Origin of the sequence: Variovorax sp. RO1, from assembly GCF_002849325.1 — a bacterium.
In the GTDB taxonomy this organism is placed as follows: domain Bacteria; phylum Pseudomonadota; class Gammaproteobacteria; order Burkholderiales; family Burkholderiaceae_C; genus Variovorax.
Genome location: NZ_PKMT01000001.1, coordinates 1,010,068 through 1,059,024, shown reverse-complemented (window position 1 = coordinate 1,059,024; position 48,957 = coordinate 1,010,068). Strand labels below are relative to the sequence as shown.

Sequence of the window (48,957 nt, the reverse complement as noted above, 5' to 3'; positions counted from 1 at the left end):
CAAGGGCCGGGCGAGAACGCCCGAAGAGGAGACCTATTCGGCCCGGCTGGTGTCAGGCATTGGGGCGAAGAGCGAACAGCTTGACGGCGAATCGGCACCGACGCCGGATATTACCCACAGGCAGTAAACGCGAAATACAACCCAAGGGTGGGATCGCCAGGCCGCCGCGGGCCGCCAGCGACAATTCGAGCATGAGCCAGACAGACTTTTTCCCCGCCTCTTCCACGATCCTTCGCATGCCGACCTGGCTGGGCCCCGACGTCACCCTGGACCACCACCTTCCGCACGCGATCGGCGACTACAAGGTCACGCCGGGCGCGGCCGGCGAGCGCTGGACCGTGACCTCCCTGAAGACCAACGAGGTGGTCTATAGCGGCATCGGCCCGGTCGAAGTCCTGAGGGGCCAGCCGGCGGCATGAAGACCTCGGAGCTAGGCGGTGCCACCCTGCATGCCTGGATCGCCAAGGCGCTGGGCGAAGAGCCCGGCACGGCGTACAGCACCTCCTGGCCAGGCTTCGATCAGCTGATCGAGCGCGAGGCAATCCACGTCGCCCCCATGCCCGGCAAGGCCTACCAGTGGTGCTCTATCGTGGTGGGCCGCCCGGGGGGCCGGCTGCCGGAAGGCCGCGGCCCGTGGCAGGAAGGGCCGAATCCTCGCATCGCCGTCGGTCGGGCTATCGTGGCCGCACGGTATGGATCAGAAGTGGCCGACCTGCTATAGATCAACACTTCTTGAACGCGGAATCCGAACTCAAAAAAGCCCCAGCCGGTTGGCTGAGGCTTTTCATGTTGACGCGTTCTGATGTGCTAGGCAAAGTTTCTTTGGATCTCATCCAATTTCGAAGGGGGCAATGTAATTATTGCCTTTATCCCATTCTGAATTTTCGAAAACGCGGCCATGCAAACGGCAACAGGAACGATGTAAATCCCCCAGCCGATGGTATTCCAAAGCAGAATCTTGTCCCCATACCTGACGACTCGCCTTCGCATCTCAATTAGCTCCTCGTCACCGCAAGAGTCAAATTCTTGAACACGGGCGATCGCTTCTTTTCGAAACCGCTCATCAGTATCAAACTTGTGCTTGAATGCGGCGAACGTCCAGAGATTGAACCTCGGCATATCATTGATCAAGTTCTGATAGGAGGATCGGACTCGAAGCGCATGTTGCCGATTGGGCCCGCTCGAACGCTCAAGCAATTCCTCAGCCTCTTCTGTGGCATGCAGCAGCTTTAGGCGAACAAGCATTTGCTCCGATGGAGCGAGAATTCCGTCGGCAATGAAGTGCAAGAACGCAAAAAGCGTCAGTGCAAGTATCAGTATTCCCAAAAAAATCATGATTATTTTCCTGGTTTGGGGAGTTTTTGCCCTGCCTTGAAGGCTTGCAATTGCTCCGTAAATTCTCTGCGCATCCTTTGCGCATGAAAATACCAACCAAAGACAGTCAATACGAACAACAAGAAGCCGAGGTAGTAGATGGAACCGAGCGCTTCGAAAATCCAACGGATCAACGGAACAATTTCTTGCTCTGGTATTCTCCAAATCAGCAACAGAGCAACGGCGCCGACAATGGCGAAAGGGAATTGCCCCTTATTGATGGATGTAATAAATACATCCCTAATGGCTTGTGCGTATCCAACCTTATCGGGCGCCGGGGCTCCGGTGGGTTTCGTTACTGCCACGTTCTATCTTCCGGGAAAGTCATCGATTGTAAGTATTTGTGATGACCTTCGAGCTTACAGAGCTACCGCAGGTTTGCAAGCGATGCAAGCCCTGTAGACAACATACTGTGGTTGTAGTTCAACATTTGGTCAAGTCGGCCAAGCGGCCGATCTTCACTTGACGGCGAGTGACGGCGGCCCCAGCAGCGCCCGATCGTTCTTCACGGTGCCGAGCAGAAGCTGCACTTCGTTGTCTCGCCCTTCAACAATGAGTCGGCCTCGCTCAAGAAGCTCTCGACTTCGTGCAGCCATGGCCGCGAGGACTCCGGATCGATCTGCGACACGCTGGCAGGCAGCGGGGTCGCTGACGGCCTGCTCGCGATCAAGGGCGGCGAAGGTGCGGTATTGCTCGCGCACCCTGACAAGCTCAGCAGCAACAGTGCGGCCACGGCCGGCCAGCACCGCGAGGCGCGCTTCGTATGCATCGACGTTCTCCTGTTGGGTTTTGGCATGCGACGCCATCAGCGTGACGGTGCGCTGCAGGTCGGCCAGCGCTGCCAGCGCGCGGGCGGTGTTCTCGTCGGCTCGGCTGCGCTTCTCGGTGGCCAGGTCAGCGCGGGCGCCGGCCGCGCGTGTGCGCTCTATGCCGGCCGTGGCCAGCGCAGCCACGAGCCCCAGCCCGAGCACCCAGAGCAGCGGGGTCTTGAGGTCGGGGAGCATTACCGGAGCCCCAAGGCCTCGCGAGCCTGCTGGTGGTAGCCCGGCCACGTTCGCGGGTGAGGCTTGCCCGGGCGCCAGGTGCGCAGGTACAGATCCCACGAAGCGCCTGCGTCTTCCTCGGCTGGCAGCGGGTAGGGATCGGTGTACAGCAGCAGCCGCGCCACGCCGGCGGCCAGCACGTCGTCGCGCTCCAGGGCGGCCCAGATCGTCGGCACGTCGAACGGCACGCCGCGCGCGTCGCACAGGTTGCGCAGGTGCCCTGTGCTGGCCGAGTGCGTGAACACGCCCTTGACGCCGCCGCCGCGCTCGAACTGCCAGAAGCCGCGGGCCGGGCCGTTGCCCATCTGGCGGCGATGCTCGAAGTGCGACTCTTGCAGCCCGATCGACAGCAGCATCACGCGCGCGCGGGGCGAGTCCATGCGCATCGGCAAGATGGCCAGTGCCGGATTGATCGCGGTCTTGATGAGTTGAGCGAGTTCCATCATCGGTCTCCGAGGGGTGAGTGATCCGTGCGGGTTTCGGGCGGTGCGCCGTTGCGCCACTGGCGCCGCGTCACCTCGAGGTGCAGCACGATCCCGCCGATGCCAGCGATCTCGTACCAGTCGACGCGCCGGTCGACGATCAAGTCGAGCAGCACGCCGCCCGCATAGATCGCCATGAGCGCGTAGACCAGCCACCAGATGAAGCGATTGCGCTTGCTCTTCATGAGACCGATGCGGCAGATGCAGCCGGCCAGCACCAGCACGCAGCCGGCCAGGCCGGCCAGGCGAAGGATCGTTTCCATCATTGACCTCCCAGCTTCTCGATGCGCTTCACGCCAGCATTGAGCAGCGCAGTCACGACGATCTGCGCGCCGTAGCCGGCCACCAGACTGGCCAGGATCAGCAGCGGGCGCGAATCGCTGTTGACGAAGGCAAGCGCACCGGTGCCGCACGCGGCGCCGATCAGCGTGGACAGCAGGATGAAAATCACCGTGCGGACCTTGCCCATCGACTCGGACTGGTAGAGCGCGAGCAGCGCCCCCACAAGCGCCCAGAGCAGCGAGTAATAGTCCACACCCAGCAGCGCCAGCGTGGCCATTGAGATGGCGCCGACGATCATGCCGGCAGTGGTGGTTGGCTCAGGCATGGGTTCCTTTCAGGAATGAAAAAACCCGCCGAAGCGGGTTGTGGTTGGCTGGCAAGGGTCACTCCCATGCTGAAGAGCCTGCAGGCAATGCATACGAGAATTCCGCGAGCTTGGTCCTGAGGGTGACAACGCCCCCCATGTTGGTCTCAGCCCAGTACGCCGGTTTTGAATTGGCGCCCGGCGCCGTCGCAGTAATCGTGGTGATCAGGGTGTTGTTTCGATAGAAGCGGACGAATGCCCCTGTGTGGCTGACGACAACGCCAATTACATCGCCGGCCGACCAGGCAGACCCGCCCGCATTGAAATTTCCTCCGTCGTAGAACGATTGCCCGTTCTTGCGGTAGACGGCCATCGCGGTTGCCGCGGTCCAGGCGTCAGGGAGCGTTCCCCAACTTGCGCCCAGCAACATCCCATCAGTGCCGGACCCGAGTGCATCTACCTTGAACTCGAAGTAATGAACGCCCGAGGACCGCGACGCGACACCGCGTATCCCTGCATTTGTACCGGTGGAGGCGGTCGCCGTCTTCGATCCTGAAGACAGCGAGAACACCGACCCGCCAGACGGACTGACATCCGCCACGTTCCACCCGCTACCACCGCCTGCGACAACTTGGTTTCGCAGTCTCAGGGCCGCAAATGGCTTCATGCTTCCTGCCCCACGGCGACCACATCCCACTTCGTGTCTTCGGTGTTGTAGATCATCGCCAGGTACAGCGTCTTGCTGACCACCGTCGTCGTCGGCAGAGTCACGCCGATCGCTCGGTACTGCGTCCCGTAGGTGATCGCCCTCGCCGTGCCGTTGTCCTTGATTCGGATCACAATGCCTAGGGCATCGATTGCCGTCCCAGTGGGATTCGCAAGAGCGAGCGCGGCGGCTTGGGCCGTCACCTTCACGATGTCATCCGCGAAGGTGGGCGTGACCGTGGCGGCAGAAGTGACGGCCTGAATCGCAGGAGCACGAAGGCCAGCGACGGTGAAACCGCCATCCTTGATCACCTTTCCGGTGATGCCATCGAAGACTGCCAATCGATCGGCAGTCACGCCGGCAGGGCCCACGACATCCCCCGATCCAACTCCAGCGCTTCCAAAGATGCCCGTCGAGCTGAGGCGCTCATCGGTGTAGCTGGTGACACTGGATGCCCCCGTCACCACCGTGTAAAGGCGGTAGTAGGTCGCGGCATCGTTCCAGTTGGTGTTGCTCGTGGACGAGCTGACCACGCCATCCGACTTCTTCCGAACGACATAGTTGGTGGAACTCGCAGTGAGCGTGACCTCGGTGTTCGCGCCATCGACGCCGTTGGCGCGGCCTCCGACTACCGCGAACTTCAATGGCCCCGTGATGCCCGCCGCCCAGCGGCCACCGATCAGCGCCTGGCTCCCTGCGTCGAAGAGTTCGTTGATCGAGGCGACGGCACCCGTGCCCTCGACTACTTGCGGAACCGGGGATGTTGAATTTGCCATTAGACGATTGCCTCAAGTGCTGCCCCGCGGCCGACTGACTCGCTGAGCTGGTAGATCCGGATGTAGAGAGTCGCCCCGGGCGTCAGGCCCATTGCTGCCTGCTGGGCGCTCGTGATGGTCAAGGTACGCGAGCTGCTGGCCATCGTTCCCGCTCGCGTTGCGAAGGAACTGCTCGTGAAGAAGTCGATGCTGTAGGCCTCGACCGCCTCCCCGAGCGGCACGGTGCCGCGTAGCGAATTCGACGAGAGTCGTGTGCGGCGCTCCCATGTCAGCGTCTGATCGTTCGTCGCCGCATTGCTCTTGCGAGCGCCCCACGGGCTGAACGGGCTCAACCCCTCAGCAGTGTTCGCAAACCGTTGCGACGAGGCGCTGGAGAAGCTACGGCCCTTCGCCACCGCACGGTAGCTCTTCGTGGTTCCAATTGAGCCAACGTCCATGTTCGGGCGAAGGATGCCAATGCGCGTCAACAGAACGAAGGTATCGCCTGCAGCGTGCGTTGATCGGTTGCGCTCAGTCCCGCGCATGCCACGCAGCAGGCCCGACAGCATGTATCGACCAGAGCCAAGAGACGCAGCCCGCAGGAACTGGATGACCTCCCACCGACCGTTTACGCCAACCATCGCGGCATTGACGGTGGTGGTGTAGAGAAGCGACCGCGTCGTGCTGCTCAACTCGCCACTCCCGACGTTGACGATCATGACGTTGGTCTCGTCCATGATGTTGGGCAGCCAAGGCCCCAGCGTACCTTCCACCAATCCACCGACCGCCGGGGCACTCGTCGCACCACGAGATTCCAGGCTGGCATCGTCGTTTCCCACAAACAGTTCGCCTGCAGTGCGCATCAACGCTGTATAGATTCCTGCATTGCTGTCTTCGTCCTTCAAGATCGGTCCGTCGATCAGTTGCAAGCGCGTCGGCGATGCCAGAGGCGCCACCGTCTGGCCCACATATCCAGTCGCGCCTACGCCCGTTTGCGTGTAGAGCTGTGCGTCCCCCGGCTCCACGTTGAACTCGCACAGCGCTCCAGTGTCGGTCATGCTGGTGATGCGCCAGAGCCTGAACGTCCCTCTGGGGTACTCGACGGTGATGCCATCACCCGCACTCAAGAAAGCGTACTTGCGCGAGACCTTGAGGCTGCGCAGGTTCTGGCTGCGCCACTGCGAAAACATGATCGTCTTGGCGATCCGGTTCGCTTGGTCCGAGTTCGTTGCAATCGGCAGTTCGTAGGTCTGATCCTCAGTCGACTCGGTGACCTGCCGCACCTCCGTCTCGCTCGCGGTCTGGTAGTCGAACGCAGGCTCGAGATAGCTGACCGTCACGCTGCGCGGCAGGTCCACCTCTTGGGTGCGGCTCAGCGGCATGGCGTCGGCCGATTCGCCGCCGCTCTCGGTCTGGCCTAGTTCGTCGTAGGAGATCGTCGCAACGGACGTGATGTTCTCGTACTTCTTGAACTTGATCAGTCCGTCCTCGTCCACGATGTATATCTGGAAGGCCGTCAGCAGCGGGTCAATGTTGGCTCTTGCGCTAGCCGGATTTGCGTAGCGGCACCCCCACACGACATCCGTGTCTGGTATTCCACTGACGTCGTAGCGCTGCTCCCCAGCACGCTCGCACTGGTCGGCAATGATGTCGGATACCTTCGCTTCATTCGGATTGAAGGCGGCAAACCGCAGGAATTGATAAACCGCCTCTTCCTCGGTGGGGAAGTTGGGTCCCACGATTGCGTAGCTTCCGTCCGTGAAGAATGTGCGTGCAGCGAAGGTCCCAGTGACGCCAGCGTCTCCCCCGGGACCGACATACACATACTCCGAAGCCGTCACCTGGTAGATTGCTCTGGAAAATGGATCTGCGATCCAGATTCGAACAAAGACCTGCCCGTCCGCATTGACGAAAATCTCCTCCATCGCAGCGTCCCCAGGAGTCCCGCGGTTTGGCCCCGTCACCGTCGACAAGAGTGCGCCCGTCGCCTGGTCAAACGTGTGCAGGCGGCTATCTTCACCCTCTCCGCCGGCCAGCACGTAGACGCGATCGTTGTACGCAGCGATCTGACGAAGGGCTCCTGACGCAGAGGCCAGGTTGATAGCCGAATCGTTGCGCAAGACGAAGACGGGCTTCGCGGTCATCGATTCGCCGATGCGCCCCACGATGAATTTCTCGGTGGTCACATCGAATGCAGCCGCAAGGCCAACCCCGGGGAATCCCCCCGCATAGAGCACAGGGCCCTCGTATGGAATGGTCCTTGTGCCTTCCTCAAGATTGATCGCCGTCACCCTCGTGACCCCGCCAGCAACATCTGGCACCACGACCAATGGCGACCCGCTTGCCGAATTGACTGGGGCTGCCTTGATCGAACCGGTCGACCCGGGCATTCTCGCGACGGCCACATGGCTGTAGACATCCGATCCGTTGGCGTCGGCCAGCACCACATCGAGCAAGAGAGGCAAACCGTCGCCGCTGTACCCCTGGTCTTGATTGAAATGCCACACAGCGCCCGGGCGGATGACTGCAGACGTCGAGAACGTCGGCCCAGAGGCGACAGTCGCAAACTCCGTTTCCTCGAAGACTGCATCGGCGCCAAAGCACAACTCGACAGAAATCTGAGGCACGCGACCATTCGGCGTCTCGAGGGCAATGATGTAGAGGCCGCAAACCCCGCGGTAGGCCGGCACACTGCCGGGACCGCCCATCCATGCCTCCATCAAAGCGATGGGCATCTGGTCTTCGTACCCGGGCATCACCGCGATCGCGGCATGCGGGTTCTCTTCGCTTGCGAGCGCTGAGCCAACCGGAATCCCGGAGGATCGGTCCCATTGCAACTTTCCGTCGACCCACATCTTCCGAATGGCGACGCTGACTCCGGCCGGCGGGGATTCGCACAGGGCGAGGAATCCGTGGATGTAGTACCGATAGGTCGTGTTCTCAGGCTCGCCACCCTTGCCGCCCGTGGTCGTTTCCTGCTCGATCTTGTCGGTGCTCCAGAGCCAGTTCCCACCCCAAACGTTGTTGCCGTAGTTGATGCCCTTCCCCACGCCGTAGGTCGACACGCTGACCTTCCGGTCGTCCAGGCGTGGGCCTTCGGTCTTTTCGCCAGGAGTCAGCAGCCCGCCGACCAAGGAACCAACGACAAAGCCAAGTTGCGGGTAGCCGAAGAAGGCGCCAACGATCCCGCCAATGATTCCCAGGCCTTGCTGCATGCTCATGGAGATACCTCAGGCATGCGGAAGCAGCCAACCACTCGGGAAAGGAAGTGCTGATCTAGTCGGTTCTCGGTGACTCGCTTGTTCGGCAGGTGCGAGTGAACGATAGAGAGTCCACCGCCCGGGTAATCGGCCACGACGGCCATGTGCCGGTCGCTATCGAAGCGCATCACCAGCACGTCGCCGAGTTCGATGTCGTCGAGCGTCACCTCCCGCATGTGCTCACGGCAGTAGCTCAGCATGGCCTCGTTGGAGGCGCGCCTTGCGTAGTCCGTGACATCGAGGGTCGAAAGCCCGAGGGACGCACGAGCCAACACAACGAGGCCAATGCAGTCCACGCCATCGAGTGAGCGCCCCTGATGGCGCCAGCGAACCCCGCGGAGCTTGCGCGCCGCGGAAACAATGTCTGCGCCCGTCATGCGTTAGAGCCTTCAAGACCGCCGAGTCCGAGGATCTTGTTGTTGCCAGGCACATGAGGCGCACCGCGGAAGTTCACCCAGTTCGCGTACTTGGTCACGCAGTCTTCCTCAAAGCGCTTGCGGCAGCCAGGGACAACGGAATACTGGTCTCCTGCTGCGACCGTGTATGGCATCGGCAGGTGCAGAACGAAGGTGCCGCCAGGCGCATACGAATAGACCTCCAGCTCTACTCCTGCGTTCGCACCCGTCAGGAACTTGAGGAGGCCGGCACCGAAGTAGTCGTCAGCCTCGGGACGCGTCGAGTCGACGAAGGTCCGAAGGTCGATGGCGCTCGTCAGCGTCCCAGTCACCCGCAGACTTTCGACATCGAACTTGCAGCGGGCATCGCCGAAGTTGGCTGGGCAATTCTTGGTCCACTGCTCGCCCACGACCTTCTGCAGGCGCTGCGTGAGGCCGCGCACCTCGGCTGTGAACGCAGAGCGGCCTGCTTTCACGTCGCCGATGTTGCCGCCCTGCAGCTGCATCGTGCCCATGGACAGATCGCGGTAGTTGACCTCGAAGACAGTTACAAAAGCGCTATCCCACAGCCCTGCGAAAAGCTCAGCCTCGCTGACGCTCTCGGCAGCCATAGTGCCAGTCACCTCCGAGTTCGACACCGCGGCGCTCGCCTCTTGGGCGATGGCAGTGGGGTTGACGCCTTCCTTCGACCGATAGACCTCGCCGTTGATCAGCAGGTCGCGCGCGCACGTCGTCACCGTGACCACATGGCCGTCGCGGCGCTCGAAGCGCCAGCAGCGGGCAATCGTCGTCGTGCCCTTGGCGTACTCGGCCTTGAGCGGGATGGAGACGGTCTTGCTCATGCTTCTCGGGTCTCGTCGATGAAACAAGCGGGGATGACGACCTGGCGCCGATTCGTTGGCCCGGCGATCGCCAGATCCCAATCGAGGGTGTCATCTCGAAATTGCACCGGGACATAGAACTGACCCGCCCACGTCAACGTTTCGTCGGGCTGCGGGTACTTGTGGCCCTGACCCGCCGCGGTGATGGTTTTGCCTGCCGTGTTGGTGGCCAGCGTGTAGACCGCGCCAGCGATGCTGGCGATCTCGTGGCTCTTGTCATTCAGCAGTGCTGCGTCGGCGCCCGTAAGGCCTTGAAGCCAAAGGCGGCCACCAACCACGAAGCCAGCGATCGCCGATGAAAGGGTCACCTGCGTGGCGGCGCCTACGGCAACGGCGGACACGGTGCGCGTGGCGTCAGCTACGAACGTGACATAGGAAGGACCGGCGCTGATCGACGCATTGCCAGCAGCCGCGCCAATGGTCACGGGCGTGCCGCCTCGGAGTAGTGCGGGCGGCCCGCTGAAGCGCGTCAAAGCGCGGGCACGCTGGAGGGCGCTGTTGCGCGCCGTGTAGACCTTGCGAAAGCCGTAGTTCGGCGTCCCGTTGCCGAACCCAACGATGCCAGCCTCGATGCCGGACATGTAGCCCAGCAGTGCGCCATTGGCTGCGGTCGCGATGGAATCGATCGGGTCTTCGTACAGCATGGCATACGCGCCTGCATCAGTGACCTCGTAGATGCCGAACAGTTGTTCAGCGAGTGCGAGGTCCATCGGGCCGGTCCCGATCTGCCATGCGCGCATGGTCACGTCACGGATGATGTTCACTGTGCCGAAGCCGCCTTGATTTCGGGAGCGCTCGTTCTGACGCGAGTGCACCCCCGATAGGCCGGCCAGAACGATGCCCTTCGGCACGATCACAGAGGGTAGGACAACAATTCCGGTCATGCGTTTCTCTGCGATCGTTTGAGCTGCCGATAGAACTTCATGGCCGCCTGGTCGACGGTCTCGCTGTTCGTTCCGGCTGCAAAGTGGTTGTGCACCTCGAGCTTCGAGGTGTTGTTGGTGTCCCCGCCTGGCGCGCCGAGATTCCCGCCCATCACCGAACCGACGAAGCCGCCTTCGGCATAGCCGCGCCGATTCAGGCGCTCCAGGAACGACAGGCCCAAGCGCCGTGTGTTCTCAGCGTTCACGACGTACTCGCCGCGATGGACGATGCCGGCCGGCTCGTACTTGCCGCCAGCGCCAGTGAAGCCGCCCTCGTCCCAGCCGTTCATGGCGATCAGCGCACCAAGCGGGTCACTGCTCCCGCCTCCGCCGCCGGAAAACAGGCCGCCCAGCCCGCTCAGGCTGCCGCCAACGCTTGAGCCACCCATGGCCGTAGCCGCGGCGGATGCAGCAGCCGCCAGCGCTGTGATCGCGCTCGTGGCGCCCGTCGCGCTGACGGCGAGCGATGCCTGGGCGGCACTGGCCGAAGCAGCGCCGGTCGCAGCGGCCGCGCCGCCGCCCGCGGTGGGGCCCAGCAGGCTGCCCAGCCAGTTCTCGCCGGTCCCCTTGTTGCTGGTGAGCCCGCCGAAGATCTTCCCGAAGATCGACTCGGGGTCCTTGATGCTGCCCTGCAGCCATTCAGCGATGGGCTTGGTGATCTGCTGCTCGACGATGCCCTTGAGAAGTTGCTTGCTGATCGTCTTCCCGAGCTCTTCGAACGACACCTTGCCGTCGCCCATGATCGCGTCGGTGATCGAGTCGGTCAGGCCGCCGAGTCCGTCCGTGATCAGCTTCTCGGCGCGCCTTGAGGCGTTGTCGACGTCGTCGATGTAGTTCTGCAGCGCTTCGCTCGCACCAACACGCCAGTCCTTTTGCAGCTCGAGCTTCTTCGTCCAGTAACTCTCGTCTTCGGCCAGAGCTTTGGCGTGAGCGCCGATCTCGATGGCGAGCAGCCTATCGAAGTCCTCCTGAAGTAGCTGGCCGGAGTTGAGCTGATCCTGAAATGCGCGTCGACGCGCCAGAAGCTGGTCGTCGCGTTGGTTGATGCGGGCGTCAACCTCTCGATTTCGGCCGCCGCGTCCGAGGCCAGTGAGGTCTCGATCATTGGCCCGCGCGATGGTTTCGACATACTGGTCGGCCGCTTCTTGTGCCTGCTGGAACTTGAGCCGGATCTTGTCGAGGGCGTCCGTCTCCTTGACCCCGAGAATCTGGAGGTTGGTCGCCGCGTTCTCGCGCACCTTGGCCAACTTTGCCTGGGCGTCCAGAATCTTCCGGTCGTTGTCGATCTTCTCCTTGCCGGTCAGCTGCTCCTGATTCAGGCGCACGAGCTCCTTCTCAAGCGCAGCCTCTTGCGCCGATTCGTTCTGCTGCAGGAAGACGCGCTTCTGCTTCCAGTACTCGGCCTCGGTGATCAAGTTGGCCGAGCGGCGGGCCTCGAGCAGCTTCTCGCCGTTGGCGATGGTGTTCGACAGCGCGTCCTGCGCCTTGCGGATGTCGTCCAGATCGAAGGCGAGTTGCGCCTTAGCCTCCTGGGCTGCGCTGTTGTCTCGCTTTCCCTTCGCCGCGCGGTCGGTGTTCAGGCCCGTCGCGTCGATTCGCGTCCGGCCAGGCGTGAACCCGCGATCTTCAATCGGCCGCTGCGCATCGTTGCGCCGACGATCGGCAATTCGCTTGGCGACCTGGTCGGCCATGCTCACGGTCTCGGCCGAGTACTTCTTCCCCTGCTCACGCGCATCTTTGATGATGCTGCTGATCTCGGAAATCTGGTTGCGCGCAGTGTTGATCGCCCCGCTCGGGTCGAATGAGAATGCGGCCTTCGCGCCTTCGATGGAGTTCCGATTTGCCGCGGCTGCGATGGCTGCCGTCGCGCCGATTGACTCGCCAAGAAACTGGAAAACTGTGGCGGTCCGCCGCGCAATGTCGATGACGTTGGCCAGGAAGATGGCGGCGTTGTCCGCAAACTCGCGGATGCCGTTGTTCCGGCCCAGGCTGTCGACCTCGCGCCCCATCCCCAGGGTTTCGCTGATCGAATCCTTGAAGGCGCCAATGAGATCGTTGAGGGCCGGGATCGACTCCGCGACCACGACCTGAGCGAGCGCCGCGATGTCGCTCTTCAGCCGCGCCTGGGCCTTCGCGTATTCGTCGGCCGCCTTGATCTGGTCGTCGGTCAGCCGGATCTGGCGCTCGCCCGCATCCGCGAGGTCGTTGAAGAACGGGATGAGGTCCGCGCCGGCCTTGCCGAAGATAGCAACGGCGACAGCCGTCTTTTCAGCGCCGTCCGCGAACCCCGACATGGATTTCGCCACAGCATCCAACTGCTGGGCCGGCGAGAGCTTCTTGAAGTCGTCGAAGTTCAGGCCCAGCGCCTTGATGCCCTTGGCGACGAGCTTCGACTCGTCGTCGGTCTTCGAAAGGGCTGCAGTCAGGCGAACAGATGCCGACGCGACCGTGTCGAGAGAAACCCCTGACAGGTCTGAGGCCGCCTGCAGCGATGCGATGTTGGAAGCTGTCTCGCCGGTCTTGTCGGCGAGGTCCTGGTACTTCGCAATGCTGTCGGCGATCTTGTCGACCAACACCTTGCCGCCAGCAGCTGCAAGGACCGACGCTGCGGCAAGGCCGGCCACTGCACTCGCCGTGGCCACGATGCCGGACTTCAAGCGCTGGCCGATGGCAATGCCGCGCTCGTAGCTCTCGTTCATGCGAATCGCTGAGTCGGCGGCGCTCAGCTGGGCCTTCGACGCGCCCTGCAGGGAGAGTTCGTAGAGCTTGGTTTCGCGCGCAGACATGCCGGCCGTGGCCGCCACCATCTGCAGCTTCTTTACCTGCTCGTCGATCGCAGCCGACGTGCGCTTGACGTCCGATGCGTCCAGGGCCGTCTTGGCCGCTGCGAGCTGCGTCGGCGTGGCACCGCGAGCGGACAGATCGATCAGCTTTGCAGAGGTCGCAGCGGACAGCTGCGACTTGTTCATCTGCTCGAGCTTCTTGATGTACTCGTCGATGCCCGCGCTCGCAGACTTGGTGACGCTTGTCGTCGCACCGATGGCCGCATTTGTCGTGGCCGTCGCCGCGGCCACCGTCGAGTTCGCAGACGCCGTCTTCGCCAGCGCCTGCGCGTAGTTGTTCATCGCCGTCAGCGCGGCGGTTTGGGTGTTGTTGAGCTGCTTCAGCAGCGTGGCGATCTGCCCCGTGTCGCCCTGAATAGCCTGCGCGGCCTTCGTCCACGCATCCCCTGTACGCTTGGCCGCGCCCTCCGCACCCTTGCCGGCAGTGGCGAGCTTCTCCAGGTCATCGACAGCAGCCTTTGCTTGGCTGCTGTCGATCCGGATGCCCAAGCTCGCGAAATCGGTCATAGGGCTAGTCCTTCTTCGAATGCATGAACTTCAGAGCGGAGCCCTCCATCAGGAGAAGGGACTCGAATACTTCGTCGCGGTCGGCCTCTGAGACCTTTAGGCGCTGCCAGATCTCGGGCAAGACGTTGAAGTCGAGCCCGTAGAAACCGCCCATACCGGCGCGCCACTGGGAGCGCATGGCCGAAAAGACGCCCACGGCCTGCCAGTTGTCCGGCCAGACTTCGAAGCGCTCGTCTCCGAAGTCCTCCGGCTCAAACCCGAGTGCTGCGCGGCCTGCCCAATCCGGTGGATCGAACAGCCGCCACGCAGCCTCTAGGAGTTTTTTTCGCGATGCCTTGTCAGCTCGTCGATGTAGACCTGGTACGCGGCCAGTGCGACGCCGATGTGGTGCTGCAGCAGGATGGCGACGTTCTCCTTCGTGAAGGGTTCGTCGATCTCCCAGCCTTGCACCATGTCGAGGAAGGTGTCCTCGTCGCTGCGGGTCTTGCTGCCCTTGAGCCACTCGTTGAGCTCTGCCTTGGTGCGGTGCTTGAACGTGATGGGCACGTCCACGGATGCCCCGCCAGCGACGGGGAATGCGACCTTCGCGGAGAAGGTCGGGTCAGCCTTGAGCTTGAACATGCTGATCAGTACTTCGTCGAACGGGGGTTGACCAGCGCCAGCTGTGCAGTGACCTGCATGTTGGTGTTGATGTTGAAGTTCGGCTCGCCGTCGAAGCCAACCACCACCGACCAGTAGAAGACCTTGCCGTTGGGCAGTGCGGCACGCAGGATCTGCGTGTCGCCAGTCAGGTCATGGTTGAGCAGGGTGTCGTACCAGGCCAGAGCGTTGTCGTAGTCCAGCGTGACGGTCATCGACCGCGCGTTCTTGAACGTCGGCTTCTGGCGCTGCAGGCCGTCTTCCAGGTAGACCCATTGGAAGTACTGCTGCTCGCCGCCGGCCGTTTGCACGTCGGTGACCTGAGAGAAGGCCACGAACGAGGTCGCCTTCTTCGCCGTGCCCACGCCGGCGCCCGCCGGAAAACGGGTCACGTTGGTGGTGTCGAAACCTTCAAGGTCGAATGCGTTGGTGGCGATGTTCGCGGCGCGGACGGCTCGGTCGTTCAGGTCGGTCCAGCCGGACCCCATGAGCAGGATGTCGCCGTTCGCGTAGCCGTGTGCGGCGGATGTGGCCACGCCTGGATTCGCATTCGTCACCGCCGAGACGGTCTTCGCGGCGTCGAAGCCGGTGCTGATCGACAGGATCGTCTTGTTGGGAAAGTAGGAAGACATGGCGGATGCCCTTTCGGAAATGAAAAAGGCCGCTCAATGGCGGCCAGGTTGCAGAAGCCCACGAAAGGGCGGGAGAGGAATCAGTAGGTGTCCGCCCGGTAGGCGAAGTCCACGGGGACGGTGTAGCGGTCGTCGGGCAGCGCCGCGCGAGTGCGCAGCGGCGACACCTGCGTGACCGAGAAAGCGCCGCTGGTGAGAATCAGGTTCATGGGGAACAGAGCATCGAGCTCGGCCGCGATGCCTTCGGCCACGCCAGGGCCGCTGCCGGCGGGGCACACCAGATTCACTTGGAAGACACCGACGCGGTGCCGGTTGTCGCCGTACAGATCGCGGCTGGTGGTGTCGCCTCGCAGCAGGAAGGCCCGCAGGTAGATGCCCGTCGGCGGCGTGAAAGAGACGTTCTCCCAGGCCACCGGCAGCGCCGGCACGCGCGCGGCCGCCCATGCCTTGAGGCGCCCCTCGTACAGGCTGCGGATCAGCTTTTCGCTCATTTCTGAACCTCGCCCAGCGCTTTCGCGATCAGGCCTTGGTACTCGGCCACCGTGATCCGCACCATGCCGGCGGGTGCCTGCTTGGAGTAGCCCTCGTACTCCAGGCGCGGCCCGTACGGCAGGTTGTTCACGATGTAGATGTCGGGGCCGGCCTCGAACTTCGCGATGACCTTCGAGCCGGCCTCTACGGTGGATGCGCCACTCTTGTCAGTGGCCTGGCGGGTGGCGTAGCGCACGTCAGCGCCGCGCGCGTAGATGCTGATGCGGCGGCAGGTCGTGGTGAGCGCAGTGTTTGCACTGGCCCCGCTCGATGCTGCAACGGCGAGTTGGCGGGCGACTGCGGGTTGAGCCAAGGTGTTGACCGTTAGCAGGCCGATCAGAGACGTCCAGATCCCCTTCAAGATGGCGATGACACTGGCAGAGGCTGCCGGATTGGCGGCTGCCGCATCCGCCTTCGCGCCAGTTGCCACATCGGCGCCATCGGCAATGGTGGCCGCTCCGCCGCCGCCAGCGGCCCCTCCGATCAGCGTTGCTGTGCCAGCCGAATCGATGGAGTAAGGGCCGGAGCCGTCCGAGTCCTTGTAATAGCCGCCGTAGCCGAAGCGATAGCCGGTTGTGACGAGTGGCATAGGGGTCTTTCGAGGGTGGAGTCAGTCTTGGGAAGCGCCCAGAGGACGCTTCGCGAGGCAGGCTCAGGCGGCAGGCGCGTTGTCGAGCAGTGCGGCGAGATCGGCCTTCTTGGTCACGCCTTCCGGGATAGTGATGCCCTTGGCTTCGAGAGCGGCCTTGAGGTCTTCGACCTTCATGCCGTCGGACGGCTTGCCGGCGGACTCTTCGTGGAGCTCGTGGAGCTTCTCGTCGAAGTCGCTCTTATTGATCACGACGAACTCGCCCTGTTCGGGGTCGCTCGCCTTCACGCGGATGGTTTCGCAGGTCTGGGTCATGATGTTTCTCCGATGAGGTAGGGCAGCGCCCCAGGCCGAAGCCCAGAGCGCTGCAGCGGGTCAGCCGAGCAGGATGGCGCTGTGGTTGGACTTGATGCCCTTCACGCCCCATGCAGCCGAGATCTCGTACTGCATCTGGCGGTACTGGGCGTACATCGCCACTTCGAACGTGATGCCCGAGCGCGGATCGGTCACCAGCGTGCGGTCGATCGCCATGTCGCCGCCGTCCGGCAGCGCCGGGGCACGAGTTGCCAGGATGAGCGACGAGCGCGAGAAGCCCACGTTGCCGGTGTAGTTGGCGCCGATGGTCATCGCGGTGGCTGCGGCGGGGATAGCCTGACGCAGACCAGGCGCGGCCAGCACGATGGTGCCCGGCGCAGCGATGCCGGTCTCCACCACGTACTTGTTCGTGTCGCCCGCGAAGGTCACGATGTCGCCAGCGAGCACGGTGCCAGTGCCGGTGATGAGCGGGATCGACGTGGTGCCAACGGGGAATCCGGCCGTGGTCGAGGTGTACGCAGCGCCGGTGCCCTTCACGTTGACGCCCACGCCGGCCGACTCCTTGATCACGAAGCCGTGCAGGTCGAGCAGCGCGCCGTCGCGCAGCGTCATGGTGGTGCCGGCCTCGTTCGCCTTGGTCAGCTGGCCCATGGTGCGCAGCTTGGCGCCTGCCGTGGTGTCGATGATCAGCGCGCGCTCACCGGGTGCGCCGTTGTCGTCGAGGATCTTGCGCAGCTGCGCCGGGTCGGAGAGATCGGTGGCGAACGGCGTGGTGCCGGCCGTACCGTAGGCGCGCGAGGACGCGATGCGCGCCGCGTTCACCACGTCGACTTCCATTTCGTTCACCAGAGTGCGGATGGCTTGCTGCAGCTGGTCGGCCTGGATGGCTGCAGCACCGGCGCCGTTGTTGTTCACGCCGAGCGTTTCTTCCCCGTTCCAGCGGAAGGGCACGCGTCGCGCCTTGGTGATCGTCACAGCGGTGTTGCCGATCGTCTGGTCGCCATCGTTCGGAGGCGTCACGGCGGGCGCGATGTCCGTGGCAACGGCGTTCGGGGTCTTGAAGACCACGACGTTCTGGCCGACGGCGGCTCGGTCTGCCGTCGCATCGCGAGTCGCAGCCGGGATTGCACCAACCAGTTCACGCGACACGATGTCGAGCGCCGAGTACAGCGCAGGAATCAGGCCGGTCAGGGTGTTCGCACCGAGGACAAACGACTGGCGGGTCGAGGTGACCCAGCTGTTCGTGACCTCGAATACGCGCGCCGCGGCGGCTGCCACGGTCGCCATGGGCAGGATGGCAGCCAGGCTGGCCACCAGAGCGAGCACGCCGAAGCGGGCCTTCGAGAGGAAGTTTTTCATGGTTGGGCTTTCAGAAAAGACAAAGCCCGCTCATGGCGGGCTCGGGGTTGCAGAAGGGTTGGATCAGTCGACGAGGGTTGCGTCTTTCAACGCAGCGCCGCGCTCTGCCGAAGGAATGGCCTCCAGCTGCGCGCGGGTGAGGGTCTTCTTGCCGCCAGCACCAGGATTGCCACCGCTTGCCCCGCCGCCAGATGCACCCGAGCCCTTGAGGATCGAATCCTTGTAGGGGTACTGGTCAACCAGCGTTTCCAGGGCTTCATCGAAGTCAGCGAGCTCGCCGGGGCGAGACTTGCTGTAAATCTTGTTGCCCTGGCCGTCGTAGGCCACGGTCTTGCCTTCCTCGACCTTGAACGCCGAACCGAAGCGCGCCTGCACGAGGTCAGCCGGAATGGCGAACTTCTCGGCAATCGTCTTGGAACGCGCGAACGCGCCGCCGATCTTTTCACCGTACAGGTCGCCCTTGAGCTTGTCCCGTTCAGCGACCACAGGCTCGAATTCGGCTCGCACGGCCTTGATGGCCTCGTTCTTGATCGTCTCGACTTGACCGGCGTCCACCAGCTTCTTGTCGTCGAGGTTCTTGACCGTCTCCAGCGCCTTGCGAGCGGCTGCAGGGTCTTCGATGCCCTCGAATGGTTTGAGCTTGCCCTCGGCGGCTTCGGCCCGTTCCCGATGGGACTTGGCCTCGCCGTTCAGGCGGCTGATGGTGGCGATGGTGCTGTCGCCGTCGAAGGGCGTCTCTTTGCCGTCGGCATGCACGAACACGGGCAGCTTTTGGCCGTTGACGTCTTGAACGATGATGGCACCGGTGGCGGGGTCAATCTTGAATGGCATGGTTGCTGTTTCCTTGGGCATCCGCCCTCAGTACGGTTGCCGCATCCGCGGCGAAGCGCCCTCAGACATCCGTCGTCTGGGCATGAAAAAAGCCGCTGGGCTTGCGCACAACGGCTTGGGGAAAAGAAAACCCGCCGCGGCTGCCCGGGGCGGGTTGTTTTGGGCCTCGTGGCCGATACTCAGGACTTCAGGCGCTTGCCTGTTTCGATGTCAATCGGATAGAGAACGACTGGCTCCGCAAGCGATTGGAAGCCGCCGCCCGGGTGCGGCAGCGTCTTCACAACTCGATAGTCTGCCTGCGCCGTTTCGATGATGTGCCCGATGGGAAGTGCCGCCTCGGTGCGAAAAACGTCGAGAGAAGTGGATTCATCGTTGTTCACAGCACCACCACCCTTTCGCCCTTGAGGAGGCAGGCCGCGCAGAGGATCTGCTTCGTCCCGCCGCTGGCCTTGCCGTCCTTGAACAGCATGCCGGTCTTCGTCTCGATCATCTCCCGGCCACCACAGCGGTTGCACTGCAGCACCGCGGCCGGCCTTGGCATCGCACGCACGCGCTGGCGGACCTTCTCGGCCAGAGAGGGCTCAGTCGCTGGAACGAGCTTGAGGCGCGGCATCGGGCGATTCTAAGACTGGCACTGCCTCGATGCGGAACCGCTTCAGCACCGGGGCCAAGTCCTCCTGACTGGGAGCCACCACGGTGGCCTCCACCTGCATCATGCAGCCCACCTCCATGGTCAGCACCAGCTTTGTCACCTGCTTCAGGCCCAGCACCTCGCACAGGGCGGCGCCGAACGCGTTGGGGTTCTTCATGATCACGCCGCTCATACGCCAGCCCTCTTGAAAGCCTCGGCATCCCGAGCGCGCAACACATCCAGGTCGATCCACTCGCCCCGGGCGTTGTAGAACTGGTCGAAGGGAACTTTCCCCTCGCGCATCAGCCTGCCTCGCACGGGCCCGACAACCTCGTCCTGTCGCTTGGCCGACTGCTTCTGCAGCCACTCGCCGTAGCTCATCTCCGCCGGCACCTGGCCGTCCATGCTGGCGCGCTCTGCGGGCGTCAGCTCGTCGATGTCGATGCCCAGCTCGCGGAAGCTCTTGGTGATCGGCGCGCTGCTCGATCGGCACCGCCAATGCAGCCGGCCCGGCCCCTGCAGCCAGGGCACCGAGTGTCCGACAGGCTTGTGGTCCGTCGTGTACTTCTTCCCGTCACGGATGCGGCACATCGCGCTCGTGCGCAGGTCCAGCGTCGACACCCATTTCAGGGCAGCGATCAGCTCAGCGTTCGCCTTGTAGAACTCCTCGCGGGCCATGGCCGCCGTGTGCGCCACCGCCGTCCGAACAACCGCCTCGACCTCGACGCGGCCACGGTTCAGGATGCCGTCTTCGTAGCCCTTCGCCTTCGTGCCGCGGATGTCGCGAATGATCTGGTCGTTCGTCTTACCCTGCAGGTAGCCGTCGCGCACCGCGTTGCGGATCTGCGCCATGCGTGTCGGCTCGACTGCTGCCGCCCAGGAGCGCAGCAAGCGCCCCTGAAAGGGCCGGCTCATCGCTGCCGCGTATGCCTGCTCGACGCTGATCGCCTGCACGGGAACCACCGCCTGCACGCCGGCGGGGATCGTCTTGGCGAACAGATCGAACTGGTAGCCCGCCTCGTAGGTCGCCAGCACCGCCATTTCTTCGGGCAGCGCGCGCCCAATGGCGTCGTAGGCCTCCTGATTCAGGGACCGCACAGCCCCCAGCATCACCTCCAGGCGCTCAATCGTGAACGTCGTAGCGTCCATCCCTTCCAGCGCCTCCATCAGGGCCGCTGCGAGCCGAGCGTCGGCCCGGTTGAGGATCGCAATGATGCGCTGCACTACCCCGGCGCTGTACTGCTGCAGGTTGACCGCGTGGTCTACCTCAGCGTCCAGCAGCTTCTCGTTGACCGTGGCCATCAGGCAGCGGCCGGGTCAGGCTTTCTCGGAAGGCCGGTCAGCGGGTCGATGTCCTCGTCGGTGATCTCGCCCAGTTTCGGCCCCTCCTCGGCCACTGCATCGAGCTCAGTCTCCGGGTCGATGTCCGCCGCCAGCATCCCGCGGCGCTGCTGCTCGCGGATGGCCGTTTGCTTCGTGATCAGGCCGCCTTGTTGCATCGCCAGAATCAACTGCGCGCTGGCATCGGTCAGGCTGTTCGCCGAGAAGTCCTTGAACAAGCTGGCGTGGCCGCCCTGCGGCTGCTTGACCCAGGCAGCCATGAACTGCAGCACCTGATCGAGGCTGTCCTCGAACGATTCGACGATGCGCTGCAGGTCGCTCTTGTTGGCCTCGGCCTCGTTGTTCGACTGCGTGGCGGACTTCTGCTCGCCGGGCTTGATGACCAGCAGCTCGGCGCCGGTCGTGATCATCTGGTCTTCGAGCAGCTCGAGACTCTTGGAGCCGGCATCGATGGCTGCACCGGTGTGCTCGACGAACTTCAAGTCGCCATCGATGGGCAATTTGACTGCGGTCGAACTGCCGACCGTAAGGGTGAAATCGTCGCCGCCGCCGATCGCCGCCAGAATCGGCACACGCGCCACGTGCAGGATCGTGTCCTGGTCGGACTGGCTCTGCCAATGCTTGACGTTCAGGTAGGCCAGGTCGAGCAGTGGGCTCACACCACACATGAAGCCCTTCTTCTTGCCATAGAACGGGACGAATGGGATCTCGGCCAGGGTTGTGACGCCTTCCGTCTCGATGACCCAGTCGTCTTCGGCCTTGGCGTCCGGCATGTAGACCGCCCACTTTCCGGGCTCCAGCACCCGCACGCGCGGCTCGCTCTTGGTGCCGAACGCGCCGTCCGGCACTTCCTTGCACTCGGAGATGCGAAGCTGCGTCAGGCGGGTCACGCCAGCCTTGCGCTCCATCTTCCAACCCAGGATCTGGGCATGGCGGATGAACACCAGATACGGGCGCACGCCGAGCGCGGTCTCCGCGGCCTGGGTGCGCACCTGTTCGGTCGGCACCGGTGGATAGTCCACCAGCACGCCACACAAGCCATAGCCAAGCACCTCGGCCATGACATCGGCGCTGAAGCTGTGCAGGTTGTTGCCCTGCTGGTCGGCGTCTTCGCACCAGCCCTTGATCTTGGCGGGCACATCGTCGCCCAGCGTCAATTGCTTGGCGAAGGGCTTGCCGGTCATCACCGAGATGGTCCGGGCCATCGCCGGGAATAGGGTCGCGGTGCCCAGGCGTGTGTTGTAGCTGTCCTGCTCCTCGTTCGGCCACTTCGGCAGGTAGGCCGTGGCAGCCGCGCGCATGGCCGAAGTCCCGCCGAGCAGTGCTTCGACGATGGGCCAATTGGCCGCAAGCGCCTGCACTTCTGGCGATTGATCTTGGACTTTTTGGGCCATGCTTGTTTTTCTCTTACATCCGGAGTGGTTTGACCTCGGTCGTGCGCTTCACGGCCAGGATTCGATACCGCACTTCGTCTGCGATGTGGTCTTCGGCATCGGTGTCGATGTCGTCGGTGTCGCGCTCGCTGCGCGGCAGGACTGGCATGGTCCGGATGAACTGCCTGCAGGTCTCGAATACGAAGATGCCGGGCTCTTCCATGCGGGGCGCGGCGGATGCCTGCAGGCGACCGCGCAGCAGGCTCCAGCCTCGTTTGCGTGAGCCTGGCGACTTGTCCGCCTTCTCCCAGCGCACTTTGTGGCGCTCCTGAATCTTGGCGGGGCTGTCGCCGTTGGTCTCGTCGAAGATGCTGCTGTCCGCGGGGCCGGCCTTCACCCGGTCCTGAATGCCCATATCAACCTGGTGCTTCACGATGCCATCGGCAATGCCTGCATCGCTCATCTTCAGGCCCTCGTTCGGGCGCCCATTCCAGCCGTACCACTCGCCGATGCGGAACAGCGTGCCGCGCGGGAAGGCGCGCTTCGTGCCGTCCGCCATGACCGCTTCGGTTCCGTCCGATTCAGCCCAGAATCCCACCGAGAACGGTTTGCTGCTGCCCCAGTCGAAAGCGCGATCGATGCGCCAACTGGCCGGGATGGCGAACGGCTTGAGGACGTGCTTGTCGAGGTCCCAGAGGTCATCGAACATGCCGCCAGCGACGATGCTCCAGTCGCCGTCGCGCATCGCCTTGATCAGCGCGGCGTTGCCCAGGCCTTCCAGGCGGTCGACGTAGTCGGGATCGTTCTCCTGCAGCGTCGGGTTGTCGCTGAGCTTGGCCGGGATGTACTGCCGGCGCATGCCGCCTTCGGCCTTCTCCTGCTGCACGATCTCCATTGGGGCCGCCGGGTCGATGAAGGTCGCCTTCACCCAGTTGTGCCCGATGCCCCCAGGATTCGATCCGGCGACCACTCGCGGGAACAAGCCGCCGTACTTCTTCGGCAGCTTCAGCCCACCCAGTCGGCACCGGCCGCGCAGGTAGCGGTAGATCTTGTCCGTGAAGTGCGTCAGCTCATCCATCATGAGGACGTGGATTTCCGCGCCCTGGTACTTGGTCACGTTCTTCTCGTACTGGCAGTGGCAAAGATGGATCTTCGACCCGTTCCAGAACTGAATGAAGTTCTTCGAGTCGTTCGTCTTCACATGCCCTGCGTCGATCCACTCGGCCAGCAGCGCCGGAAAGCCGGTCGGCCCCTCCATGTGGTTCTTCGCCAGGTCGTCCGACAAGCGGCGGAAGATGTAGACCTGCAGGCCGGGAATGTCTGTGCACCACGAGATTGCAGCGACGCGCATCAGATGGCTCTTGCCACCGCCAGCTGCACCGCCGTACAGGATCTCCGTCCCAGTGGAAAGAAACGCCTTAGTCTGCTGCGGGTGAAGGTGCAGTTCCATGGAGCACCAACTTCAGTTCAGGTGTGGCAATCGATCCAGAGTGTTCGACCTTCTCCTTGAAGGCCCCGACATCGACGTGTTTGCCGATGAGTTCGACCAGCTTGGTGCGGTCCAGAAGCTTCAGCTTGCGCACCGTCGCGAAGGTCGGAGCGCCATCGGGGTCATCGCCCAAGCGCTCTTGCACGGTCTCGACGCCAGCGACCAGACCAGTGCGCCACACGAGCGGCCATTCCTTGACCGGCTTCAGGCCTCCGTGGTCGTCGTAGAGGTCGGCCAGGTCGGCCGTCGCATCACGCGCCAGGCGCTTCAGCACCCAGTCGGCGTTGATGTCGGTTCGCTCCGCACGCTCTTTCTTGGCGTCGGCGATGGCCTCTCCGACTCTAGTTTTCCCTAGCAGTTGCGACCCGATCTTGTCAGCCGTCCTGGCGCTGTATCCGGCCCGCACAGCGGCTTGGGTCGCGTTCAGGTCAATGAGGTACTCGGCGACGAAACGCTGTTGCTTGGGAGTCAGCGCCATGGCCGGACCTTTCAATCTAGACACCCCATAAGCACTTACGGCCCACCGCCCGAAGGCGGCGAGGCGCTGGGGTGATGGCTGTCGCGGCACTCGTGATTGAGCGGGACCGCATTCGCCGGAGAACCGCCACATTTACCCGTGTGGCGCCGGCTCACGTTGCCGGGATGAGCGGGGCCGAGAAAGGGGCCGGCCAGGCTGGGCGATGCCACTTAGCCACGCCAGACGCATTGAGCGCTGACGCGGGCCCTGCCAGCGTTTAGTTGGGGGTGGCGCCCTCTTCGGGCGATTCGGGGATGTACGGACGCACCAGCGGCAACGAAGGCGAGGACACGAAGTCGCCCAACTCCTGCACGCTGACGACACCGTCACCGTGAACGGAGAAGGCGTGGTACGCCCCGGGCTGCATGCGGGTCACGCCGCTCTGGGTTGTGACCTTGACCTGTTTATTGCCAGTGACGGAGATGTGGACGGTAGTGGTCATGGAACCTCACAAATGAAAAAGCCCGCACGAGGCGGGCAAAAGGCCAGTGGTCGACCTTGGAGACAACTGGCCGCGCTTGAATTTCTCTGAATGTGAAAACTTAAGCGCTGAACTATTCGGCTTGGCGGATGGTCTACCAGCGACTTTCAACAAAGGAGACAGCAATGGCAGACGACAAAGCAGAAGTGAACTTCATCGACAACCCGCACGCGCCGGAAATCTTCTCGCACGGCTATTCAGGGCTGTGGCGCAACGGCGGCCTGCTTCACATCACCTTCGAGGCGCCCCGTATTGATCATGGCTCCAACCCTGGTCCGATCAACCGCGTGGTGGTCGGCCGCCTTGTCATCCCGATCGAAGCAGCGATGCACCTGGCCGACAACATCAAGGGATTTCTGAGCAACCCCGAAGTTGCGCCACCCCTGCCGCCCGGCTCCGGGCTTCATTGAATTCGGAATCCCCTGCTCCCTTTGGTATGCGGGAGGTACGGGGCGGCGGCTGGAGCTTGGTCCTGTGGAGCAGACCTGGCCCGGCGCTGGCTGTTGAGCAGGCGCTTCGACATCTTCCAGCCGGCTGTCGCCGAAAAGGGTTGCGGCGGCCGGGGACTCCCAACCCTGCGCGCGAGCGCTTGACCGCGAAATTGGCGCCGGGAGCCCTTCCCCCGGCTGGCTTGTGCCCCTGTCTACCCGGACAGCGTCGCGAAGGGCTTGCGCCCCGCCGTGGATTCGAACCACGTCCTTCACCAGATCTCGGCCAGCGAGCAGGAATTGAACCTGCCTGACTTGGAGCATCCCGAGGGAATCGAACCCTTCTCTGCGCAGCTTGGAAGGCTGGCGACGCGGCCCGCGCGCTGGAATGCGGAAACGAAAAAGCCGCCGAACATTGCTGCTGGCGGCCGTGTTGCTGATGGAGGCTTTCCCTTCCGGTCCGTACTCAGGCTACCCCGCGAATCACGGCCAGCTCCTGCGTCCTCTTGCTCCCTCGCGGCGGCAAGACCACCTTTCCCCATCACGAAGAGACTCTACGAATCACGCTCCCCTTCAGCCCTTCGGCTTCTGCTGCTACGTGAATCTCTTTGTGATGACCCTGATTTCGAAGTCGGCTCCGCCATCAAAGGCGGGCCTGCTCTATTGCTTTCACGGCAACACACCGTGTTTGTACAGGTGCCCGGACTGTACACGAAGAATTCGCCGCGCGAAAGGGGTTTTCATCCAGCATCGCCCGGGAAATCTTCGCCGAACTTCGATGCGACATAGGCGCGCATGGCGGCGACGAGCGACGACGGGCCCGTAGCTTTGGCGCGGCCTGACGATGTGCCTGAGCCCTCCGAAAACCAAAGAGCGTCTGCTGATTTCCCACTGTAAGGATCGACCCCGGACCACACGCCAATCCGCTCGCGCTCGATGATCGGGCCGCCGTCGCTCCAATCCGTGGAGGGCGAAAACTCCGGGCCGCGCCTCTCTTTCAATCCCGAATCGTCGCCTCCCTCGTAGAAAACGACGAGCTCGCCAACAAGTCGAACGCGATGCCCCTCGGCTTTTGCCACCCAGTAGTCGAGCTGGGCACCCGTGAGTTCAGAGGTTTTCATAGCTCCATGCTAGCCGCGATCTTCCGCATTGCCGCCGGCCCCGCGCGCCCCTGCTCCCGCTCCATCTCGCCGACCAGCCAGCGCGCGAGCTCGCGGTGCTCGTGGCGGAACTGCTTTTCGAACGGAATCTGACCCGTCCCCTTGCAGTGCTTGCAGATCGCTCCGCCGATGGTCGTGCTTCCCTTGATGAGGCCCTGCCCATGACCACCACATGGCTTGCAGGTGCTATCCCGGTGCCATGCGAGACAGGCGCGGGCCATGTCGGCACACTGCACGGTCGTGAGCTTGAGCTTCATGGCCGGCGCCTTCCCGCGGAGCCACTCCACCAGGATCTCGACGATTTCCTGCGCGGCGCCGTTGTCGCCCATGAACAGGCGCTCGAGCGGCACAGCGAGCTCTGCCTTCGGGATCGAAACCTGCTGCCCGCGCGACCAGGTGCGCCCCTCGGAGAGGTCGCGGTGCGCCAGGCCCATTGCGCCAAGCACGTCGGTATCGCTGTAGACAGTGCGCGCATCGACCGTCAGGCACGAAGAGCGGATGGCGGTGGCGTAGCGGTCAGTGATCGACATCGGAGTCCTTCGGTTCGGAATAGAAGTCCACCACCGCAATAGGCTCGACGGTGGCGGATGTGGGGTTCTTGGTGACGACGATGGCGTGAGAACGGCGTGTGCCTTGCAGAAGATCGACGGCCGCAGCGAGCGTTGCCGGCGCGATGCCGCAGAACTCAAGCTGCCACGCTCCTGCGGCGGAATGCCCGGTCAGCGTCACGCGCTCGGCGGCAGGCAGCTCGATCGTCTGGCTCACTTCACCTCCAGCTTCAGCGTCTCGCTGTGGTGGCGCTGGGCGAGCACGATGATGCCGCCGCCCTGCTCCACCGGGCCGTGATTGAGCATGCCGGTGATGAATGACGACTTCAGCGCGTTCAGCACGGCCAGCATGTGCGCCGGGTCTTGCGTCAACCTATTCAGGAAGTCGTGGTTGATCTCGATGATGGTGCGGGTGCTCACGACGTTGTCTCCACGCCCAGCCCCATGGGCGGCATCGTCCGGCCGACAACCGAGAGGTAGACCAGGCCGCCGGCATTCAGCGCGGCCAGCTCGTCGGCGTCCGGGCGCCAGAAGGAGATGACGCACGGGACATCGCCCTGCACTGCGTCAGTGATGGCTAGGGCGCCGCACGGGAGTTCGCCTTGATCCCAGCCCGGAGGCGCGCCGAGAACGCGGTTGTTGCTGGAGTGCTGGGTGGGCCTCATGCAGTTTCCTTGGCGGGCAACAGGGAGGGGTCGATCACGGGCCACTGCAGCCGCTCTCTCGCAGCAGCAGGCCGGCGAATCAGCCGCCTCGGATCGATGAACTCCAGCAGGATGTAGAGCAGTGCGCGCTTCATGCCGAGCCCCTTCACTTCGTCTTCGAGGACGTGTTGATGTACGCGCGAGGCATGAAGAGCGAGCGCAACGAAGAGATCAGCCACAGCAGGCCGAAGACGTGCCAGAACGGCAGGTCGAGGTACACCGGAGGCAGCCAGTAAAAGTACGTCGGCGCCAGCCAGTTCCACAGCAAATAGACCGGGATCGCGATGAAGAAGCAGACTGCCGCGGCGATCAGCCAACCGAGGACGGGAATCATGTTGAGTGCGTTCAATGAGTGCTCCAGTGGTTAAGGGGTTTCGCCGACGGGCGTTGCGTTGAGTTGGTCGAGTGCCCATTGCGCGGCCATGCGCTCCTTCGGGTCAGCCTGCGTGCTGGCGGCGATGGCGCGCCACTCGCAGACCTGGGCGAGGTGCCCGAGCATGAAAGCGGCGGCCTTCTGCGCCTTGGTGGCGCCGGCGTACGCATCCGTGTAGTGGTTGCATGCGCTGCAGCCCCAGCACGTCAGCGCGTCCGAGACCTTGTAGGCCATGCCCTTTCCGTTGGCGACGCCGCCGCCGTGGCAGGCGACCGTGGTCTCGGGGTCGTAGTTGCAGATCGGGCTGCGGATCAGGCAGGGCTTGCCGCGCGCCATGTCCAACAAGTGCCGGTTCTCGGCGCGCGGTTGCTTTGGTGCGGACACAAAGGCTTGTGGCTTCGCGTAGCTGCCGCGCGGCTCAACCGGCCGGTACAGCGGCTGCGGCTTGCGCTCGTAGGTTCGGCGGGCGAAGGTCATTGGATCTCCCCGTTGAGCACGCGGTCGAAGACCACGATGCCGCGCGCCTTGCTGTGAAGGCGACCCTCATCACGCCATGCCTCGTACCAGCATTCGGAGACCCAGAGGGCGGCGAAGTACAAGGCTTGGTTCATGCGATCACCCCCAGCGCCTTGAGCGCCTGCTCAGGCGTCTCGACTACGAACAGCGGCATGTCGGCCCAGATGGCGTGCCAGTCGACTTGATCTGGCGTCAGCTTCCGCGCGCTGGGCACCTTGCTGCCGTCCTTGACCTCAAGCAGCGACAACTTGCCGCGGAAGCCGCACAGCAGGTCCGGCACACCGTTGCCGACGGCTGCGAGGCTCTGCACCGACACGCCGGCAGCGCGAAGAGCCGACACGACCTGCGTCTGGTTGGCGTCGATCTTGGCCGCCCTACGCATGCTTCGCCCCCTTCAGCGCAGCCAGTTCAGCCTCAAGCGCCTTGATGCGGGCGTCCTGCTTCTTCCATTGCTGGAAGGCGTGCCAGCTGCCTCCCTTGACCACGTCCTTGTGGATGGCCGCGACATCCTCCGCAGAGAGCGTCGTCAGCTGCTCAGCCGGATAGATCTGAAACGTGCCGTTGTCCCAGTCGATCCCGAAGCCGGCGCTCTTCAACGAAACGGCGGGTGTGCCGCCAACGGTCCCAGGCCGGCAAACAACAATCTTTGCCTCCGCATCCAAGCGGCGCGTAGGCGCGCGCAAGATGATTTCTGCGAGGTCTGCCGCCTTCATGCCCAACCCTCCACGATCATGTCCATCAGGCGGTTCGCCGTGGGCTCGTCCATCTGCGGCAGGATGTGCTGGAGCACACCGTCGATTGCCGCGCTATAGAACACATCGAACCCCTCCTGATCCATGGCTTCATAGCTCACGGACTTCGGCACCTGCACGATCTCGCCGGTTTTGGGGTCGGCCATGAGGTCGAAGTGCCCGGTGACCAGCTTCACAGCCACGAGCGCCTTCTCGACCGTGTTGTAGGTCTCGCTGTTCTCGGCGACGAGCTGCAGCAGCGCCATCAGCTTGCGGTGGTGGCGGCCATTGCGCGGGCTGGAGAACTCGACGCGCAGCCACTTGCCCGGCTTCATCGTTTCCAGCTTGCGGCGGAACTTGGACCATGCATCTTGGTCTGCTGGCGTTGAGCCACGCAGGCCGCCGGGCGTGCGGATGAGGATGGCTTTCATGCAGACCTCCGAAGGGCAGCCAGCAAGAGCCGCGCGAGGCGTGCGTGCACCTTCAGCAGCCGCTGGTCTTCCCGCCAGTGGTAGCCGGGGTCGTAGCACACGCCGCTCTCGGACTCGGACTTCTCGGTCGGGTACTTCTTTTCGATTCGCGCGCTGGCTTCGGCATGCGCGGCCGCGCGTGGGGACATGTAGTGCCGGCGCTTGGTTGGCGCGAACCACACGGTGCGGGTGATGGCTTGAATGGCGGTCATCCGATCACCTTTTCCCGCTTGGCCACCGTCTCCGCCGGCGCCTGCGCGAACTTGCCGAAGCGGCAGGCGTTGCGGTCGGAGAACGTGCGGCCGGGCTGCGCGGGCACCAGCGCCTTGCACAGGCCGTAGCCGTGCGCGCGCAGGGTTGAATGCTTGAGGTCCCAGTGGGAGCACTGAATGCACCTCATGCCACCCTCCACTGAATCCATGCGCCGCGCACGTAGACCGCGCTGTAAGCCAGCGACAGCGCCAGCAATCCCCACGCGCCGGCCTGCACAGCGAAGGTGATCCAGAACGGCTGCCCGCACAGGCCGACGAGTGGCGCGAACTTTCGTGCGCGGGCGCTCTTGCCCATGGCCATCCACAGTGCGGAGAGGCCGAAGAATGCGAGTGCAAGCTGGATCATTTCGCGTCCTTCGTGACCTGCCGCGCGAAACGCCACTTGCCGACGGCGTTGCGCTCGAGGTGCCCGGCATCGCCCAGATAGCGCATGTACTTCTGCGCAACCTGCTCGACCACACCGAAGCGCTCGGCGACGCAGGACTGCGGTGGAAGCTGGTCGTTCTCTTCGTAGAACTCGTGGCAGTAAGCCAGAACCTCCACGATCCTTGTTTGCATGGCGGCACGCAGATAGCCGCCCTTGCCCGGGATGCCGGTTGCGTGCGCCCGAGGCTTCCTTACCTTCGGCGCTTGGACGACCTGGAGCCGTGCCCGATGCTTCGGTGATGGGAGGCCACGGAGTTGCGCGGCGATGCGGTTTGCCGCTTGGCATTCGGCGCTGTATTCGCTCATCAGTGAACTCCTTGGGTGAACATGCGATCAAGGCGCAGGAGTTCGGCGGCCTCATCCCCGCCTGCTTCGCCAACGGCGGCAGCGATGGCCTGTTTGAGGCCGTCGAGAGTTGGCGGAAGAGGGATGTAGCCACTCCGGCGTCGTTCTGCCTTCACCTCGTGCTTCTCGACGATGGCGCGTGCCTGCCGGGCGTACTGGCTGCGCAGCGCGCCGCTCATCTCGATGGCATTCGATGGCTGGTAGGTCGCGCGCGGGGCAGCGTTGGCGCACATCGCGACGAATTGCGGCAGACCTGGCGGAAACTCCGGGTGCCTGACTTGGCATTGCTCGAGCGCGGTCACGACGATGGATTCGTCGAATGCCCGCAGCTTGTGAGCCCACACCGAACGCGCGCTGGCGACGCCCATGTCTCGGCCTTTTCCATCCAGCACGCCAGAGGCGAACTTGTTCAGGAACAGGTTGCCGTAGTAGCCATGCAGCACCTTGAACACGTTGTTGACGACGGTCTCATCCGCCGCGGGCTGGGCCCGGCGGAAGTCGTCTGCGTTGACCACGACGGGTTTAAGCATTGATCACTCCTTGGGTGTCCATGTCGAAGATGGCGGCGGCAGCACCTGCGTGCCTTGGCGCGCCGAAGGACTGGCGGGGCACGGCGCCCGGTGCCGGCGGCGTCCAGTCGGATAGGTAGTGCTCTCCGGGGCCGAAGAACGTGGTGGGCTGCTTGATGAAGCCGGGCTCGGTCTTGCAGGCTCGGCAGTAGGCTGCGTAGCGCTGGACGCCGGACATCAGCACCTCGACGGTTACGCCATCCTTGCGTCGCGCCTTCCAGGCTTTGCAGGCATCGGCCTTCGAGCGGCCAGGTCGGTCGGGGTAGGCCAGCCACACCGCCTCGAACTCGATCGGGTACTTCGACTCGGCCTGACCCGACAAGATCTCTTCTGAACGAAGTGAAGAAGAAGGTGATGGTGTAGGGCAATCCTCATGCACATGCTCAGGCAATGCTCCGGGCATGCTTGGAGCATTGCTCTTTGCACCACCGGAGGACTTCCCCCAGCGTGCTTCAGCTGCTGCTTTAGCTTTGCTCACAGCAGCCGACTTGCGCAGGCCAGCGGATGCCAGTTCCTTGTCGGCGCGCCCATGAACCCAGAAGCCATCGACCTCATCGAAGAACTCAACGAGCAACGGACGCAGGCGCTTCCACTCAGCAGGGGTTGCCTTGCAGATGTTGGCCAGGCGGTTGCCTTGGTCGATCAGGGGCCCGCGGTTGCGCCAGTACGCGATGAGTAGCAGCAGATAGCCGCCATGCTCATCGCGTGCCAGGTGCGTGGTGTCAGCCAGATACGCGCCGATCCACAGCGGCATCCAGGCATCGACCTTTTCAACTTCGGCCACTACACAGCCTCCCAAGCCCGGAAGCCGTTGTAGATGGCGCCGGTCGTGCGGATGAGGCCCTTGCGCTCCATCTCAGGCAGGCGGCGGTCGATCTGCACGACGGTCAGCCCGGTCATCTGCGAGTAGTACGCAGCGGTCTGGCCGGGACGGTGCTTGATGGCGCGCAGGATCTTGGCGGCGTGGCCTTCGGCGAAGCGGATCGAGCGGTCGGCGGCCATGTGCGACGTGACCGGGTCGGTGGCTCGAGCGCGCGGCGCATCGACGGATGTGTGGGCGATCATCAGATGCCACCTCTGCGGATGGAGTCACTGCGGTGCATGTCCGCTTCACCCTGCACGCGGCCGGTGATGGGGATGCCGTGGCGGTTGACCGATACCAAGCCCTTGATGCGGATGATCTTGGGAGCGCGCTCGGGCTTGATGCCTGAGGGTGGGAAGACGAAGGGAGGCTGCTGGTGCATGAACGAGGCGGTTTCGTCCATCGCAGCCACCATGTCGTTGGTGATGGCGGTGTTCATGCCGAACCCTTCGACAGCGCCCGCACGCGGACTTGCAGCCAGCCAGCCTTCTCGGCCATGTCCTTGCACAGTGCTGCGGCCTCGGGCACCTCGTAGGCCTTCGTGCGCACGCGCTTCAGCTTCGCCTTCGTCTGCAGCCAGGTCAGGGCATTCCATTCATCTGGAATGCGCTTGGCGTTCTCCCGGATGGCCACTGCACGTTCTTGCTCGTGGAGTGCCTGCGCCTCCTCCAGTGCGCCAGGCGGCACGCCCTCAACGGCCCAGCCCTTGTGAAACTCGCCCGGGCCGTCGGAGGTGCGCTTCGGCAGCGGAACACGCTTGTTGGTGTCGACGGCTTGGCCGTGGATGTTGACGAATGCGATGGCGTTCATGGCAAAGTCCTTCCGGTGGTGTCCTGCGCGATGCGGCGCGCAATGGAGATCGCAGCTTCGTTCTTGCCGAGGTAGAAGGCCTCGTACATCTCGACGATGGATTGGCGGGTGCCGTGCGGTGCGTCGCCCATGCCGCGCTCCTGCAGCTCGGTGATGAGGTCGTCATCGCTGTAGCTTTCGAGGTCCGGCTCGTTGTCGACGTCATGGCCGCGTGCTTCAAGCTCGTCGATGAGGACCTGCGTGTCGATCTTTTCGAAGTCGATCTCGGCCTTCGGTGCAGCGGGCGCGGTCGTAGGGGCGCTCATGCCGCAGCCCTCAAGTGAGCGGGCTTGCGCGATTCGTTGATCTCGTGCGTGCCGCGCAAGATGCCCTGCCCGACCGCGAAAAGATCGCTGAGCTTGCGTTCGATGTCGCGGCGCTCGTTGTCGTTGATGTTGTCGTCAGCGAGCGCACTGGTGAGCGCCATGATGGTGGCCGAGGTCTTCTCCAGCAGGCCGGCCATGCCAGTGCGAATCTCGCGCGGCGTGGTCATGTCATCGCGCACCGGCAACTCAAGGAGGCGGCCACTACGCGCGTTGAGCGAGTTGACGTAGGCGTAGCAGTGCTCGCCCTTTGCCTCGATGCAGTATTCGGACACTTGCTCGGCGCGCGTGACGCCCATCTTGTGGCCAGGGCCGCCAGCAAGCTCCTTACGGAGCAGCTCGTCGGTGATGCCGAGGCGCACCGCCATTGCTTCACGACCGCCTGGGTAGTACGCGACCATCAGTCGCAATGCGTCATTCGAGTTCATGTCCGGGCTCCGACTTTTTGGACGTGGCGCGTAGCGGCGCTCGCTGCGACAGTCCTGTTCATGGAAACAAAGCAACACAGCGAAGCGCACTGGTCAGCGACACCGGCAGAGGTAGATGCAGACGTGCTCATGGCTTCGCTTGTGGAGGTGATGGCTGCAAGCTCAGTGAACCGTGGCGGCCGTAACGCCCGCCTCGCCCCAATGGGTCTGAATCAGCCAATCGATGTACTGGCCACACTCCGCCGTAGTGGCGGGCGTGTCGTGACGTGGAGCGTTTCCGCTCGCGTTGAACCAGCACGCTTGCAGGGCGTGGGCTTCATCGGAATCGCCACACGCGAAACGCACGAATCCGATGAAGGCGATGCCGCCGTCATCAAGATCCACTGGCTCGCGTTCGAAGCCAAGCGCAGTGCGCAACTGGGCGATGAGGGTTGAGGGCTGATGCATGTCAGACCTCTTTCGCAAGCAGCGCGAGAGCGGCGCCGGACAGCGCGATCGCGCCGATGAGCACGAACGGAATCTGGAGCCAGATGGGCATGGAGGCCATGGCTTAGGCGCCCTCGCCGATGGGGGCCTTGGGCTCGGCAGATGCCTTGGCGCGGATCTTTCGAGCGAGCGCCCAGTTCACTTTGCTGTTCAGCTTCTCGATGGGGATGCCCGTCGCTGCGGAGACGTACGGCGCCTGATCTGCTGAAACGATTCCAGCCTTCAGCCAGTACTCAACGTGTTGTCTCAGAACCCCGTTCCCCACAGCCTCCGCCAATTTGGCGGGACTGCCTTTCATCGTGACCGCGAGCTCGATACCGGTCGGCTGCTGCATAAAACACCTCAAGAGCAAAGTAGTTTGCAGTTTATCTCGCAAACTTCTTTGCAGTCAAGAGGATGCAAAATCCTTTGCATGAAAACGCTCGCTCAGCAGGTCATCGAATACCTCTCTTGGAAAAGCGATGAGGCGAGCGAACCGTTTACGGTCGCCGACCTGGCCGCCGCCGTCTCCACAGTTCAAAGCGGCGCGGGCATCGAAGCGGACAGCCTCTGCAAGCGGCAGGACATTGAGAATCTTCTGAAGAAGGACATTCGGACGCCCAGGTACATCGCCGCGCTGGCGGCGGCCATGGGAACGAATGTCGAGACGCTCAAGGCCGGGGCGTTCGTGCCTGGAGCCGCGCCATCCACGTTCGTCGTGACGACGGAGCCTGCGGACGATCCGAAGGACTACCTGATCGCTCAGTACGACGCCGCCGGCGCGATGGGGAACGGCGGCCTGGTGCTCGAGGAGCAACCCCCCGGTCTGATCAAGAGTTGGCGTGTGGACCCGGAATGGCTCCGGCTCAACGTGCAGCACCACACGGGGCGCGCGAACCTGTGCATCGTGACGGGCTTCGGCCCCTCAATGAAGCCGAAGTACAACCCCGGCGACCCGCTGTTGCTCGACAGGGGCGTCACGGACGTGGAAAGCGGCGGCGATGGCGTCTACTTCTTCCGCGTCGGCAACCACGGCTTCATCAAGCAGCTGCAGCGCATCCCCACGGAGAACGGCCTGGTGCTGCGCGCCAAGTCCTTCAACCCAGACTACGACGCCTTCGAGATCACCCAGAAGATGGACTTCGCCGTGTTCGGCAAGGTGCTGACGGTCTGGCGCAGCGAGCAGGTCTGAGCAGCAGACGTGAAAAAGCCGCCCGAAGGCGGCTTCGTGAGCCCCGGTTACGGGGTTAGAGCTTTGGGCGGAACTTCGCGGCCAGAGTGGTCGTCGCGCCGGTTTCGACGGACCAGACAGCGCTGCCCGCACCGAAAGAACCATTCAGAACCAGAACCTTGCCAGCCAGATCTGGCGGAATGTTGGCTGCTGCAGCCTTGTAGGTAATGGTGATCGTGCCAGTTTGCGGGTTTGCGCCTGCAACGCTGGTGCCTGCTGCGGCCACGCTTGCGACGACATTGCCGTTGATCGCGGTTGCGACAGGCAATCCGAGGACGTCGTCGGCAGCGGCCGCGTTCGTGACGGCCGAAATGTCGCCGCGGGCAGCAGCTTCAGACAGCGCGGTCTTGGCGGCGGTGGCGAGGCCCATGCCTTCTGATGCCTTGGCGCGGACGGTGTAGTCCTGATACGCCGGCAGAGCGACGGCCGCCAGGATGCCGATGATCGCGACCACGATCATCAATTCGATGAGGGTAAAGCCGGCTTGAGCGCGGCGAGCGAGAGTGCGATGGTTCATGAAAGTCCTCGGTTGGGTTGATTCACCAGGAGATTCCCTCCTGGAGCGCTTACCTATCCGCAGGAGGTGTGCCAAGCGCGCGGCATGAGGAATTGAGAACTTAGGAATTGCTTTTGTGGGTGAAAACCCCAAAAACCGATGCAACTCCGCCAATCAAATGAGACAAATTGTGTTTTGCGTGAACAAATTTGTCAGAAACGCGCAGCCGTTGTGACGCATCACGTCAGCACCTGGTCGCCGATCTCGAAGAGCAGATAGGCCCGCATTCCAGCTTCCAGCATCGTTCGCCCCCAAGCTGCCCTTGAGCTCTCCGCGCAACGGGCAATCCAGCCCGGCTGCTGCTTCACTTCACCATCGAAAGTCGCCCCTGATGCCGCGGGGCACAAGTGCATGCCCATGCTCTCCATGATCGGATTGGCATGGGAAGGGTCGGTGCTGTATGCGGGGACTGGCATCTGCCCTTCGCCTGGCACATACACAACCGGGCCGTCTTCCAGCATCTCGGCTGGCATGCCTCGCGTGCGAGCCACCCAGTAGTCGAGTTGCCGCCCAGACAAATCGGCGACTCTCGGTAGTTCGCCGGTAGATTCGGGTGGAAGAAGGTCGCCGACCAACTGATCGATGCTCACTCGAAAGAAGCGCGCGAGCTGCAGCAACTCGGACGCCCCTGGCTCGCCCTGCCCTGCCTCCCATCGCATCAAGGTGCGCGATGAAATGCCGATGGCTTCGCCGAGCTCGATCTGAGAAAGCAGTCGGTCAGTGCGCAGTTTTTTTAAGTTCGGTAGGGCCATCCGAGAAGGATAACGCTCGAGGTTCGCGATCGAACTGCTAGCCTTCGAACATGAGAATCAGAGTCGCCTCTTCTGCGCTTGCGGTCGTGCTGTTCTGTGCGCTCAACGCAGGGTGCGATCAGCTCAACCACGAAGAGCCAGATTTCGGCGCGTCCGTTGTGGCTCGATACATCCAGGCAGCCCGAGTGAAATGTGATGCTGCGGAGGCGCCCGAACTATGGGAATGCGCAGAGCTCGGTCGCGAGAAGAAGGAGGCTTGGCTGGCGGCTCGCTCAGCACTGGATTCCTACGAAGTGTTCAAGAGTGGCTGCTATCCCGCAGCAGGCATGACCAAGTGCGAGGCCATGATCGAGAAGGCTCTGATCAAGCCGACTCGCCAGTGACGCGCGGCCGCGTGCCCAGCCTGGTTGATAGCGCGATGAGTGCTTCCTCGGCAGAGTCCTCGAAATCCACAGAGCAGGCCAGCATGAGATTGAGCCTGAGGCCGAAGTCCTCGATGGCCATCCCGCCCATGTCGCGCAGCACGCCCGCCACATCGGGCTCAGTTGGCAACTGTCGCCGGACCTTGCGCAGGTAGTCGCCCTTCCCCACTCCGTACGCCACCACGGGCAAGCCCAGCATCACGGCTGCGCCGACCTCGAAGACCGTCCCAGAGTCCGGCTCAGTGCCTCGGAACGGCCTGAGGTTAGCCACGACGCCGTCGGCACGCCGCAGCAGCGCCAGGTTCGTGTCGTAGATGGCTTGCGCTGTCTGTGCGCCGGCAGCCGTGCCATCGATCGGCACCAGCGCTTCGAGGCCGAACGCCTCGGCAACGCGCGCGAGCCTCTGGAGGTGCTCGACTGCATCGGGGCGAAACACATCAGGGCCGGCAAGGTAGACGCTTGGCATGGCGGCGAGTATGCCGACAAGGCCTGCGCGATCTAGCGGCACTTTTGCACACTTCGCGGTTACTGACCGCGCGGTCATAAATCAGCGGCCGTGCGAGCAAACTATTTTGCATTAACCCCTTGCCTTGCCGGCAAACTTGTTTGCATAATTCACCCAACGCAGCACCCCGCTGCCTCTTGGAGTGAAGAACATGGACTCTCTGCTGCACATTGACTTGCAGCTCTTCCAGGAAGAGTGCGAAGTCACGATCACCGAGCATCCGGACCGCGAGGCTGCGAAGGCCTTCGTTGCGGAATGCCTGGCTGGCGACGAACTGTCGCTCGAGGTGTTGTGATGCTCGCGCCGAACTTCTCCGACGTGGCCGTGCGCCCGTTCCCAAAGGTTCGTTTGTCCGTCGTCGGCGGTGCCGCTGCCAAGCAGAACCTGCTGAACGACTTCGAGCACGACGAGCAGATGCGTGTCTATCGCACCAAGCTGGCGACCACCACGCGCACCGAGTGGGGCTATCGGATGGCCGACCGTTCCGAGGATCACATCCACGGAGCACGGCACTTCGCGACGCTGCAGCAGATGCAGATCGAGCTGGACCCCGATGGTGCGATCTGGCGCGAGTACATGCCCGATGGCTTCGACGTTCCGCAGCCGCGCGTCGGAGGTGCAGCGTGAGCGCGCGTCGATTCGCCGAGGCTGAAGTCGCAGCCCGCTTCCCACAGGACGTGGCCCAGCACGAGATGACCATCCTGCGCGATGACGGCGTGGATCGGCACCTCCGATTCAAGCGCCCCGGTAGCAGCATCTACTGGTTCGACGTGATCACCTGGGGTGGCCGGCTGTACATCGGCGGCGACTGCGGCACGTACGTGTTCGCTCGCATCGAAGACATGTTCGAGTTCTTCCGTGGTCACGAGATCAACCCGCAGTACTGGGCCGAGAAGGTTCAGGCCGCCGACAAGAACTCGGGCATTGAGGCCTTCTCCGATGAGGTTCTCAAAGAGACGCTGAAGCACTACGTCGAGAACCACGCCGAGAGCGAAGAGTGGAGCGATAAGCAGCGCGACGCGCTCTGGGCCGCTGTCGAGCAGGAGGTCTTCGGCTACGACACCGACGAGCACACGCTGTGGCGCAGTGCCGAGGCGTTCGAGCAGGACGGCTTCCGCTTCCGCGATCTCTGGGACTACGGCCGGCAGACTGCTTACGAATACCACTACCTGTGGTCCATCACTGCGGTCGTCTGGGCCATCGGCAAGTACGACGCGCACAAGGATGCGGTGAACGCTGCCGCGGCGGGAGTCGCAGCATGAAAAACAGCAGCTGGACCGGCAGAGCAGCGCGCGACCTCGAAGGCGCGCTCGGCCCCTACAACCGCTCGAGCCAGTGCGTGATCGTCCCCATGCCCGACGACCGAGACGGCCCCACTGCAGCCGACTTCGCGCTCTACATCGCGGCTGTGATCGCCCTCTTCGTCGTCATCAAGTTCGATGACGCGCCAACCGCCGAGCACTCGGCACCCCAAACCCACGCCATCGCGGCGAACAAGGAGTGAGCATGGGCTACAGCACCAAATTCTCTGGCGAACTGCGCTTTGCCACCGAGCCGACCGCACCGCAGTTGGCGGCACTCAACGTCATGTTCGGCGAAGACTGTCGCGACCACCCCGAATGGAGTGCGCCCGACCTGTACTCAATCGATCTGGAGCTGAACGAGGACTTCACCGGCCTGCGCTGGGATGGCATGGAGAAGACCTACGACCTCGACAAGCTGGTCAACGTCGTGATCGACCAGATGCGAGCGAAGTGGCCGGACTTCGCGCTGGTCGGCTCTCTGCAGGCGCAGGGCGAGGATGTCGAAGATCGCTGGACGCTGGCGATTGGCGAAGACGGACGCGCTCATCACGTCGATACGCCGGCAACCGGGGCCATCGTGACATGCCCGCATTGCGACCACCGATTCATGCTGGATGTGGCGTCGTCATGAACCCGCTCTTCTCGCCCATCGGCGACCACGCCGACACAGCCGACGAGCTGCCCCGCACTCCCATTTCCACCGCTATCAGCGGCCTTGCTGCTGCCATCTTTGCCGTGTCTTGCATTGCTGCCGCGGCTATTCATTTCTTCAGAGGTTGACATGAGCAAGCACACCATCAACGGCTTCGTGACTTACGAAAAGTCCTACGGCAAGCCCGCCATCCGCTTTTCGATGTACCGGCCCAACCCCCAGTACTCACCGCATGAGGTGGTCGTCGGCGAGCACAGCGTAGAGGTCGAAGTGCCCGACGAGTTCGACCCGATTCCTCTCATGGTTTCGGCGCTTGAAGAGAAGAAGCGATTGGCTCGCGTGGCGCTGGCAAAAGAACTCGCGCAGATCGACCGCCAGATCAGCGAACTCACCTGCATCGAGCACACGGCGGAGGCTGCATGAACACCGTTGTCGCATTCCAATCCCAACAGGGCGCTCTCGCCCACGCATCGAGCCGCATGGCCGTCGCCGACATCATCAGCCATGTGGCGCTGGTGCAGGAGGTCATGCGGGCCGTCATGAAGCAAGAGGTCCACTACGGGATCATCCCCGGCACCGACAAGCCCACGCTCTACAAGCAGGGCGCCGAGGTGCTGTGCATGGCCTTCCGCGTGGCCGACTCCTACCAGGTCGAAGACCTCTCGACGGCCGACGTGGTGCGCTACCGCGTGACCTGCACGGGCGTCCACCAGATGAACGGCATCGTGCTCGGCACCGGCATGGGCGAGGCGTCGAGCGGCGAAGAGAAGTACAAGTGGCGCAAGGCATGGGACGAAGAGTTCGACGCCACGCCGGCCAACCTGCGCCGCATCAAGTCGGGCAAGTACAAGACGAAGCAGGTCCGCACCGAGCCGGCCGACCTCGCGAACACCATCCTGAAGATGGCGAACAAGCGCGCCAAGATCGCTATGACGATCAACGTCACCGCCTGCGGCGACATGTTCGGCCAGGATTTGGAAGATATGGACGAGGCGCTGCGCGACCACCTGACGCGCCACAACCCGGAAGCCGCCGCCGCAGGCACGGCCAAGCCCGCGCTGCCCACGCAGAGCGACGAAGAGTTCGCCAAGAACATGGTGATCTGGACCAAGGTCATCCGGCTGAAGAAGAAGGACGTGGCCGGCGTGCTCGCCACGGTCGCCACCGTCTCCACGCTCACCGAAGCGCAGATCGAAGCTATCAAGGGCATCCCCGCGAAGCTGGCCGCCGAAGCGCAGGCCGAGCCCAGCGGCCCGACGTTCGCCAGCGTCTCCGACGCCATCGCGAAGGCGCAGGACGAGGACGCGCTCAACCTCGCCGCCGACCTCATCAACTCCATCCCCGAGCAGCAACGTGAGCCGCTGAACGCCGCCTACGACGCACGCCGCGCCGAACTCAACGCCGACTAAGGACCGCCATCATGAAGACCATCGACCTCATCCAAGGCAGCCCCGAGTGGCATGCTCACCGCGCGACCCACTTCAACGCCAGCGACGCGCCGGCCATGATGGGCTGCTCGAAGTACAAGACGCGCACCCAGCTGCTGCACGAACTGAAGACCGGCATCGCACCCGAAGTCGATGCAGCCACGCAGCGCCGCTTCGACGCCGGCCACCGCTTCGAAGAACTCGCCCGACCCCTGGCCGCGAAGATCGTCGGCGAACCGCTCTATCCGTCCGTCGGCACCGAAGGGGAACTCAGCGCCTCCTTCGATGGCTTGACCATGGCCGAGGACATTGCCTTCGAACACAAGACGCTCAACGACGAGTTGCGCGCCGCCATCACCGATGAAGCTACGGGCTACTTGCTGCCGCTTCAGTACCGCGTGCAGATGGAGCAGCAATGCATGGTCGCTGGCTGCGACAAGGTGCTGTTCATGGCCTCGAAGTGGTCGGGCGAAGACTTGGTCGAGGCGCGTCACTGCTGGTACTTCGCGGACATGGACCTGCGCGCGAAGATCGTTGCCGGCTGGGCACAGTTCGCGGCGGAGCTGGCCGCCTACGATCCCTCGACTGCCCCCGTCGTGGAAAAGATCGTGGCCGAGTCGGTCGAATCTCTGCCCGCGCCGTTCGTCCAAGTCTCTGGCGAACTGAGCCTGCAGGACAACTTCAAGGTTTTCGAAGAGCGCCTGCGCGACTTCCTCGACAACCGCCTGATCCGCGAGCCCAAGACCGACGAGGACTTCGTCAACCTCGACGCGCAGATCAAGGCCATGAAGCAGGGCCGCGAAGCGCTGAAGTCGGCCAAGGCGCAAATGCTGGCCCAGGTGCAGCCTGTCGACCAAGCAAACAAGGCCGCCGACATGCTCGACAAGATGCTGCAGCAAAACTGCAAGATGGCCGAGGATCTGCTGACGGCCGAGAAGGAGCGCCGCCGCGGCGAGATCGTCGCATCGGGAGTGAAAGGCCTGCAGGACCACGTCACGGCGCTGAATCAGCGTCTCGGCAAGCCCTACATGCCGCAGGTTCCTGCCGACTTCGGCACGGCTATCCGGGGCCTGAAGTCGCTCACCAGCATGGAAGAAAAGGTGGGCGCCGAACTGACGCGCGCCAAGATCGCGGCCAGCGAGATCGCCGACCGCATCCAGGTGAATCTCGGCACCCTTCGCGAGCACGCCGCTGCGCACGCCTTCCTGTTCCCCGACACCGCGCAGATCGTGCAGAAGGCGCCGGAAGACCTGACCACGCTGGTGAAAGCTCGCATCGCAGAGCACCAGGCCGCTGAGGCCAAGCGCGAGGAAGAGCAGCGCGAGCGCATCCGCCGCGAAGAGGTCGATCGCATCGAGCGCGAGCAGGAGGCCGAACGCCAGCGCCTCGCACGCGAACAAGCTGCTGCCGCGACCCCGCCGGTAGTTGCCCCCGCGCCGCCCGCCGCAGCCGTCGCCACGCCTGCACCGGCGCCCACCGTGATCGCCATGCCGCAGCGCGCCGTCGCTGCCGCGCCGATGACCCACCCGACCCTGAGCCTCGGCCAGATCAAGGAGCGCATCGCCCCGCTGTCGATTACCGCCGAAGGCCTGACCACGCTGGGCTTCACCGGCCTGAAGGAGCGCGGCTCGGTCCTCTTTCACGAGGCCGACTACCCGCACATCCTGGCCGCGATGGCCAACCACCTGCAGGCGATCCACGCCAAGCAAGCTGCCTGAGGCCCCACCATGCCCACCCCCAGCATCAAAGAAACGATCTCTGCGCACGACGAGGGAGAGGACTTGCCCCGGATGGGGGGCGAGGACATTCGGAAGCTGATCGCCAGCGCGCCGGATCACATCTGGCTTGACCTTGGCGAGAACCTCGAATCGCTGAGTGATGACGCCACGTTTCGCGACCTCCGCGAGGTGACGTGGAGCGAAGACAACGCTTCTGGCTGGGGCATTCCATACGTGCGCTCAGACCTCACATCCTCACCCGAGGCAGCACCAGCGGCAATGGCAGGGGATCGGAGCGATGCGGTGAATCTCGCCAGAAACATGCTTGAGGTGCGCAACTGCAAAGGCATCACGTCATATGGGGTGCGCGTCCTGTCCGAGGCCGTGATGGCAATGGATGCCGCCCTCGTGACGCCACCCGCAGCGACACCGGCCGCCCCGAGCGCGGCGCCTGCGGAAGAACTGGTGGTGGCGGCAAAGGAAGCCGTTCGTTGGTTGAATAGCTGGTTCCGCAACCATGACGGCAACAAGATCGCCGATGCACTGAGCGCCGCCCTCGCCCAGCCCGCGCCCGTGCAGCCGGCATCCGCCACCGCTGGAGGCGGTTCGCTTCTCGAAAACATCGAATACCCGAATGGAATTCCTGCTTCTCAGGTGCCGAAGATTGCCGCGCCCGTGCAGGTAGGAGCACAGCAGGCGGCGGCGCTGCCCGCCGAAGCAAGCGACGCTATGTGCGAAGCGGCAATGGAAGCGCACTACGGAGTGCGGCGAGTCCGTGCGTGTGGTGGGGCTCGAGGCATCGACATGACCGTAGACGACAACGGCTACAACGGTCTGCAGGCATTCCGCCGCATGTGGCGTGGCGCGATTCGTGCCCTCGCCGCCCCCACTCAGGCAGGGAAAACCACCGCGCCCGTGCAGCAGGACGCCCCTGCACCCTCGGTGGTGGGTGATGCGAAGGGAGGTGCGTGATGCGTGGCGGACCATTTGCCGAGCGCCTGACACCGGGCGTCAATGTTGACCGCATCGACGTAGCGGCCGGCATGCGTGCCCTCGTGGAGTGCGGCTACCCGACAACCGAAGTCGAGCGCCACTACGCAATCCAGCACGCGCTGATGCGCTGGGCACGGGGCGAGGAAGAGCAGGCCGTGCGCGGCGCCATTGATCGATCGTTCTACGGCATCGACCTGACCTCGTGGCTGCGCGTCTTGGCTTGCTCGCGCGCCGCTGCAGAAGCTCAAGCCACCGCTGCAGAAACTCAAGCCACCGCCATCTCGGGCCAGAAGCCGGCCGAGGGAGAGAAGGGATGAGCGCGGCGCAGGAACTGCAAAAAGCGCGCGAGGCTGAAGACCTTGCGAACCATCGCAGCCGGCTGGAATGGCTCACAGGCGAATCACCGCGGTGGTCGTGCGGAGCGCCTGTCGATGCCCACACCCGCAACGAACTGACGCTGCAAAGCCGCGACGCCATCGCCAAAGCCACGGAAGGCCACGCACCATGAACACCCCCGAGCTATCCACTGCCTCCGCTGGAGAGGCGGCACAGAGTGATTGCACAGGAAGTCTGAAGCAGGCGCCTGACGGCTCCTTGCGCTGCGAACTTTGCGGGTTCACCGTAGATACACGCTACCACAAGGAACGCCGACCAGCGCCAGGGCGGGCGCCGCTGACGGTTGAGCCTGCGATCACATGGCCCAAGACGCGCGATGTGGGCCGCTGCGGCGACATGACGCCCACTGGTCAGTCTGTGCTGCGCGTCGGCATGGATAGCGACAACGACGTTTTCGTCGAGGTCTGGGATTGCGGTGGCCGAGACAGGGCGGAGGACTTCCAGATCGCAAGCCTGGAGTTCTGCACTGGTGGCGCAGGCGGCGGGAAGTCGATGCGGACTCGCATCGCCCTGATCAACCTCATGACCGCCATGGAAGCGGACAACGCCGAGACGCCGCACAAAGCATGGCCCGCTGTCAGCGGCATCGCTCCTGCTGGCGGGATTGGAGGCGAGAAGCCTTGACCGCCTACTACAACGAATTTGACCCCAAGGCCGCGGCTGTTCTGCGCGAGCTCATCAAGGCCGGGCTGATCGCTCCCGGCGACGTGGACGAAAGGAGCATCGAAGATGTCATACCAGCTGAACTTGTGGGATACACCCAGTGCCACTTCTTCGCCGGATTCGGTGTTTGGAGCTACGCACTACGTCGAGCCGGATGGTCCGACGACCGCGCCATCTGGTCCGCCTCCTGCCCTTGCCAGCCTTTCAGCCAGGCAGGCGAAGGCGCTGGGTTTGCTGACGAGCGGCACCTATGGCCCCACCTCTTCCACCTCATCGGCCAGCGCCGACCTGGAATCGTCGTTGGTGAGCAAGTTGCGAGCAAAGACGCAGATCCTTGGGTCGACCTTGTACAAATTGACGTGGAAGCCTTGGCTTATGCCTTCGGGGCGGTCGCGTTTCCGTCTGCGGGCGTCGGTGCCCCGCACATCCGTGACCGCACATACTGGATGGCCAACGCCAACGCCAACGACACGCGATCACAAGGACGGGGCGGAGTGCGCGAACGTTCCGTTGAATGCGCTGCTGGGACGCGTGGCGTGGTTGTCGGGGTGGCCAACCGCCACGAGCACCGATGCGGTTCGTTGTCCATCGATCGAGGCCACAACTTCGAACATCACGCTGAACCATGCAGCGAACTTGTCAGGCTGGCCGACGTGTCGCGCAGCGGACGCCGAGAAGAACATGAGAACGCTCGAAGGAGCGATGTCGGAGATCGAGCGCAAGGGCTCGCCGCAGGACTTGTGCATGGCAGCGGTGATCGCGGGCTGGCCGACTCCGCTAGTGGGGTCAACGGCAGCAGCAGCGCATGGACAGATCAGCGGGCAGTGGCGCGAGGCGATGGAGCCATGCAAGCCGAACGAGGAGACCCCGGCCCGACTAACGGCCTCTGGCGAGATGCTGACTGGCTCTTTTGCCGCGATGGCAAGTGGAGGCCAGTTGAACCCGGCACATTCCCGTTGGCTCATGGGGCTCCCGCCAGAGTGGGACGACTGCGCGGTTACGGCAATGCAATCAATGCAGAAGCCGCCAAAGCGTTCATCGAAGCAGTGATGGAGACCACCCTATGACCCACCCCACAGAACCGAAGCTGCCCGAGAGCGCAACTGACAAGGATTGCTTGACGGTTGTGGCGTACCTCACGACCGACGACGAGGGCTCGCCAGCAATGCTGTTCTTCGACCAGCAGGAGGCCGGCAACTACTGCAACCCTGATGAGCTGCCTGAAGCGCTCGTCCGCCTATCCGCCCTCAAGGCACGCGACGCGGAGATCGAGCGGCTGAGGGGCGATGCGGAGCGCTACGAGTGGATTCGCGCGCACACGACCGGCCACCGAGACGCACGGCGCCGGATGGAGTTCGCATTCCCCGACCCGCATCCCATCGGCAACATCATGCAGGGCAGCGTCTCGCAACACCTCGACGCCGCCATCGATCAGGCCCGAGCTACGGGCGGGGAGAAGGCAAAGTGAATTTCGACCACGGCATCCTGAACCTCCCGCTCGCCAAGCGCCAAGGGAACATCGACGCGCAGATCGACAAATACAAGGCGAACAAAGCCCGCGAAGAAGCCGCTGCTCGTCGTGCCGCATCAAAGCTGCTGGCCGCTCAGCGCCTGGAAGCCAAGCGCATCCTGAACGCCATGACGCCCGAGCGCGTCGCGGAACTGGCCGCCAAGACCAAGAGCACTCCGTCAACCGTGCGCCGCGCACTGAAGAGCATGGTGTACTTCCAGCCGGCGAAGTTCATCAAATCTGAAGGACAGCCCTCATGACCACCACCGAATCCTTCGCGGCGCTGATGCCGGAGCCTGCGCACGTAGTCCACACCAGAAACGAGACGGGCGAGATCAAGCTCTACACCGCCGAGCATCTGCGCGCGATGTTCGACGCCGCAACAGAGCGCGCCGCAAAGCAGGAGCGCGAAGATGGCGTGTGCATCGTCTCCTACGCCTTGCCAACTGACCCGCACGACCTCAATGAGGTGCGCATTGAGCGCGCGCGGCAGATCGAGGGGCCTGCCCTCTGGGCTGTTCGACGCTCTGGCGATGTGCTCAACAAGCAAGGCGAGTGGGAATGGGAGCCGAGGCCGAGCTTGCGCGATGACGATTTTCTGGCTCGCGCACGATTCGCCACTGCCGACGAAGCCATTGCCGCTGCAATCAGAGCGCGAGACGAGGGGGTGACATGAGCCTGCCCTACGAAAACGCCACCAGCGGCGGGTCGGCGCTGGAAGAGATCCGCAAGCTGCTCACCAAGTTCGGATGCTCTCGCTTCGGCACCATGACCGACAACGAGCATGGAGAGCTTCTCGTGCAATTCAGCCACCGAGGCCGCGACGTGACGGCCAAGGCCAGCTATCGAGGCTATGCCGCCGCGTGGCTGCGTGAGCACCCGTATACGCAGCGCACGCGCGGCACAAAGGCCGACCACGAGAAGAAAGCTTTGAAGCAAGCCGAGATCAGCGTCTGCAGCATCCTTCGCGACTGGATCAAGGGCCAAGTCATGGCCATCGAAACAGGGGTGCTCTCCTTCGAAGGCGCTTTCCTCGGCCAGATCATGCTGCCGAGTGGGCGAACCCTGCTGGAAGAAGTCGAGAAGCAAAAATTGCTACCTGCGCCTGCCGGCAATCCCGCCGCCGAGATCGGCCGGGCTGAGGATGGGAGAAACAAAAATGACTGAACAATCGATGAACGAAGCAACCACCCAAGCCTCCGCGGATCGCGTGATCTACCGGAGCGAGTTGTGCAGGATGACCGGTGTCGGCTCGGAAGCAGTTCGGCGGTGGATCAAGGCGAAGAAGATCCCGCCGCCCGACGTGGCCATCAGTCAGAAGACGATGGGCTGGCGCCTGTCAACTCTCCGAGCCGCTGGCATCGGTCTTGTCTAACCAGTCGGCCCACGCCTGCATCATCGGCCGGCGTTCCTTCATGTACTCCGCCCGGTTGTACGCGGCCCGCACCTTGTCGTCAGGCGAGTGTGCGAGCTGTCGTTCAATCGCGTCTGGCGGGTAGCCCTCTTCATTCGCCCAAGTGGATGCGATCGACCGCCACCCGTGGCCCGTCATCTCTCCCTTGTAGCCCATGCGCGCGATCAGCGCCAAGACGGTGTTCTCACTGATGGGCCGGTCAATGCGATGGTCCGATGGAAACACGTAGTCGCAGCCCTCGCGCTGCCTCGCGCGCATCGTCTCGATGATCTCGAGAGCCTGGCGCGACAGCGGGACAACGTGGTCCTTGTCTCGCTTCATGCGCTCGCCGCCGATCAGCCAAACGTCGCCCTCGATCTCGTCGAAGCGCATCATCCGCATCTCGTTGGTGCGCACCCAGGTGTAGGCGATCAGCCGACAGGCCAGGACCGAGTTCAGGTCTTTCTCGAAGCCAAGCCGATGCACGAACTCATGGACCTCGCCCAGCTTGAGCGATGCATGGTTCTTCACCTTGCGCCGGCCGAAGGCCTTCTTCGGGTTGATGAGCTCCGCAGGGTTGATCGTTGCCAAGTCCTGCTCGATCGCCCAGTCGAACACCTGGGATGCCCACATCCGCACCTTGCGCACGTAGACGAAGCGGCCGGCCGCGTCCATGCGGTTGAGCTCGGTCAGCAACATGGCCCGGTCAATCTCGGCGGTCGCCAGATGGCCGAGCCCCGGCTTCAAGTGCAGCTCGATCCCCCGCAGCGCGTTCTCGCGGTAGTCGGGCGACACGTCCTGCCGCCCGTTCCAGAACGTCTCGCAGTCTTGCCAGAACGTCGACGGAGCGCGTTTTCGCTTGGTGACTGGCGCTACCCCTGCCTGCAGGTCTTTGCGCAGCTCTGCGCACTTCACCCTGGCTTCGGCCAGGCTCATCAGCGGGTACTCGCCCAGCGACTTCGTTTTCGGCTTGCCGTCGACACGGTAGGCCATGCGCCAGACCTTCGCGCCCTTGGCGCTGACGAACAGATAGAGGCCATGGCCGTCGAACAGCTTGCGGTCTTTCTCGGACGGCTTGGCGCTCTTGCAGATGGAGTCGGTGAGGGTGTTTGTAGGCATCTTGAATCGGATGCCGCTCGATGCCTACACGGATGCCTACCGACTGTCGGTGTGAGACAGCTTTGGAAGGTGGGGAATGGACCGGAACGCAGGGGCACAGAAACGGCTAAGGCCTTGATTCTGCGTGGGTTTCGGTGGGGAATAGACGAAAAAATAGCCCCTTGCGGGGCCATTCTTGGAGGAGAGGGAGGGATTCGAACCCTCGGTACTATCGCTAGTACGCCTGATTTCGAGTCAGGTACATTCGACCACTCTGCCACCTCTCCGGTGCTGTCGAGCCTCAGATTATAGCCAGAAAAATCTGACTTTTGACACTCTGAACCTCAACCGCGCAAAACTTCAAGGCCGCCGAGGTACGGACGCA

General features: G+C 63.5%; 84 protein-coding genes and 2 tRNA genes (2 of these 86 cut by a window edge). 26 read left to right on the top strand and 60 right to left on the bottom strand.

All coding sequences use genetic code 11. From position 1 onward, the window contains the following. From CY658_RS05160 to CY658_RS05150, 3 genes are all read left to right on the top strand, one after another. Positions 1-127: the final stretch of a hypothetical protein gene (locus tag CY658_RS05160; protein ID WP_101489156.1), read on the top strand. The gene continues 194 nt to the left of window position 1, outside the view; 127 of the gene's 321 nt are visible here — the last part of the coding sequence; the start codon falls outside the window, past its left edge; its stop codon occupies positions 125-127. A 109-nt stretch (positions 128-236) separates the two neighbouring features. After that, positions 237-419 (top strand): hypothetical protein, encoded by a 183-nt coding sequence (locus tag CY658_RS05155; RefSeq protein WP_257884704.1) that lies wholly within the window; start codon positions 237-239, stop codon positions 417-419. Beyond that, a complete protein-coding gene (locus tag CY658_RS05150) occupies positions 416-721 on the top strand; it encodes a hypothetical protein (RefSeq protein WP_101489154.1) in 306 nt (101 codons plus the stop codon). The genes CY658_RS05155 and CY658_RS05150 overlap by 4 nt, the downstream gene beginning before the upstream one ends. Before the next feature lie 86 nt (positions 722-807). On the opposite strand, the gene CY658_RS05145 is transcribed toward CY658_RS05150, so the two are convergent. The 29 genes from CY658_RS05145 to CY658_RS05015 form a co-directional block, all read right to left on the bottom strand. Next, positions 808-1,335, bottom strand: coding sequence for a hypothetical protein (locus CY658_RS05145; protein ID WP_101489153.1), 528 nt, complete (start codon positions 1,333-1,335; stop codon positions 808-810). A 2-nt stretch (positions 1,336-1,337) separates the two neighbouring features. After that, positions 1,338-1,679 carry a hypothetical protein gene (locus tag CY658_RS32400; protein WP_143713608.1) on the bottom strand — a complete coding sequence of 114 codons (342 nt, stop codon included), beginning with the start codon at positions 1,677-1,679 and terminating at the stop codon, positions 1,338-1,340. A 153-nt stretch (positions 1,680-1,832) separates the two neighbouring features. Continuing rightward, entirely contained in the window at positions 1,833-2,378 is a 546-nt protein-coding gene (locus CY658_RS05140; RefSeq protein ID WP_101489152.1) for a hypothetical protein, read from the bottom strand. After that, the gene (locus CY658_RS05135; RefSeq protein ID WP_101489151.1) at positions 2,378-2,860 is read right to left on the bottom strand and encodes a hypothetical protein; all 483 of its coding nucleotides are present in this window, start codon (positions 2,858-2,860) and stop codon (positions 2,378-2,380) included. Before CY658_RS05135 ends, CY658_RS05140 begins: the two co-directional genes overlap by 1 nt. Beyond that, positions 2,860-3,162 carry a hypothetical protein gene (locus CY658_RS05130; protein WP_101489150.1) on the bottom strand — a complete coding sequence of 101 codons (303 nt, stop codon included), beginning with the start codon at positions 3,160-3,162 and terminating at the stop codon, positions 2,860-2,862. The genes CY658_RS05135 and CY658_RS05130 overlap by 1 nt, the downstream gene beginning before the upstream one ends. Continuing rightward, complete coding sequence (locus CY658_RS05125; RefSeq protein WP_143713606.1) at positions 3,162-3,506, bottom strand: hypothetical protein; 345 nt, start codon at positions 3,504-3,506, stop codon at positions 3,162-3,164. Before CY658_RS05125 ends, CY658_RS05130 begins: the two co-directional genes overlap by 1 nt. 58 nt (positions 3,507-3,564) lie before the next feature. Next, positions 3,565-4,152: a hypothetical protein gene (locus CY658_RS05120; RefSeq protein ID WP_180838873.1), complete on the bottom strand. Its 588-nt coding sequence runs from the start codon at positions 4,150-4,152 to the stop codon at positions 3,565-3,567. Further along, the gene (locus CY658_RS05115) at positions 4,149-4,967 is read right to left on the bottom strand and encodes a hypothetical protein (protein WP_101489147.1); all 819 of its coding nucleotides are present in this window, start codon (positions 4,965-4,967) and stop codon (positions 4,149-4,151) included. The genes CY658_RS05120 and CY658_RS05115 overlap by 4 nt, the downstream gene beginning before the upstream one ends. Continuing rightward, on the bottom strand, positions 4,967-8,167 hold the full coding sequence (locus CY658_RS05110; protein WP_101489146.1) for a phage tail protein: 3,201 nt from the start codon (positions 8,165-8,167) through the stop codon (positions 4,967-4,969). The genes CY658_RS05115 and CY658_RS05110 overlap by 1 nt, the downstream gene beginning before the upstream one ends. Continuing rightward, a complete protein-coding gene (locus CY658_RS05105; protein WP_101489145.1) occupies positions 8,164-8,583 on the bottom strand; it encodes a C40 family peptidase in 420 nt (139 codons plus the stop codon). The genes CY658_RS05110 and CY658_RS05105 overlap by 4 nt, the downstream gene beginning before the upstream one ends. Then, positions 8,580-9,443, bottom strand: a complete 864-nt coding sequence (locus CY658_RS05100) for a DUF2163 domain-containing protein (RefSeq protein ID WP_101489144.1) — start codon at positions 9,441-9,443, stop codon at positions 8,580-8,582. The genes CY658_RS05105 and CY658_RS05100 overlap by 4 nt, the downstream gene beginning before the upstream one ends. Then, positions 9,440-10,366 carry a hypothetical protein gene (locus CY658_RS05095; RefSeq protein ID WP_101489143.1) on the bottom strand — a complete coding sequence of 309 codons (927 nt, stop codon included), beginning with the start codon at positions 10,364-10,366 and terminating at the stop codon, positions 9,440-9,442. The genes CY658_RS05100 and CY658_RS05095 overlap by 4 nt, the downstream gene beginning before the upstream one ends. Continuing rightward, positions 10,363-13,755 carry a phage tail tape measure C-terminal domain-containing protein gene (locus CY658_RS05090; RefSeq protein WP_101489142.1) on the bottom strand — a complete coding sequence of 1,131 codons (3,393 nt, stop codon included), beginning with the start codon at positions 13,753-13,755 and terminating at the stop codon, positions 10,363-10,365. Before CY658_RS05090 ends, CY658_RS05095 begins: the two co-directional genes overlap by 4 nt. A gap of 4 nt (positions 13,756-13,759) precedes the next feature. Next, positions 13,760-14,053: a DUF1799 domain-containing protein gene (locus CY658_RS33165; RefSeq protein ID WP_101490231.1), complete on the bottom strand. Its 294-nt coding sequence runs from the start codon at positions 14,051-14,053 to the stop codon at positions 13,760-13,762. Between the two features lie 14 nt (positions 14,054-14,067). Then, positions 14,068-14,376 (bottom strand): phage tail assembly chaperone, encoded by a 309-nt coding sequence (locus CY658_RS32965; RefSeq protein WP_101489141.1) that lies wholly within the window; start codon positions 14,374-14,376, stop codon positions 14,068-14,070. Between the two features lie 5 nt (positions 14,377-14,381). After that, positions 14,382-15,026, bottom strand: a complete 645-nt coding sequence (locus CY658_RS05075; protein ID WP_257884703.1) for a phage tail protein — start codon at positions 15,024-15,026, stop codon at positions 14,382-14,384. Between the two features lie 80 nt (positions 15,027-15,106). Continuing rightward, on the bottom strand, positions 15,107-15,517 hold the full coding sequence (locus CY658_RS05070; protein WP_101489140.1) for a phage tail terminator-like protein: 411 nt from the start codon (positions 15,515-15,517) through the stop codon (positions 15,107-15,109). Beyond that, positions 15,514-16,146: a hypothetical protein gene (locus tag CY658_RS05065; protein WP_101489139.1), complete on the bottom strand. Its 633-nt coding sequence runs from the start codon at positions 16,144-16,146 to the stop codon at positions 15,514-15,516. Before CY658_RS05065 ends, CY658_RS05070 begins: the two co-directional genes overlap by 4 nt. A 63-nt stretch (positions 16,147-16,209) precedes the next feature. Then, entirely contained in the window at positions 16,210-16,461 is a 252-nt protein-coding gene (locus CY658_RS05060) for a hypothetical protein (protein WP_101489138.1), read from the bottom strand. Positions 16,462-16,521: 60 nt separating this feature from the next. After that, complete coding sequence (locus tag CY658_RS05055; RefSeq protein WP_101489137.1) at positions 16,522-17,820, bottom strand: P22 coat - protein 5 family protein; 1,299 nt, start codon at positions 17,818-17,820, stop codon at positions 16,522-16,524. Positions 17,821-17,883: 63 nt separating this feature from the next. Beyond that, positions 17,884-18,651, bottom strand: a complete 768-nt coding sequence (locus CY658_RS05050; protein ID WP_101489136.1) for a DUF6651 domain-containing protein — start codon at positions 18,649-18,651, stop codon at positions 17,884-17,886. A 179-nt stretch (positions 18,652-18,830) separates the two neighbouring features. After that, on the bottom strand, positions 18,831-19,031 hold the full coding sequence (locus CY658_RS32390) for a hypothetical protein (protein WP_143713601.1): 201 nt from the start codon (positions 19,029-19,031) through the stop codon (positions 18,831-18,833). After that, entirely contained in the window at positions 19,028-19,264 is a 237-nt protein-coding gene (locus CY658_RS05045; protein WP_101489135.1) for a hypothetical protein, read from the bottom strand. The genes CY658_RS32390 and CY658_RS05045 overlap by 4 nt, the downstream gene beginning before the upstream one ends. Next, complete coding sequence (locus tag CY658_RS05040; protein ID WP_101489134.1) at positions 19,233-19,475, bottom strand: hypothetical protein; 243 nt, start codon at positions 19,473-19,475, stop codon at positions 19,233-19,235. The genes CY658_RS05045 and CY658_RS05040 overlap by 32 nt, the downstream gene beginning before the upstream one ends. Further along, positions 19,472-20,584 (bottom strand): minor capsid protein, encoded by a 1,113-nt coding sequence (locus CY658_RS05035; RefSeq protein ID WP_101489133.1) that lies wholly within the window; start codon positions 20,582-20,584, stop codon positions 19,472-19,474. Before CY658_RS05035 ends, CY658_RS05040 begins: the two co-directional genes overlap by 4 nt. Beyond that, the gene (locus CY658_RS05030) at positions 20,584-22,017 is read right to left on the bottom strand and encodes a DUF4055 domain-containing protein (RefSeq protein ID WP_101489132.1); all 1,434 of its coding nucleotides are present in this window, start codon (positions 22,015-22,017) and stop codon (positions 20,584-20,586) included. Before CY658_RS05030 ends, CY658_RS05035 begins: the two co-directional genes overlap by 1 nt. A gap of 13 nt (positions 22,018-22,030) precedes the next feature. Next, on the bottom strand, positions 22,031-23,446 hold the full coding sequence (locus CY658_RS05025; RefSeq protein WP_101489131.1) for a terminase large subunit domain-containing protein: 1,416 nt from the start codon (positions 23,444-23,446) through the stop codon (positions 22,031-22,033). Beyond that, positions 23,415-23,963 carry a terminase small subunit gene (locus CY658_RS05020; RefSeq protein WP_101489130.1) on the bottom strand — a complete coding sequence of 183 codons (549 nt, stop codon included), beginning with the start codon at positions 23,961-23,963 and terminating at the stop codon, positions 23,415-23,417. Before CY658_RS05020 ends, CY658_RS05025 begins: the two co-directional genes overlap by 32 nt. Before the next feature lie 256 nt (positions 23,964-24,219). Then, a complete protein-coding gene (locus tag CY658_RS05015) occupies positions 24,220-24,444 on the bottom strand; it encodes a hypothetical protein (RefSeq protein ID WP_101489129.1) in 225 nt (74 codons plus the stop codon). 164 nt (positions 24,445-24,608) lie between these two features. Here CY658_RS05015 and CY658_RS05010 point away from each other — a divergent pair, with 164 nt between their 5' ends. After that, the gene (locus CY658_RS05010; RefSeq protein WP_101489128.1) at positions 24,609-24,893 is read left to right on the top strand and encodes a hypothetical protein; all 285 of its coding nucleotides are present in this window, start codon (positions 24,609-24,611) and stop codon (positions 24,891-24,893) included. A 334-nt stretch (positions 24,894-25,227) separates the two neighbouring features. On the opposite strand, the gene CY658_RS32700 is transcribed toward CY658_RS05010, so the two are convergent. The 24 genes from CY658_RS32700 to CY658_RS04905 form a co-directional block, all read right to left on the bottom strand. Beyond that, positions 25,228-25,303: transfer RNA gene (locus tag CY658_RS32700), tRNA-Gly, on the bottom strand. A gap of 348 nt (positions 25,304-25,651) precedes the next feature. Then, positions 25,652-26,032, bottom strand: coding sequence for a phage protein NinX family protein (locus CY658_RS05005; RefSeq protein ID WP_101489127.1), 381 nt, complete (start codon positions 26,030-26,032; stop codon positions 25,652-25,654). Beyond that, the gene (locus CY658_RS05000; protein WP_101489126.1) at positions 26,029-26,601 is read right to left on the bottom strand and encodes a hypothetical protein; all 573 of its coding nucleotides are present in this window, start codon (positions 26,599-26,601) and stop codon (positions 26,029-26,031) included. Before CY658_RS05000 ends, CY658_RS05005 begins: the two co-directional genes overlap by 4 nt. Next, entirely contained in the window at positions 26,588-26,836 is a 249-nt protein-coding gene (locus CY658_RS04995; protein ID WP_101489125.1) for a hypothetical protein, read from the bottom strand. The genes CY658_RS05000 and CY658_RS04995 overlap by 14 nt, the downstream gene beginning before the upstream one ends. After that, positions 26,833-27,039, bottom strand: coding sequence for a hypothetical protein (locus CY658_RS04990; protein ID WP_101489124.1), 207 nt, complete (start codon positions 27,037-27,039; stop codon positions 26,833-26,835). The genes CY658_RS04995 and CY658_RS04990 overlap by 4 nt, the downstream gene beginning before the upstream one ends. Further along, positions 27,036-27,284 (bottom strand): hypothetical protein, encoded by a 249-nt coding sequence (locus CY658_RS04985; protein ID WP_101489123.1) that lies wholly within the window; start codon positions 27,282-27,284, stop codon positions 27,036-27,038. The genes CY658_RS04990 and CY658_RS04985 overlap by 4 nt, the downstream gene beginning before the upstream one ends. Further along, on the bottom strand, positions 27,281-27,418 hold the full coding sequence (locus tag CY658_RS32695; protein ID WP_180838872.1) for a hypothetical protein: 138 nt from the start codon (positions 27,416-27,418) through the stop codon (positions 27,281-27,283). The genes CY658_RS04985 and CY658_RS32695 overlap by 4 nt, the downstream gene beginning before the upstream one ends. Before the next feature lie 11 nt (positions 27,419-27,429). Further along, entirely contained in the window at positions 27,430-27,672 is a 243-nt protein-coding gene (locus CY658_RS04980) for a hypothetical protein (protein ID WP_101489122.1), read from the bottom strand. A 15-nt stretch (positions 27,673-27,687) separates the two neighbouring features. Continuing rightward, a complete protein-coding gene (locus tag CY658_RS04975; RefSeq protein WP_101489121.1) occupies positions 27,688-28,173 on the bottom strand; it encodes a nuclease domain-containing protein in 486 nt (161 codons plus the stop codon). Next, complete coding sequence (locus tag CY658_RS32690) at positions 28,170-28,307, bottom strand: hypothetical protein (protein WP_180838871.1); 138 nt, start codon at positions 28,305-28,307, stop codon at positions 28,170-28,172. Before CY658_RS32690 ends, CY658_RS04975 begins: the two co-directional genes overlap by 4 nt. Next, complete coding sequence (locus CY658_RS04970) at positions 28,304-28,594, bottom strand: hypothetical protein (protein ID WP_101489120.1); 291 nt, start codon at positions 28,592-28,594, stop codon at positions 28,304-28,306. Before CY658_RS04970 ends, CY658_RS32690 begins: the two co-directional genes overlap by 4 nt. After that, the gene (locus CY658_RS04965; protein WP_101489119.1) at positions 28,587-28,925 is read right to left on the bottom strand and encodes a hypothetical protein; all 339 of its coding nucleotides are present in this window, start codon (positions 28,923-28,925) and stop codon (positions 28,587-28,589) included. The genes CY658_RS04970 and CY658_RS04965 overlap by 8 nt, the downstream gene beginning before the upstream one ends. After that, complete coding sequence (locus CY658_RS04960) at positions 28,922-29,374, bottom strand: DUF1367 family protein (RefSeq protein ID WP_101489118.1); 453 nt, start codon at positions 29,372-29,374, stop codon at positions 28,922-28,924. The genes CY658_RS04965 and CY658_RS04960 overlap by 4 nt, the downstream gene beginning before the upstream one ends. Next, positions 29,371-29,625, bottom strand: a complete 255-nt coding sequence (locus tag CY658_RS04955; protein WP_101489117.1) for a hypothetical protein — start codon at positions 29,623-29,625, stop codon at positions 29,371-29,373. The genes CY658_RS04960 and CY658_RS04955 overlap by 4 nt, the downstream gene beginning before the upstream one ends. After that, positions 29,622-29,813, bottom strand: coding sequence for a hypothetical protein (locus tag CY658_RS04950; protein ID WP_101489116.1), 192 nt, complete (start codon positions 29,811-29,813; stop codon positions 29,622-29,624). Before CY658_RS04950 ends, CY658_RS04955 begins: the two co-directional genes overlap by 4 nt. After that, entirely contained in the window at positions 29,810-30,031 is a 222-nt protein-coding gene (locus tag CY658_RS04945) for a hypothetical protein (protein ID WP_101489115.1), read from the bottom strand. Before CY658_RS04945 ends, CY658_RS04950 begins: the two co-directional genes overlap by 4 nt. Next, positions 30,028-30,417, bottom strand: coding sequence for a hypothetical protein (locus CY658_RS32385; protein WP_143713599.1), 390 nt, complete (start codon positions 30,415-30,417; stop codon positions 30,028-30,030). Before CY658_RS32385 ends, CY658_RS04945 begins: the two co-directional genes overlap by 4 nt. Beyond that, entirely contained in the window at positions 30,417-30,986 is a 570-nt protein-coding gene (locus CY658_RS04935; protein WP_101489113.1) for a hypothetical protein, read from the bottom strand. The genes CY658_RS32385 and CY658_RS04935 overlap by 1 nt, the downstream gene beginning before the upstream one ends. Next, complete coding sequence (locus CY658_RS04930; RefSeq protein WP_101489112.1) at positions 30,979-31,809, bottom strand: YdaU family protein; 831 nt, start codon at positions 31,807-31,809, stop codon at positions 30,979-30,981. The genes CY658_RS04935 and CY658_RS04930 overlap by 8 nt, the downstream gene beginning before the upstream one ends. Next, on the bottom strand, positions 31,809-32,090 hold the full coding sequence (locus CY658_RS04925; RefSeq protein ID WP_101489111.1) for a winged helix-turn-helix domain-containing protein: 282 nt from the start codon (positions 32,088-32,090) through the stop codon (positions 31,809-31,811). Before CY658_RS04925 ends, CY658_RS04930 begins: the two co-directional genes overlap by 1 nt. Further along, positions 32,090-32,326, bottom strand: coding sequence for a hypothetical protein (locus CY658_RS04920; RefSeq protein WP_101489110.1), 237 nt, complete (start codon positions 32,324-32,326; stop codon positions 32,090-32,092). Before CY658_RS04920 ends, CY658_RS04925 begins: the two co-directional genes overlap by 1 nt. Beyond that, entirely contained in the window at positions 32,323-32,697 is a 375-nt protein-coding gene (locus CY658_RS04915) for a hypothetical protein (protein WP_101489109.1), read from the bottom strand. The genes CY658_RS04920 and CY658_RS04915 overlap by 4 nt, the downstream gene beginning before the upstream one ends. Then, positions 32,694-33,002: a hypothetical protein gene (locus CY658_RS04910; RefSeq protein ID WP_101489108.1), complete on the bottom strand. Its 309-nt coding sequence runs from the start codon at positions 33,000-33,002 to the stop codon at positions 32,694-32,696. The genes CY658_RS04915 and CY658_RS04910 overlap by 4 nt, the downstream gene beginning before the upstream one ends. Next, positions 32,999-33,487, bottom strand: a complete 489-nt coding sequence (locus CY658_RS04905; RefSeq protein ID WP_143713597.1) for a phage regulatory CII family protein — start codon at positions 33,485-33,487, stop codon at positions 32,999-33,001. The genes CY658_RS04910 and CY658_RS04905 overlap by 4 nt, the downstream gene beginning before the upstream one ends. A 60-nt stretch (positions 33,488-33,547) precedes the next feature. On the opposite strand from CY658_RS04905, the gene CY658_RS32685 reads away from it, so the two are divergent. Next, positions 33,548-33,922: a hypothetical protein gene (locus tag CY658_RS32685; protein ID WP_180838870.1), complete on the top strand. Its 375-nt coding sequence runs from the start codon at positions 33,548-33,550 to the stop codon at positions 33,920-33,922. A gap of 115 nt (positions 33,923-34,037) precedes the next feature. Here the strand turns inward: CY658_RS32685 and CY658_RS04900 are convergent, their stop codons facing one another. Continuing rightward, entirely contained in the window at positions 34,038-34,307 is a 270-nt protein-coding gene (locus tag CY658_RS04900; protein ID WP_101489106.1) for a hypothetical protein, read from the bottom strand. 78 nt (positions 34,308-34,385) lie between these two features. Here CY658_RS04900 and CY658_RS04895 point away from each other — a divergent pair, with 78 nt between their 5' ends. After that, positions 34,386-35,144: a S24 family peptidase gene (locus CY658_RS04895; protein ID WP_101489105.1), complete on the top strand. Its 759-nt coding sequence runs from the start codon at positions 34,386-34,388 to the stop codon at positions 35,142-35,144. 55 nt (positions 35,145-35,199) lie between these two features. Here the strand turns inward: CY658_RS04895 and CY658_RS04890 are convergent, their stop codons facing one another. Next, entirely contained in the window at positions 35,200-35,700 is a 501-nt protein-coding gene (locus CY658_RS04890) for a pilin (protein ID WP_101489104.1), read from the bottom strand. Between the two features lie 218 nt (positions 35,701-35,918). Next, the gene (locus tag CY658_RS04885; protein ID WP_101489103.1) at positions 35,919-36,491 is read right to left on the bottom strand and encodes a helix-turn-helix domain-containing protein; all 573 of its coding nucleotides are present in this window, start codon (positions 36,489-36,491) and stop codon (positions 35,919-35,921) included. A 50-nt stretch (positions 36,492-36,541) separates the two neighbouring features. Between CY658_RS04885 and CY658_RS04880 the strand changes: the two genes are divergently transcribed. Then, positions 36,542-36,874: a hypothetical protein gene (locus CY658_RS04880; RefSeq protein ID WP_101489102.1), complete on the top strand. Its 333-nt coding sequence runs from the start codon at positions 36,542-36,544 to the stop codon at positions 36,872-36,874. Here the strand turns inward: CY658_RS04880 and CY658_RS04875 are convergent. Further along, positions 36,855-37,379 (bottom strand): nucleoside 2-deoxyribosyltransferase, encoded by a 525-nt coding sequence (locus CY658_RS04875; protein ID WP_101490229.1) that lies wholly within the window; start codon positions 37,377-37,379, stop codon positions 36,855-36,857. The genes CY658_RS04880 and CY658_RS04875 overlap by 20 nt on opposite strands. A gap of 190 nt (positions 37,380-37,569) precedes the next feature. Here CY658_RS04875 and CY658_RS32680 point away from each other — a divergent pair, with 190 nt between their 5' ends. Genes CY658_RS32680 through CY658_RS32375 form a run of 19 tightly spaced genes read left to right on the top strand, consistent with a single transcriptional unit; the run spans position 37,570 to position 47,456 of the window. Next, on the top strand, positions 37,570-37,713 hold the full coding sequence (locus tag CY658_RS32680; protein WP_180838868.1) for a hypothetical protein: 144 nt from the start codon (positions 37,570-37,572) through the stop codon (positions 37,711-37,713). Then, positions 37,713-38,045: a hypothetical protein gene (locus tag CY658_RS04870; protein ID WP_101489101.1), complete on the top strand. Its 333-nt coding sequence runs from the start codon at positions 37,713-37,715 to the stop codon at positions 38,043-38,045. Before CY658_RS32680 ends, CY658_RS04870 begins: the two co-directional genes overlap by 1 nt. Further along, complete coding sequence (locus tag CY658_RS04865) at positions 38,042-38,680, top strand: hypothetical protein (protein ID WP_143713593.1); 639 nt, start codon at positions 38,042-38,044, stop codon at positions 38,678-38,680. Before CY658_RS04870 ends, CY658_RS04865 begins: the two co-directional genes overlap by 4 nt. After that, a complete protein-coding gene (locus CY658_RS04860) occupies positions 38,677-38,922 on the top strand; it encodes a hypothetical protein (RefSeq protein ID WP_101489099.1) in 246 nt (81 codons plus the stop codon). The genes CY658_RS04865 and CY658_RS04860 overlap by 4 nt, the downstream gene beginning before the upstream one ends. A gap of 2 nt (positions 38,923-38,924) precedes the next feature. Further along, entirely contained in the window at positions 38,925-39,353 is a 429-nt protein-coding gene (locus tag CY658_RS04855) for a hypothetical protein (RefSeq protein ID WP_101489098.1), read from the top strand. Then, a complete protein-coding gene (locus CY658_RS32675; RefSeq protein ID WP_180838867.1) occupies positions 39,350-39,502 on the top strand; it encodes a hypothetical protein in 153 nt (50 codons plus the stop codon). The genes CY658_RS04855 and CY658_RS32675 overlap by 4 nt, the downstream gene beginning before the upstream one ends. Position 39,503: 1 nt before the next feature. After that, positions 39,504-39,797 (top strand): hypothetical protein, encoded by a 294-nt coding sequence (locus CY658_RS04850; RefSeq protein WP_101489097.1) that lies wholly within the window; start codon positions 39,504-39,506, stop codon positions 39,795-39,797. Positions 39,798-39,853: 56 nt separating this feature from the next. Beyond that, entirely contained in the window at positions 39,854-40,783 is a 930-nt protein-coding gene (locus tag CY658_RS04845; RefSeq protein ID WP_101489096.1) for a hypothetical protein, read from the top strand. Between the two features lie 11 nt (positions 40,784-40,794). Beyond that, a complete protein-coding gene (locus CY658_RS04840; RefSeq protein ID WP_101489095.1) occupies positions 40,795-42,519 on the top strand; it encodes a YqaJ viral recombinase family protein in 1,725 nt (574 codons plus the stop codon). Positions 42,520-42,528: 9 nt separating this feature from the next. Continuing rightward, entirely contained in the window at positions 42,529-43,491 is a 963-nt protein-coding gene (locus CY658_RS04835) for a hypothetical protein (protein WP_101489094.1), read from the top strand. Continuing rightward, a complete protein-coding gene (locus CY658_RS04830) occupies positions 43,491-43,829 on the top strand; it encodes a hypothetical protein (protein ID WP_101489093.1) in 339 nt (112 codons plus the stop codon). The genes CY658_RS04835 and CY658_RS04830 overlap by 1 nt, the downstream gene beginning before the upstream one ends. Then, positions 43,826-44,020, top strand: a complete 195-nt coding sequence (locus CY658_RS04825; RefSeq protein WP_101489092.1) for a hypothetical protein — start codon at positions 43,826-43,828, stop codon at positions 44,018-44,020. Before CY658_RS04830 ends, CY658_RS04825 begins: the two co-directional genes overlap by 4 nt. Then, entirely contained in the window at positions 44,017-44,532 is a 516-nt protein-coding gene (locus tag CY658_RS04820; RefSeq protein WP_101489091.1) for a hypothetical protein, read from the top strand. Before CY658_RS04825 ends, CY658_RS04820 begins: the two co-directional genes overlap by 4 nt. Then, positions 44,529-45,638, top strand: a complete 1,110-nt coding sequence (locus tag CY658_RS04815; protein ID WP_180838866.1) for a DNA cytosine methyltransferase — start codon at positions 44,529-44,531, stop codon at positions 45,636-45,638. Before CY658_RS04820 ends, CY658_RS04815 begins: the two co-directional genes overlap by 4 nt. After that, on the top strand, positions 45,635-46,039 hold the full coding sequence (locus CY658_RS04810) for a hypothetical protein (RefSeq protein ID WP_101489089.1): 405 nt from the start codon (positions 45,635-45,637) through the stop codon (positions 46,037-46,039). The genes CY658_RS04815 and CY658_RS04810 overlap by 4 nt, the downstream gene beginning before the upstream one ends. Continuing rightward, positions 46,036-46,341 (top strand): hypothetical protein, encoded by a 306-nt coding sequence (locus tag CY658_RS04805; RefSeq protein ID WP_101489088.1) that lies wholly within the window; start codon positions 46,036-46,038, stop codon positions 46,339-46,341. The genes CY658_RS04810 and CY658_RS04805 overlap by 4 nt, the downstream gene beginning before the upstream one ends. Then, positions 46,338-46,757 carry a hypothetical protein gene (locus tag CY658_RS04800; protein ID WP_101489087.1) on the top strand — a complete coding sequence of 140 codons (420 nt, stop codon included), beginning with the start codon at positions 46,338-46,340 and terminating at the stop codon, positions 46,755-46,757. Before CY658_RS04805 ends, CY658_RS04800 begins: the two co-directional genes overlap by 4 nt. Further along, positions 46,754-47,248, top strand: a complete 495-nt coding sequence (locus CY658_RS04795; protein ID WP_101489086.1) for a hypothetical protein — start codon at positions 46,754-46,756, stop codon at positions 47,246-47,248. The genes CY658_RS04800 and CY658_RS04795 overlap by 4 nt, the downstream gene beginning before the upstream one ends. Beyond that, positions 47,241-47,456, top strand: coding sequence for a helix-turn-helix transcriptional regulator (locus tag CY658_RS32375; protein ID WP_143713591.1), 216 nt, complete (start codon positions 47,241-47,243; stop codon positions 47,454-47,456). Before CY658_RS04795 ends, CY658_RS32375 begins: the two co-directional genes overlap by 8 nt. Here CY658_RS32375 and CY658_RS04790 read toward each other — a convergent pair. The 3 genes from CY658_RS04790 to serS all read right to left on the bottom strand — a co-directional run. Next, on the bottom strand, positions 47,421-48,593 hold the full coding sequence (locus CY658_RS04790) for a tyrosine-type recombinase/integrase (RefSeq protein ID WP_101489085.1): 1,173 nt from the start codon (positions 48,591-48,593) through the stop codon (positions 47,421-47,423). The two genes, CY658_RS32375 and CY658_RS04790, sit on opposite strands and share 36 nt — an antisense overlap. A gap of 176 nt (positions 48,594-48,769) precedes the next feature. Continuing rightward, positions 48,770-48,859, bottom strand: a tRNA-Ser gene (locus CY658_RS04785). 57 nt (positions 48,860-48,916) lie between these two features. After that, positions 48,917-48,957, bottom strand: partial view of a serine--tRNA ligase gene (serS, locus tag CY658_RS04780; protein WP_101489084.1) — the 3' portion only. 1,291 nt of this gene lie beyond the right edge of the window; 41 of the gene's 1,332 nt are visible here — the last part of the coding sequence; the start codon falls outside the window, past its right edge; the stop codon is at positions 48,917-48,919.

Excerpts from the sequence above, each read along its gene's own strand:
- CY658_RS04855 (WP_101489098.1), top strand. The coding sequence starts at position 38,925 with ATGGGCTACAGCACCAAATTCTCTGGCGAACTGCGCTTTGCCACCGAG.
- CY658_RS05095 (WP_101489143.1), bottom strand. The coding sequence starts at position 10,366 with ATGACCGGAATTGTTGTCCTACCCTCTGTGATCGTGCCGAAGGGCATC.
- CY658_RS04795 (WP_101489086.1), top strand. The coding sequence starts at position 46,754 with ATGAGCCTGCCCTACGAAAACGCCACCAGCGGCGGGTCGGCGCTGGAA.
- CY658_RS04960 (WP_101489118.1), bottom strand. The coding sequence starts at position 29,374 with ATGAAAGCCATCCTCATCCGCACGCCCGGCGGCCTGCGTGGCTCAACG.
- CY658_RS05010 (WP_101489128.1), top strand. The coding sequence starts at position 24,609 with ATGGCAGACGACAAAGCAGAAGTGAACTTCATCGACAACCCGCACGCG.
- CY658_RS32695 (WP_180838872.1), bottom strand. The coding sequence starts at position 27,418 with ATGAAGCGCGCACTGCTCTACATCCTGCTGGAGTTCATCGATCCGAGG.
- CY658_RS05145 (WP_101489153.1), bottom strand. The coding sequence starts at position 1,335 with ATGATTTTTTTGGGAATACTGATACTTGCACTGACGCTTTTTGCGTTC.
- CY658_RS04810 (WP_101489089.1), top strand. The coding sequence starts at position 45,635 with ATGACCCACCCCACAGAACCGAAGCTGCCCGAGAGCGCAACTGACAAG.
- CY658_RS04790 (WP_101489085.1), bottom strand. The coding sequence starts at position 48,593 with ATGCCTACAAACACCCTCACCGACTCCATCTGCAAGAGCGCCAAGCCG.
- CY658_RS32965 (WP_101489141.1), bottom strand. The coding sequence starts at position 14,376 with ATGTTCAAGCTCAAGGCTGACCCGACCTTCTCCGCGAAGGTCGCATTC.
- CY658_RS32375 (WP_143713591.1), top strand. The coding sequence starts at position 47,241 with ATGACTGAACAATCGATGAACGAAGCAACCACCCAAGCCTCCGCGGAT.
- CY658_RS05045 (WP_101489135.1), bottom strand. The coding sequence starts at position 19,264 with ATGCCGCGCCTCAAGCTCGTTCCAGCGACTGAGCCCTCTCTGGCCGAG.
- CY658_RS05155 (WP_257884704.1), top strand. The coding sequence starts at position 237 with ATGCCGACCTGGCTGGGCCCCGACGTCACCCTGGACCACCACCTTCCG.
- CY658_RS05150 (WP_101489154.1), top strand. The coding sequence starts at position 416 with ATGAAGACCTCGGAGCTAGGCGGTGCCACCCTGCATGCCTGGATCGCC.
- CY658_RS05130 (WP_101489150.1), bottom strand. The coding sequence starts at position 3,162 with ATGGAAACGATCCTTCGCCTGGCCGGCCTGGCCGGCTGCGTGCTGGTG.
- CY658_RS04835 (WP_101489094.1), top strand. The coding sequence starts at position 42,529 with ATGCCCACCCCCAGCATCAAAGAAACGATCTCTGCGCACGACGAGGGA.
- CY658_RS05020 (WP_101489130.1), bottom strand. The coding sequence starts at position 23,963 with ATGGCGCTGACTCCCAAGCAACAGCGTTTCGTCGCCGAGTACCTCATT.
- CY658_RS04885 (WP_101489103.1), bottom strand. The coding sequence starts at position 36,491 with ATGGCCCTACCGAACTTAAAAAAACTGCGCACTGACCGACTGCTTTCT.
- CY658_RS05100 (WP_101489144.1), bottom strand. The coding sequence starts at position 9,443 with ATGAGCAAGACCGTCTCCATCCCGCTCAAGGCCGAGTACGCCAAGGGC.
- CY658_RS04890 (WP_101489104.1), bottom strand. The coding sequence starts at position 35,700 with ATGAACCATCGCACTCTCGCTCGCCGCGCTCAAGCCGGCTTTACCCTC.
- CY658_RS05060 (WP_101489138.1), bottom strand. The coding sequence starts at position 16,461 with ATGACCCAGACCTGCGAAACCATCCGCGTGAAGGCGAGCGACCCCGAA.
- CY658_RS05140 (WP_101489152.1), bottom strand. The coding sequence starts at position 2,378 with ATGCTCCCCGACCTCAAGACCCCGCTGCTCTGGGTGCTCGGGCTGGGG.
- CY658_RS32385 (WP_143713599.1), bottom strand. The coding sequence starts at position 30,417 with ATGAGCGAATACAGCGCCGAATGCCAAGCGGCAAACCGCATCGCCGCG.
- CY658_RS32675 (WP_180838867.1), top strand. The coding sequence starts at position 39,350 with ATGAACCCGCTCTTCTCGCCCATCGGCGACCACGCCGACACAGCCGAC.
- CY658_RS05005 (WP_101489127.1), bottom strand. The coding sequence starts at position 26,032 with ATGAAAACCTCTGAACTCACGGGTGCCCAGCTCGACTACTGGGTGGCA.
- CY658_RS32690 (WP_180838871.1), bottom strand. The coding sequence starts at position 28,307 with ATGAACCAAGCCTTGTACTTCGCCGCCCTCTGGGTCTCCGAATGCTGG.
- CY658_RS04955 (WP_101489117.1), bottom strand. The coding sequence starts at position 29,625 with ATGACCGCCATTCAAGCCATCACCCGCACCGTGTGGTTCGCGCCAACC.
- CY658_RS05115 (WP_101489147.1), bottom strand. The coding sequence starts at position 4,967 with ATGGCAAATTCAACATCCCCGGTTCCGCAAGTAGTCGAGGGCACGGGT.
- CY658_RS05030 (WP_101489132.1), bottom strand. The coding sequence starts at position 22,017 with ATGGCCCAAAAAGTCCAAGATCAATCGCCAGAAGTGCAGGCGCTTGCG.
- CY658_RS05075 (WP_257884703.1), bottom strand. The coding sequence starts at position 15,026 with ATGTCTTCCTACTTTCCCAACAAGACGATCCTGTCGATCAGCACCGGC.
- CY658_RS05000 (WP_101489126.1), bottom strand. The coding sequence starts at position 26,601 with ATGTCGATCACTGACCGCTACGCCACCGCCATCCGCTCTTCGTGCCTG.
- CY658_RS04985 (WP_101489123.1), bottom strand. The coding sequence starts at position 27,284 with ATGAGGCCCACCCAGCACTCCAGCAACAACCGCGTTCTCGGCGCGCCT.
- CY658_RS05025 (WP_101489131.1), bottom strand. The coding sequence starts at position 23,446 with ATGGAACTGCACCTTCACCCGCAGCAGACTAAGGCGTTTCTTTCCACT.
- CY658_RS05120 (WP_180838873.1), bottom strand. The coding sequence starts at position 4,152 with ATGAAGCCATTTGCGGCCCTGAGACTGCGAAACCAAGTTGTCGCAGGC.
- CY658_RS04950 (WP_101489116.1), bottom strand. The coding sequence starts at position 29,813 with ATGAGGTGCATTCAGTGCTCCCACTGGGACCTCAAGCATTCAACCCTG.
- CY658_RS05040 (WP_101489134.1), bottom strand. The coding sequence starts at position 19,475 with ATGAGCGGCGTGATCATGAAGAACCCCAACGCGTTCGGCGCCGCCCTG.
- CY658_RS04935 (WP_101489113.1), bottom strand. The coding sequence starts at position 30,986 with ATGCTTAAACCCGTCGTGGTCAACGCAGACGACTTCCGCCGGGCCCAG.
- CY658_RS04915 (WP_101489109.1), bottom strand. The coding sequence starts at position 32,697 with ATGAACGCCATCGCATTCGTCAACATCCACGGCCAAGCCGTCGACACC.
- CY658_RS05055 (WP_101489137.1), bottom strand. The coding sequence starts at position 17,820 with ATGAAAAACTTCCTCTCGAAGGCCCGCTTCGGCGTGCTCGCTCTGGTG.
- CY658_RS04830 (WP_101489093.1), top strand. The coding sequence starts at position 43,491 with ATGCGTGGCGGACCATTTGCCGAGCGCCTGACACCGGGCGTCAATGTT.
- CY658_RS04875 (WP_101490229.1), bottom strand. The coding sequence starts at position 37,379 with ATGCCAAGCGTCTACCTTGCCGGCCCTGATGTGTTTCGCCCCGATGCA.
- CY658_RS04850 (WP_101489097.1), top strand. The coding sequence starts at position 39,504 with ATGAGCAAGCACACCATCAACGGCTTCGTGACTTACGAAAAGTCCTAC.
- CY658_RS05135 (WP_101489151.1), bottom strand. The coding sequence starts at position 2,860 with ATGGAACTCGCTCAACTCATCAAGACCGCGATCAATCCGGCACTGGCC.
- CY658_RS04965 (WP_101489119.1), bottom strand. The coding sequence starts at position 28,925 with ATGAAGGCGGCAGACCTCGCAGAAATCATCTTGCGCGCGCCTACGCGC.
- CY658_RS05065 (WP_101489139.1), bottom strand. The coding sequence starts at position 16,146 with ATGCCACTCGTCACAACCGGCTATCGCTTCGGCTACGGCGGCTATTAC.
- CY658_RS05015 (WP_101489129.1), bottom strand. The coding sequence starts at position 24,444 with ATGACCACTACCGTCCACATCTCCGTCACTGGCAATAAACAGGTCAAG.
- CY658_RS04920 (WP_101489110.1), bottom strand. The coding sequence starts at position 32,326 with ATGAACACCGCCATCACCAACGACATGGTGGCTGCGATGGACGAAACC.
- CY658_RS32685 (WP_180838870.1), top strand. The coding sequence starts at position 33,548 with ATGGAAACAAAGCAACACAGCGAAGCGCACTGGTCAGCGACACCGGCA.
- CY658_RS05110 (WP_101489146.1), bottom strand. The coding sequence starts at position 8,167 with ATGAGCATGCAGCAAGGCCTGGGAATCATTGGCGGGATCGTTGGCGCC.
- CY658_RS05090 (WP_101489142.1), bottom strand. The coding sequence starts at position 13,755 with ATGACCGATTTCGCGAGCTTGGGCATCCGGATCGACAGCAGCCAAGCA.
- CY658_RS04845 (WP_101489096.1), top strand. The coding sequence starts at position 39,854 with ATGGCCGTCGCCGACATCATCAGCCATGTGGCGCTGGTGCAGGAGGTC.
- CY658_RS05035 (WP_101489133.1), bottom strand. The coding sequence starts at position 20,584 with ATGGCCACGGTCAACGAGAAGCTGCTGGACGCTGAGGTAGACCACGCG.
- CY658_RS05125 (WP_143713606.1), bottom strand. The coding sequence starts at position 3,506 with ATGCCTGAGCCAACCACCACTGCCGGCATGATCGTCGGCGCCATCTCA.
- CY658_RS04925 (WP_101489111.1), bottom strand. The coding sequence starts at position 32,090 with ATGATCGCCCACACATCCGTCGATGCGCCGCGCGCTCGAGCCACCGAC.
- CY658_RS32680 (WP_180838868.1), top strand. The coding sequence starts at position 37,570 with ATGGACTCTCTGCTGCACATTGACTTGCAGCTCTTCCAGGAAGAGTGC.
- CY658_RS05070 (WP_101489140.1), bottom strand. The coding sequence starts at position 15,517 with ATGAGCGAAAAGCTGATCCGCAGCCTGTACGAGGGGCGCCTCAAGGCA.
- CY658_RS04900 (WP_101489106.1), bottom strand. The coding sequence starts at position 34,307 with ATGCAGCAGCCGACCGGTATCGAGCTCGCGGTCACGATGAAAGGCAGT.
- CY658_RS04945 (WP_101489115.1), bottom strand. The coding sequence starts at position 30,031 with ATGATCCAGCTTGCACTCGCATTCTTCGGCCTCTCCGCACTGTGGATG.
- CY658_RS04820 (WP_101489091.1), top strand. The coding sequence starts at position 44,017 with ATGAACACCCCCGAGCTATCCACTGCCTCCGCTGGAGAGGCGGCACAG.
- CY658_RS05105 (WP_101489145.1), bottom strand. The coding sequence starts at position 8,583 with ATGACGGGCGCAGACATTGTTTCCGCGGCGCGCAAGCTCCGCGGGGTT.
- CY658_RS04895 (WP_101489105.1), top strand. The coding sequence starts at position 34,386 with ATGAAAACGCTCGCTCAGCAGGTCATCGAATACCTCTCTTGGAAAAGC.
- CY658_RS05050 (WP_101489136.1), bottom strand. The coding sequence starts at position 18,651 with ATGCCATTCAAGATTGACCCCGCCACCGGTGCCATCATCGTTCAAGAC.
- CY658_RS04840 (WP_101489095.1), top strand. The coding sequence starts at position 40,795 with ATGAAGACCATCGACCTCATCCAAGGCAGCCCCGAGTGGCATGCTCAC.
- CY658_RS04910 (WP_101489108.1), bottom strand. The coding sequence starts at position 33,002 with ATGAGCGCCCCTACGACCGCGCCCGCTGCACCGAAGGCCGAGATCGAC.
- CY658_RS04975 (WP_101489121.1), bottom strand. The coding sequence starts at position 28,173 with ATGACCTTCGCCCGCCGAACCTACGAGCGCAAGCCGCAGCCGCTGTAC.
- CY658_RS04800 (WP_101489087.1), top strand. The coding sequence starts at position 46,338 with ATGACCACCACCGAATCCTTCGCGGCGCTGATGCCGGAGCCTGCGCAC.
- CY658_RS04825 (WP_101489092.1), top strand. The coding sequence starts at position 43,826 with ATGAGCGCGGCGCAGGAACTGCAAAAAGCGCGCGAGGCTGAAGACCTT.
- CY658_RS04860 (WP_101489099.1), top strand. The coding sequence starts at position 38,677 with ATGAAAAACAGCAGCTGGACCGGCAGAGCAGCGCGCGACCTCGAAGGC.
- CY658_RS04905 (WP_143713597.1), bottom strand. The coding sequence starts at position 33,487 with ATGAACTCGAATGACGCATTGCGACTGATGGTCGCGTACTACCCAGGC.
- CY658_RS04880 (WP_101489102.1), top strand. The coding sequence starts at position 36,542 with ATGAGAATCAGAGTCGCCTCTTCTGCGCTTGCGGTCGTGCTGTTCTGT.
- CY658_RS04970 (WP_101489120.1), bottom strand. The coding sequence starts at position 28,594 with ATGCGTAGGGCGGCCAAGATCGACGCCAACCAGACGCAGGTCGTGTCG.
- CY658_RS04870 (WP_101489101.1), top strand. The coding sequence starts at position 37,713 with ATGCTCGCGCCGAACTTCTCCGACGTGGCCGTGCGCCCGTTCCCAAAG.